Annotated in this window: 35 protein-coding genes (1 of these 35 running past the window's edge); 27 read left to right on the top strand and 8 right to left on the bottom strand. The window is 34.8% G+C overall.

Annotated features, from left to right (window positions below; genetic code table 11):
• The 11 genes from ACKI44_RS12045 to ACKI44_RS11995 all read left to right on the top strand — a co-directional run.
• On the top strand, positions 1–21,581 hold the 3' portion of the coding sequence (locus tag ACKI44_RS12045) for an Ig-like domain repeat protein (protein WP_407424732.1). The gene continues 1,351 nt to the left of window position 1, outside the view; only the last 21,581 of its 22,932 coding nucleotides appear in the window; the start codon falls outside the window, past its left edge; the stop codon is at positions 21,579–21,581.
• A 66-nt stretch (positions 21,582–21,647) separates the two neighbouring features.
• Entirely contained in the window at positions 21,648–23,093 is a 1,446-nt protein-coding gene (locus ACKI44_RS12040; protein ID WP_407424730.1) for an asparagine synthase-related protein, read from the top strand.
• A gap of 173 nt (positions 23,094–23,266) precedes the next feature.
• On the top strand, positions 23,267–23,479 hold the full coding sequence (gene gatC / locus ACKI44_RS12035; protein ID WP_058738989.1) for an Asp-tRNA(Asn) amidotransferase subunit GatC: 213 nt from the start codon (positions 23,267–23,269) through the stop codon (positions 23,477–23,479).
• 14 nt (positions 23,480–23,493) lie between these two features.
• Positions 23,494–23,979, top strand: coding sequence for an amino acid-binding protein (locus tag ACKI44_RS12030; RefSeq protein WP_407424728.1), 486 nt, complete (start codon positions 23,494–23,496; stop codon positions 23,977–23,979).
• An 8-nt stretch (positions 23,980–23,987) separates the two neighbouring features.
• Positions 23,988–25,007, top strand: coding sequence for a homoserine dehydrogenase (locus tag ACKI44_RS12025; RefSeq protein WP_407424726.1), 1,020 nt, complete (start codon positions 23,988–23,990; stop codon positions 25,005–25,007).
• A 32-nt stretch (positions 25,008–25,039) separates the two neighbouring features.
• Positions 25,040–26,260 carry a cofactor-independent phosphoglycerate mutase gene (locus ACKI44_RS12020; RefSeq protein WP_407424724.1) on the top strand — a complete coding sequence of 407 codons (1,221 nt, stop codon included), beginning with the start codon at positions 25,040–25,042 and terminating at the stop codon, positions 26,258–26,260.
• Positions 26,261–26,274: 14 nt separating this feature from the next.
• Positions 26,275–26,910: a flavodoxin family protein gene (locus ACKI44_RS12015; RefSeq protein ID WP_407424722.1), complete on the top strand. Its 636-nt coding sequence runs from the start codon at positions 26,275–26,277 to the stop codon at positions 26,908–26,910.
• A gap of 2 nt (positions 26,911–26,912) precedes the next feature.
• Positions 26,913–28,268 (top strand): MATE family efflux transporter, encoded by a 1,356-nt coding sequence (locus ACKI44_RS12010; RefSeq protein WP_407424720.1) that lies wholly within the window; start codon positions 26,913–26,915, stop codon positions 28,266–28,268.
• A 9-nt stretch (positions 28,269–28,277) separates the two neighbouring features.
• Positions 28,278–28,448, top strand: coding sequence for a hypothetical protein (locus ACKI44_RS12005; RefSeq protein ID WP_407424718.1), 171 nt, complete (start codon positions 28,278–28,280; stop codon positions 28,446–28,448).
• 1 nt (position 28,449) lies between these two features.
• Positions 28,450–29,223 carry an alpha/beta hydrolase gene (locus ACKI44_RS12000; protein ID WP_407424716.1) on the top strand — a complete coding sequence of 258 codons (774 nt, stop codon included), beginning with the start codon at positions 28,450–28,452 and terminating at the stop codon, positions 29,221–29,223.
• 62 nt (positions 29,224–29,285) lie between these two features.
• Entirely contained in the window at positions 29,286–31,595 is a 2,310-nt protein-coding gene (locus ACKI44_RS11995; protein WP_407424714.1) for an Ig-like domain repeat protein, read from the top strand.
• Between the two features lie 30 nt (positions 31,596–31,625).
• Here the strand turns inward: ACKI44_RS11995 and ACKI44_RS11990 are convergent, their stop codons facing one another.
• On the bottom strand, positions 31,626–32,360 hold the full coding sequence (locus tag ACKI44_RS11990; protein ID WP_407424712.1) for a hypothetical protein: 735 nt from the start codon (positions 32,358–32,360) through the stop codon (positions 31,626–31,628).
• Between the two features lie 44 nt (positions 32,361–32,404).
• Positions 32,405–34,390, bottom strand: coding sequence for a hypothetical protein (locus ACKI44_RS11985; protein ID WP_407424710.1), 1,986 nt, complete (start codon positions 34,388–34,390; stop codon positions 32,405–32,407).
• A 114-nt stretch (positions 34,391–34,504) separates the two neighbouring features.
• Here ACKI44_RS11985 and ACKI44_RS11980 point away from each other — a divergent pair, with 114 nt between their 5' ends.
• From ACKI44_RS11980 to ACKI44_RS11960, 5 genes are all read left to right on the top strand, one after another.
• Positions 34,505–36,121: a CTP synthase gene (locus ACKI44_RS11980; protein ID WP_407424708.1), complete on the top strand. Its 1,617-nt coding sequence runs from the start codon at positions 34,505–34,507 to the stop codon at positions 36,119–36,121.
• A gap of 117 nt (positions 36,122–36,238) precedes the next feature.
• Positions 36,239–37,108, top strand: a complete 870-nt coding sequence (locus ACKI44_RS11975; protein WP_407424706.1) for an A24 family peptidase — start codon at positions 36,239–36,241, stop codon at positions 37,106–37,108.
• The gene (locus tag ACKI44_RS11970; RefSeq protein WP_407424704.1) at positions 37,109–37,540 is read left to right on the top strand and encodes a class III signal peptide-containing protein; all 432 of its coding nucleotides are present in this window, start codon (positions 37,109–37,111) and stop codon (positions 37,538–37,540) included.
• Positions 37,541–37,605: 65 nt separating this feature from the next.
• Positions 37,606–38,412 carry a hypothetical protein gene (locus tag ACKI44_RS11965; RefSeq protein ID WP_407424702.1) on the top strand — a complete coding sequence of 269 codons (807 nt, stop codon included), beginning with the start codon at positions 37,606–37,608 and terminating at the stop codon, positions 38,410–38,412.
• Positions 38,413–39,093 (top strand): diphthine--ammonia ligase, encoded by a 681-nt coding sequence (locus ACKI44_RS11960; protein WP_407424700.1) that lies wholly within the window; start codon positions 38,413–38,415, stop codon positions 39,091–39,093. It begins immediately after the preceding gene.
• Here ACKI44_RS11960 and ACKI44_RS11955 read toward each other — a convergent pair whose 3' ends face one another.
• From ACKI44_RS11955 to ACKI44_RS11945, 3 genes are read right to left on the bottom strand one after another with little or no spacing between them, the layout of a single operon-like run.
• Complete coding sequence (locus tag ACKI44_RS11955) at positions 39,094–39,633, bottom strand: nucleoside monophosphate kinase (protein ID WP_303737665.1); 540 nt, start codon at positions 39,631–39,633, stop codon at positions 39,094–39,096.
• Positions 39,630–40,370: a phosphopantothenate/pantothenate synthetase gene (locus tag ACKI44_RS11950; RefSeq protein WP_407424698.1), complete on the bottom strand. Its 741-nt coding sequence runs from the start codon at positions 40,368–40,370 to the stop codon at positions 39,630–39,632. Before ACKI44_RS11950 ends, ACKI44_RS11955 begins: the two co-directional genes overlap by 4 nt.
• An 11-nt stretch (positions 40,371–40,381) precedes the next feature.
• Complete coding sequence (locus ACKI44_RS11945; RefSeq protein WP_407424696.1) at positions 40,382–40,765, bottom strand: hypothetical protein; 384 nt, start codon at positions 40,763–40,765, stop codon at positions 40,382–40,384.
• A 333-nt stretch (positions 40,766–41,098) separates the two neighbouring features.
• Between ACKI44_RS11945 and ACKI44_RS11940 the strand changes: the two genes are divergently transcribed.
• The 3 genes from ACKI44_RS11940 to ACKI44_RS11930 are packed head-to-tail and all read left to right on the top strand — an operon-like array spanning position 41,099 to position 44,742.
• Positions 41,099–42,145 carry a ribonuclease H-like domain-containing protein gene (locus tag ACKI44_RS11940; RefSeq protein ID WP_407424694.1) on the top strand — a complete coding sequence of 349 codons (1,047 nt, stop codon included), beginning with the start codon at positions 41,099–41,101 and terminating at the stop codon, positions 42,143–42,145.
• Between the two features lie 10 nt (positions 42,146–42,155).
• Entirely contained in the window at positions 42,156–43,667 is a 1,512-nt protein-coding gene (locus ACKI44_RS11935) for a flagellar protein (RefSeq protein WP_407424692.1), read from the top strand.
• 40 nt (positions 43,668–43,707) lie between these two features.
• Complete coding sequence (locus ACKI44_RS11930; protein ID WP_407424690.1) at positions 43,708–44,742, top strand: M42 family metallopeptidase; 1,035 nt, start codon at positions 43,708–43,710, stop codon at positions 44,740–44,742.
• A gap of 33 nt (positions 44,743–44,775) precedes the next feature.
• Here the strand turns inward: ACKI44_RS11930 and tsaA are convergent, their stop codons facing one another.
• The gene (tsaA, locus tag ACKI44_RS11925) at positions 44,776–45,261 is read right to left on the bottom strand and encodes a tRNA (N6-threonylcarbamoyladenosine(37)-N6)-methyltransferase TrmO (RefSeq protein ID WP_407424688.1); all 486 of its coding nucleotides are present in this window, start codon (positions 45,259–45,261) and stop codon (positions 44,776–44,778) included.
• Positions 45,262–45,427: 166 nt separating this feature from the next.
• On the opposite strand from tsaA, the gene ACKI44_RS11920 reads away from it, so the two are divergent.
• The 4 genes from ACKI44_RS11920 to ACKI44_RS11905 all read left to right on the top strand — a co-directional run bounded on the left by ACKI44_RS11920 (position 45,428) and on the right by ACKI44_RS11905 (position 46,350).
• On the top strand, positions 45,428–45,634 hold the full coding sequence (locus ACKI44_RS11920) for a molybdopterin-binding protein (protein WP_407424686.1): 207 nt from the start codon (positions 45,428–45,430) through the stop codon (positions 45,632–45,634).
• Positions 45,635–45,648: 14 nt separating this feature from the next.
• Positions 45,649–45,855: a molybdopterin-binding protein gene (locus ACKI44_RS11915; protein WP_407424684.1), complete on the top strand. Its 207-nt coding sequence runs from the start codon at positions 45,649–45,651 to the stop codon at positions 45,853–45,855.
• 65 nt (positions 45,856–45,920) lie between these two features.
• On the top strand, positions 45,921–46,127 hold the full coding sequence (locus ACKI44_RS11910) for a molybdopterin-binding protein (protein ID WP_407424682.1): 207 nt from the start codon (positions 45,921–45,923) through the stop codon (positions 46,125–46,127).
• 16 nt (positions 46,128–46,143) lie between these two features.
• Positions 46,144–46,350 carry a molybdopterin-binding protein gene (locus ACKI44_RS11905; RefSeq protein WP_407424680.1) on the top strand — a complete coding sequence of 69 codons (207 nt, stop codon included), beginning with the start codon at positions 46,144–46,146 and terminating at the stop codon, positions 46,348–46,350.
• Between the two features lie 182 nt (positions 46,351–46,532).
• On the opposite strand, the gene ACKI44_RS11900 is transcribed toward ACKI44_RS11905, so the two are convergent.
• Positions 46,533–46,970: a molybdopterin synthase catalytic subunit gene (locus tag ACKI44_RS11900; protein ID WP_407424678.1), complete on the bottom strand. Its 438-nt coding sequence runs from the start codon at positions 46,968–46,970 to the stop codon at positions 46,533–46,535.
• A 48-nt stretch (positions 46,971–47,018) separates the two neighbouring features.
• Positions 47,019–47,555: a nicotinamide-nucleotide adenylyltransferase gene (locus ACKI44_RS11895; RefSeq protein WP_407424676.1), complete on the bottom strand. Its 537-nt coding sequence runs from the start codon at positions 47,553–47,555 to the stop codon at positions 47,019–47,021.
• Between the two features lie 81 nt (positions 47,556–47,636).
• On the opposite strand from ACKI44_RS11895, the gene ACKI44_RS11890 reads away from it, so the two are divergent.
• From ACKI44_RS11890 to ACKI44_RS11875, 4 genes are all read left to right on the top strand, one after another.
• Positions 47,637–48,284: a hypothetical protein gene (locus tag ACKI44_RS11890; protein WP_407424674.1), complete on the top strand. Its 648-nt coding sequence runs from the start codon at positions 47,637–47,639 to the stop codon at positions 48,282–48,284.
• 5 nt (positions 48,285–48,289) lie between these two features.
• Complete coding sequence (locus ACKI44_RS11885) at positions 48,290–48,826, top strand: DUF367 family protein (protein WP_407424672.1); 537 nt, start codon at positions 48,290–48,292, stop codon at positions 48,824–48,826.
• A 179-nt stretch (positions 48,827–49,005) separates the two neighbouring features.
• Positions 49,006–50,907: a hypothetical protein gene (locus ACKI44_RS11880; RefSeq protein WP_407424670.1), complete on the top strand. Its 1,902-nt coding sequence runs from the start codon at positions 49,006–49,008 to the stop codon at positions 50,905–50,907.
• A gap of 1,158 nt (positions 50,908–52,065) precedes the next feature.
• Positions 52,066–57,671: right-handed parallel beta-helix repeat-containing protein (locus ACKI44_RS11875; protein WP_407424668.1), on the top strand; the 5,606-nt coding region annotated here is incomplete at its 3' end.

Genomic DNA, 57,671 nt, shown 5'->3' with positions numbered 1-57,671 from the left:
GTGGTGGTGCTATATTCTTACATGGTAATGCTACCGAAAACTGTACAAATATTACTGTAGATAGTTGTACCTTTAAAGAGAATATTGCTGGTACTAATGGTGGTGCTATAGACTGGCATGAAGGTTCTCATGATGGTGAAATATTAAATTCCATATTTGAAGATAATATTGCTAAGGCTAATGGTGGTGCTGTATACTGGAGAGGTCATGATGGTGAAATAATAAATTCCAACTTCACCAACAACACTGCAAAAGGTTTACTTAAAGGTCGTTATAATAACACTGGTGATGGTGGTGCAATATTCTGGGCTGGTGTAAATGGTAATGTATCCAATTCCAGGTTCATCAATAACAGAGCTATAAAGAATGTTAATAATGATACCAGTGGTCGTGGTGGAGCAATATATATCGGATCATGTGACCACGGAAACAGAAATATTACCATTACTAATTCATACTTTGAAGATAATAATGCAGGTACTAACGGTGGTGCTATTGACTGGTACTCTGGTGCACACGACGGTTTAGTATCTGACTCACAATTTATCAATAACATAGCTAACCGTTCCGGTGGTGCTATCTTCTGGAATGGACACAACGGTACTATCAAGAATTCCAACTTCACTTATAACCAGGCTTTAGGTATTACTGCTGCTAAAAGTGTTTTAGGTCCTGTCACTTATGGTGGTGACGGTGGTGCTGTAATGTGGTCTGGTGCTTTAGGTACTGTTGATAATGTCAGATTCATTGGTAATAAGGCTCATAAAAACGCTAATGAGGACTTTGGTGGTCGTGGTGGAGCTGTATTCTTGCAGGCTGCTGCAAATGAAACTTCTGATGATACTAAGTTTATTAACGTTTACTTTGAGGATAATGTTGCAGGTACTAATGGTGGTGCTATTGACTGGAATAAAGGTGCTCGTGATGGTCTTGTTGAGAATGCTACTTTTGTCAATAACATTGCTAACCGTTCTGGTGGTGCTATCTTCTGGAATGGACACAACGGTACCATTAAAAATGCTAATTTCACTAATAACCAGGCTTTAGGTATTGCTAATGCTACCAGTGTTTTAGGTCCTGTCACTTATGGTGGTGACGGTGGTGCTGTAATGTGGTCCGGTGCTTTAGGTGATGTTGAAAACTGTAACTTCATAAACAACACCGCAGCTAAAAGTGGTGGAGCAGTCTTCCTACAGTCTGCTGCGAATGAAACTTGCGACAACACCACATTCAAGGATTCCCACTTTGAAAACAACACTGCAGGCACCAATGGTGGTGCTATCGACTGGAACGCAGGAGCTCACAACGGTATAGTATCTAATGTAACATTTGTCAACAACATTGCTAACCGTTTTGGTGGTGCTATTTTCTGGAATGGTTATAATGGTACTGTAAGAGATTCCAACTTCACTAATAACAGTGCTTTAGGAACTCCAATATATAGTAATTATGTTAATCTTACCAGTTTTTCACAGGTATATGAAGTTCCTAGATTGCCAATAGCATCAGATGTAACAGTTAACAGATTATATGTTCTTGTTTCATATGCTGATGAATGGCAAACTGTTAAAACTTCATATGAATTATATGTCACAGATTCTAATACTTATGAATGGATAAAAATCCGAGGAACTAATGAAACAGATTCTTCAGCAACTGATTTTGCTATTGATTCATTCTTCGCTGGTGACGGAGGTTCTATCATTTGGGAAGGAGATTTAGGTTTAGTAGATAACTGTAGATTCATAGACTCTAACTCAGCTCGCCGTGGTGGTGCAGCTTACATGATCGGTTCCGACAATATAACATTTTCAAACTCCTACTTTGAAATGACCACTTCAGGTACAAATGGTGGAAGTCTTGACTGGTTAGCCGGTGCAAACTATGGTAAAGTAATCAACTGTACATTTAACAATACTAGAGCTGCACGTTCAGCCGGTGCAATCTACTACAATGGAAACTACGGACAAATAATTAATGTTACTATTATTAATACCACTGCATTCGGTGGTTCAATAAAAGAAAGTGAAGACCATAAAGTCAAATATACCGGATGGGATTCCAGTCACTGGAATACCAATACCACTGGTGGTGACGCTGGTGCTATAATGTTTACTGGAAACCATGTTTATGTTTGCAATGTAACATTTACTAACTGTACTGCTGCAGGTCGTGGTGGAGCAGTGTTCTTACAAGATAATGATAACGTAACATTTGTAAATTGTACATTTGAAGAAAACAGTGCTTTAGGAACTGCAAACAATACCTGGAAAGATTATACAAAAGAAAGAAATGATGCAAATGTTGATACTAAATTAGACCAAACTCTTACAGGTCACGGGGGAGCTATTGCATTTGATGTAGGTGCAAATAATGGAATAATCATTAACTCAACATTTAATTCAAACCATGCGACCCGTGACGGTGGTGCGGCTTATTATGCTTATGGAGCAGTTAGATGTAAAGTAATAAACTCCACATTCACTAATCATGTAATTGAATGCGATGGAGGAGCTGTCTACTTTAATGGTAATGACTGTGAACTGCACAATTCAACATTCATTAACAACACTGCCGGTGATGACGGTGGAGCAGTATACTGGCAAGGAGACAGAGGTATAATCTATAATATTACATGTGATTATAACAACGGTACTAGTTTGGGAACAACTTCCTCTCCTTCTAAAGGAGGAGCAGTTATTATTACTGGTTCAAACATCGCATTGTCCAAATCCACTTTCACAAACAGTTATTCTGGTGTTGTCGGAGGTACTATCTTTATTACAGGTAACAATGTAAACATCACAGATTCTGTATTCAAAAACTCAACCATTGAACTTGAAGACGGTGGTGCAATATATGTTCTTGGAAATAATACTTTAATCGCTAATTGTACTTTTGACAACTGTACTTCACCAAGAGATGGAGGTACTATATATGTATTAGGTGATGTTGTTATTTTAAGAAATTTAACTATTACTAATTCTTCAGCAATAACTGGTGGAGGTATTTATATTTCTGGTGAGGACTCTAATATTGATACACTTCAAATATCTTACTCCACTGCAGTAAACGGTGGAGGTATTTACATTTCAGGTAATAATGCAACAATCAATAATACTTCATTCAGCAAACTTAACTCCACTGAAGACGGTGCAGCAGTTTATGTTGCAGGTGATTATGGTAGATTGTTCAATTCCAACTTCACATATAACTCTGCCGGTGACGATGGTGGTGCAATCTACTGGGAAGGAGATTACGGTATTATCAACAATGTAAATTGTAATTATAACAACGGTACCAGTCTAGGAACCACTTCTTCCCCTTCCAAAGGCGGATCAGTTATTATTACAGGAAGCCATAATGTTCTTTCCAACTCAACATTTGCTAACAGTTATGCAGGTGTTGTCGGAGGTACTATCTTTGTTACAGGTAATGATGTAAACATTACAGATTCCACATTCAAAAAGTCAAGAATAGGATTGGAAGACGGTGGTACAATTTATATACTGGGTAACAATACAAATATCCTAAACTGTACTATTGAAGATTCCAATGCTAGATATGGTGGAGCAATATTTATAGAAGGTGAAAATGCTACGGTTTCAGCCAAATTCATAAATACAAACGCTACATTATCCGGTGGTTCAATTTATGTTGAAGGTGAAAATGCTACAATCTTAAATTCATCATTTGATAATACTCGTGCATTCGGTTCCAGAGGAGATGGTGGTGGAGCAATCTTTATTCAGGGAGATAATGCAAATATTATAGATTCCAACTTCACTTATAATTATGCTAATTACAACCATGAAGCCCGTGGAGGAGCCATTTATATTCAGGGATTAAATACTACAGTAAGCGGTTCTGAATTCGAACATTCAAGATCCAACCTTTACGGTGGTTCTATATATATTCAGGGTGATTATGCAACAATTTCTGAATCCAATTTCACTGACTGTACTGTAAACAGTGATAATTCTCAAGGTGGAGCAATTTATATTAATGGTCATTTCACAACTATTGACAAATCCGATTTCGAGTCCAACTCTGCAAAAGGCGATGGTGGAACTATATATGTACAGGGTAATAATGCTACTATCTCAGAATCTATTTTCAACAAATCCTCTACAACTTCAGGTTCCGGTGGTGCAATGTATGTTCAGGGAAATGGTGCAGTAATATCAGCTTCTAACTTCACTTTAAATACTGCTAAAATTGCAGGTGCCATGTATATTAACGGTAATAATGCTACCATCAGTTATTCAGTATTTGACAAGAATTCTGTTAATAAGAATCAGGCTGGTGCTCTTTTCAACAACGGTAAAGGTTCAAGAGTGCTCTATTCAAACTTCACAAATAATGTTGCAAGTACAAGAAATTCCAGAAGTCAAGATTATGGTAATACTGGTGAAGGAGGAGCTATCCTATGGAAAGGAGGTTCTGAAATAGATGCTATAGAAGGATGTTTATTTGATAGCAATTCCGCTAAATTCGGTGGTGCAATACGTTGGTTGGCTACCGGATCAAGTGGTATAATCCATAATTGTACCTTTGTAAGAAATAATGGTGAAAAAGGTGGTACAATCAGTTGGAACTCCAACCAAGTCGGGCACATTGACAATTGTACATTCATAAGCAATGTAGGTTCCAAAAATGGTGGAGCACTATACTTGCAGAATGCCGGAAATACCTTCTTTGTAACAAATGTAAGATTCATAAACAATACTGCAGAATTCTGTGGTGCGGACATTGCAAACAACTTTAAATATGCAATTATAGAAAACTGTACATTTGTTAACAGTACTTCTGGATATGGTGGATCTATTGTAATGAAAGAGGCTGATCCTTCATATTCCCAAGTAATAAACTGTAATTTCACCAATACCCGCAGTTTAGGAATTGAAGCTGCAAAATATGATGCTGATGGTGACGCATATGCTAATGGTGGTGGAGCAATATATGTGACCTATTCCAATATCAAAGTCATCAATTCAACATTCACTAACTGTTCTTCAAATACTGATGGTGGAGTATTCAAATGGTTTGGAAACAATGGTGGTGGAGGTGTTTTAGAAAATGTTACAATAATAAACGCTAAAGCTACTGGTACAAGTAAAACCTCTGCAAGTACAATTGCTTCCGGTGACGGTGGAGCAATCTACTGGACAGCCAACACTCCTACATTTAAAAACGTGACTATTGTAAATGCTTCTGCAAGAAATAATGGTGGTGGAATTTATCTTTCAGGCAGTTCTGCCAACTTGAATCTTGTTACTATAGAAAACTCATCTGCTAAGAATGGTGGAGCTATTTATTGGGCTAATTCTGGAGGTACAATTAAAAATATTGATTTAATCAACAACACTGCTGAAAACGGTGGAGGTTTCTACACTGAAAGTTTCACCGGAAAACTTGAAAATGCTAATTTCACATTAAATAAAGCACAAAACGGTTCAGCAATCTATACGACCAAATCATTAACTTTAAATAATACTTCATTATTGAAAAATAGGGCTAATTCCTCTTCTCCATTTGAGGTATCTCTAAATTGGGTCACTGGAAAAATTGAATTTGACTTTAAAGGTTGGGACAATTACTTGAATGCAATTTACGTTACTTCTCCTTCAAATACTTTAAACTGTTTCAATGTAACTTACTTGAATGAATCTGGTGTTGTAAACCCTACTTCAAAATCATTCACTGGAAAGGAAGCTCAGCCTACTCTTGAATCCGGACAGAACTTCACTGTTGTAATTGGGGATAAATACGGTAAGCAGATTAATGTAGGTGATGATATATTCACAACTAATGAGAATGGTCATGTTTCACTTAATATCTATGATGTTATAGGATATCAATCCGATGATCTTTTCGTAGATATTTATCTGACTAATGAAGATTATTACACCCGTGTTAAATATTCTACTAGGATTATTCCAACAATGGAAATTACAACAACCAATGCAACATTCCACTTGAATGGAACTGTTAGTGTTGAATTAACCAATGAAACTTTACCTTTAGACCCTGCTGCAACAGGTAATGTGTCAGTTTATATTAATAAAGTATTTATGGGCAATATTACTGTCGATGATCACAGTAAAGGTACAATTGAAATATCCACTTTAGTAAATGGAACGTATCTTGATGTCGGAAGCCACACTATCGTCTTAAGATATGCTGGTGATGGAAAATACAGTCCTCTTGAGAGAACAGGCATACTCAATGTAACCCAAGCAGGTTCTACATTATTATTGAATGTGACTCCTTCCTATGATTCATTTACTGTTAATGTAACTGTTGTTCATAATGAAACCGGAATTGTAACCGACCCTAATGATTCTACTGGAAATGTAACAATCAGCGTTTATGATAAAACTGTCACAGTTGAGCTTGTAAACGGTACTGGAATTGCAGTTATATATGATTTACCTGTAGGCCCAATTCCAGTTTATGCAACATATTCTGGTGATAATAACTATCTGACTTCAGTTAATTCCACTACTGCAGAATTAACCAACAGAACAAGAACAACAGTCAAGATAGAGGTTAATTCTCATGATATTATGGTTAATGAAACTATTATAATTAATGTTACTGTAATTTCTGACGGTACTCCTGTTGAAGGTAACATTACAATTGTTTTAGACAATGTTGAATATGAGGTTACTTTAAATAATTCAAAAGCTTCATTCAATAAAACTGGATTGTCTGCAGGTCAAAAAGTTGTAGTCGCCATATTTGCCGGAAATGAAACTCTCGCACCAAGTTCTGCAAGGGATACTTTCATGGTACACAAGTATAACGCCACGGTCATAATAGACACTGAAAATATCACTTATAGCCATGATGAAATAATTAATATAACAGTTCCTTCTGATGGTGAAGGGGTAGTATATGTAACAATGAATGGAACTACTTTTAAATATAAATCCATATTGGAAATTAAAAATGGAACTGTGACCATACCATTCTCAAGATTAGGTGTGGATGTATATAATATAACGGTTTCATTTGAAGATGATAAATATGTATTTACTACAAATTCAACGTTATTCAATGTAAGTAAATTAACTCCAGAGATACTTATTGATGTAAATCATATAACTTACGGAAATGACACAATAATTGTTGTCACTGTTCCTGATGTATATGGTGGTAATGTAACTCTTAAAATCAACGATACATTAGTTGTATTTGAAGATGTAATTCTTGAAAATAATCAGGCAACATTCATAGTTAAAAACTTGCCTGCTGATAATTACACAATTGATGTAACATATAATGGTGATATATACGATAATCCTAATTCTACTTCATCTAATTTCACTGTCTATAAATGTGATCCAGTACTTGATGTGATAGTTAGCGATATTTACTATGGCGAATTGGAACACATTATTATCAAAGTAAATGCTAGCGGCAATGTTACTGTAAGAGTTGCCGGAAACGAAACCAATATAACCCTTAAAGAAGATGGAACAGCCATAATTCATATTGATGTACTTAGAGCCGCAATCAATAGTGCCTTTGAACTGGAAAGATTCAATGGTAGAGCAGATGAATATGTGCATAACTTGGCAGTTGGTAATTATCCTGTTGAAGTAATCTATAACGGTAACCATAACTTCAATCCTACTTCTAAGACAGTGGACTTTAACGTAAAACAAGTTGATACTATTTTAGATATTCAAAAAGAAGACATATATGTATGGGATAATGAAACTATTAATGTTTTAATTTTAGATACTGAAAGCTTTTTAGAAGAACGTGCAACCGGAAATGTAACAATTTACATTGATGGAGTAAGGTATTCAGCAAAAATAGAAAATGGAATTGCAAAATTCAATATTACTGATTTATCTGTAGGCCACAAGGTCATTTGGGCATTCTATGATGGAGATAGAAATCTGACTGGAAACAAATCAATGGCTCAATTCAATGTAAAACAAAGAACTCCTGTTGTCAATGTAACTGCAATCAATGTTACAACTGCAGAATCAGGAAAACTAACAATAAACATTCCTGCAAATGCAACAGGTTATGTAATTGTAACTGGAAACTTCTCCAACTACCAAATCCGTGTAGACAACTTCAACAATGGAGTTGCTGAAATTCCACTTGAAATGCTGGCTAAGGGTACTTATGGTGTACATATCAAGTATTATGGTGAAGCAAATGACAATTACACAATAGCTGAAAATGATGCTATTTTCAAAGTATCTCCAGCTAATACAACGATTAATATTACTGTTAAAGACATTACTTATGGTGAAAAGGTTAACATCACTGTTAACGTGACTGATGGTGCTACAGGATTCATTACCGTCGGAATCAATGAAACTACAAATGTAACATTGCCTATTGTTAATGGTACAGTTAATTGGATTATTGAAGGATTGGGTGTTGAAAACTACACAGTTTGGGCTAATTACTCCGGTGATACCAGATTCAACATTAACAGCACAAACAAGACATTTAAAGTCAAAATGGTAAATTCCGTACTTAATATTCTAACTCCTGTAAGTGTGGATGCAGCTACTAACGCCACTATTGTTGTTACAGTTAACGAAACTGCTACAGGAAATATCACAATCACTGTTAACGGCACCAAATACAATGCTACAATCAATAATGGTGTTGCTACATTTGTCATTGATAAATTGCTTGGAGGCACTTATGACATTACTGCCGAATACATCGGTGATGGAAATAACACTGCAGCTGCTGCTGTAACTGCTCAAAATGCTTTAGTTATCACTAAAGTTGCATGTTATCAAATCAATGTGTCTGCTAATGACACTAAAGTTGGTTTAAACACCACTATTGTTGTTAAAGTTCCTGTTGATGCTAAAGGCAATGTTTCAATATATGTTGATGGTGAAAAAATTGCTAATGCTACAATTAACAATGGTGTTGCCAAATGGAATGTAACCAAAGCATATGGTAACCATACAGTTAATGTTACTTTCAGTGACGGTAAATATGATTTCAGATATGCAATTGCTGATTTCTGGGTATTCAAACATGATTCACCTCTTGTTATTGATGTTGATTCCATTTTGGTCGGTGATGTTGTATACATTAATGTAACTGCTCCTAGCGACAACGTAACTATTGAAATTAACGGTAAATCATATAATAATGTCAAATATGAAAATGGTGTTGCATACTTTAATGTAGCTGGCTTAACATATGGTAATAAGACAGTTGTTGCAATCTATGGCGGCAGCGATAAGTATGTTGTAAACTCTACAACCAAGAATTTCGCTGTTGATAAACGCAATGCTGATATTAACATTAGTGTTGAAAACATTACTTATGGGGATAAGGTCAATATCACTGTTAACGTTACTGATGATGCTAAAGGATTTATTACAATCAGAATTAATGAAACCAGAAACATTACATTACCTATTGTTGGCGGCAAAGTCAATTGGATTGTTGATGGTTTAGGTGTTGAAAACTACACTGTTTGGGCTACATACAACGGAGACACTAAATATAATGTTAACACTACCAACAAGACATTCAACGTCACTAAAGCCGTTCCTGTTTTATCCATTGATCCTATTGTAAGTGTGGATGCAGCTACTAATGCTACAATCATAGTTAGGATTAATGAAACTGCTACCGGAAACATTACTGTTACTGTTAATAATACTAAATATAATGCTACGATTGAAAATGGTGTTGCTACATTCGTTATTAATAAATTGCTTGCTGATACTTATGATGTAACTGCTGAATACATTGGTGACAACAACTACACTGCTGCAGTTACTTTAACAGTTCCTGATGCATTAATTGTTACTAAAATCACCTGTTATCAAATCAATGTGTCTGCAAATGACACTAAGGTTGGTTTAAACACTACTATTGTTGTTAAAGTTCCTGTTGATGCCAAAGGTAACGTTTCAATCTATGTTGATGGTGAAAAAATTGCTAATGCTACAATTAATGCTGGTGTTGCTGAATGGAATGTAACCAAAACATATGGTAATCATACAGTTAATGTAACATTCAGTGATGATAAATATGATTTAAGATATGCTGTTACTGATTATTGGGTATTCAAGCATGATTCACCTTTAGAAATTAAAGTTGATTCCATTTTAGTCGGTGATATTGCATACATTAATGTAACTGCTCCTAGCGATAACGTTACTATTGAAATTAACGGTAAATATTATACCAAAGATAGATATGTTGGTAATGTTGCTTACTTTAATGTAACTGATCTGGTATATGGCAATAAGACTGTTGTTGCAATCTACGGCGGAAGCGATAAATATGTCCAGAACACTACAACTAAAAACTTCACTGTGAATAAACGTGCATCTGAGTTTAATGTAACTGTTACATCACCAATCAGTGTCGGTGATAATGCTACGGTTAGTGTTGAAGTTCCTGCTGACGCTAAAGGTTATGTTGTTGTAAATGTTGGTGGAAACAACTACACAATCAACCTCACTGCAGGTCAAAGATCCGTTGAAATTGCAGGTCTTAAGAGCACTACTTATAAAGTAAATGTAACTTACCTTGGAGATGACAAATACCTTTCAAGTATTAACAATACTCGAGAAATTAAAGTTGATAAAGTTCCTTCAACTATTAATTTAACAGTATCTGAAGATGGAATTATTGCTCATGGTCATAATGTCAACATTACTGTTGAAGTACCTGTGGATGCAACGGGTAAAGTTAATGTAACTTTATACGATGGAGTCGATATTATCGAGTCATACATCATATATGTAAATGAAGGTAAAGGCTTATTACACCTTGATGTTCCTGCAATTGGATTCTATAGAGTTACCGGCGAATATCTCGGTGATGATAAATATCTTGGAGAAACTAACCACACTGCATTTGAAGTATATGCAACCGGCGGACAATTGACGGTTATAGCAGAAAGCATCTATGTCAATGAAAACGGCACTATAAATGTCACTATTCCTGGAAAATATGACGGCGAAATGACAATCATAGTATCCAACGCAAGCGGTGAAATAATTCATGAAAACGTTACAATCACTCCAGGCGCATTCAGTAATGCTACCATGATTTTACCTTTATTAGATGCTGGTACATATGATGTATGGGCAATATATATTGAAGTTAATGGAAGTAAGACTGTAATACATGAAGGTTATGATTCATTCAATGTAGACAAACTTCCTTCACAAATCATAATTGAAAACCTTAATGCTACAATATTTGTCGGAGAAAATGAAACTATCAAATTAGCTATTGATTTAGATTCAAGAGCTAATGGCGGAAACATTTCAGTATTCATAAACGGTGTTGAATATAACACAACCACTTCAAAATTAACTCTTGAAATACCTAACTTGAATGCTGCTGACTATAATGTTAGAGTAATATATCATGGAAACGACTGGTACCTTGAATCTAATGTTACTGCTTCATTTAAAGTGGTTAAAAACTTCTCACCAATCGATATTGAAGTAACTAACTCAAGTGTTGGTGGAATTGAACAGATTAATGTAACCTTACTAAGAAATGTATCCGGTCAGGTATTGCTTGATATTGATGGTCAGCATTACTATGCAAACGTAAGTGAAGGACTTGCACAGTTCAATATCACTGGCCTTGAAGCAGGTGAACATGACTTTAATGTTACCTATCTTGGAGATTATAAATTCTTATCCAACAATACCAATTCAACTCTTAAAGTATCCAAAATACAGCCTGTATTTGCTGTAAACGGAACAAACATCACTGTTGGCAGTGAGGAGTTAATCAAATTCGAAACTTCTGAAAATATAACTGGTGCTGTAAAAGTCGAAATCAACGATAAAAACTACACTGCATTCATTATTGAAGGTAAAGGTAACCTGACTGTTTATAATTTACCTGCCGGTGATTACAATGTTACTGTTTACTTTAAGGAAAATGAAAAATACTTAAGCGCATCCGCTAAGAATAACTTCACAATAAACAAAACTTCAGTCGAAATTTCATTAAGCGTTGTAAATATCACTTATCTTGAAAATGAAACTGTTGTCGTTTATGTTGATGCTGTTGGAAACGTAACCTTGGAAGTTGGAACATACGTAAATACCACTGATCTTGTTGGCGGTAAAGCAACATTTATAATAAGTGGTTTGGCTGCAGGCAACTACACAGCTAATGCTACTTATAATGGAAACATCAATTTAACAAGCGTTAATGGTGAAGCTAACTTCACTGTTGCAAAAGCAGCCCCTGAACTCAGTGTCATAGTAAATAACATTACCTATTACAGCGTTGAAGACATTATTGTCAATGTTAACGTTGGCGGCAATGTGACTATTAAGGTAAACGGCACAGTCAGAGGCAGAGAATTAATTATTGACAACGGTAAAGTTGAATTGAAATTAAATGGATTGGCAGCAGGCATTTATCCTGTTGAAGTAATCTATAACGGCAATGAAAACTACACTTCCTTAAGCACAGATACATTCTTCGTAGTAAACAAAGCCCCTACAACTCTTGAAATCGAAGTAAGTGATATCAATGTCACTGATAGTGAAATAATCAACGTTACAATCAGTAACGTTAATGCTACCGGTAAAGTCATTATTAATGTCGATGGCGTAAACTACACAAGAGACATTTCAAACGGTAAAGTTAATTTAACCTTAGATAAGTTAGGTAATGGAACTCACAGTGTTGTTGCTATATACGTGGGTGATAGAAACTTAACCGGTAACTGGAGCTCTACAACATTCAATGTTGAAAAATTAACATCTGAGTTAACTATTAATGTAAGCGACATTAATGTAGGTCAAAAAGAAACAATTAAAGTAAATGTAACTTCCGGTGCTACAGGTATTGTAGTAATTTCCGTAAACGGTAAAGATTATCAAGTGGAAATCAGTGGCGGATTTGCTACATTAGAATTGGATGATTTAGCTAATGGAACATACACTGTATATGCCAAATATCTTGGAAATGCAAACTACAGTGAATCCAGAGGCAGTGATGCTTTCAATGTAAGCAAAGTCAAATCAAACATTAACTTAACTGTAAGCTATTACGGAATAATAGCTAACGGCAGTGATGTAAATATTACTATCGAAGCTCCTTTAGATGCAACAGGAAAAGTTAATGTGACCATATCCAATGGTGTTGAAAATAGGACTTACATCGTTTATGTAAATGACGGTATCGGAATATTACATCTTGAAACTCCTGAAATCGGAATTTATAATGTAACTGCAAAATATCTTGGTGATGATAAATACCTTGGAAGTGAAAATAAAACTGAATTTGAAGTATATCTTACCGGAAAAGAATTGTCTATTACCACTGAACCGATTAAAGTCAAAGAGGACGAAATAATTTTAGTTTATGTTTCAGGCAATCATGTAGGAAAAGAAGTGGAAATTATTGTTAAAGATTCCCAAGGTAATATTATAACAAGACAAAATTCAACATTCGATTCATATATTCCTGTATTAAATGGAACTTCTGCAATATTAGTCCTTGACAATTTAGATGCTGGTGAATACACTGTCGATGCAATCTACATTGAAATAAATGGTACAAAAAGAATAAAACACAACGGATCTGGAAGCTTTGAAGTGTCCAAATTGCCTACACAATTAGAAATCAAGGAAATCAAAAATATTACAGTCGGCGAAAATGTAACTATTGAGTTAGAATTTGGTCCTGGTGAAGCTACCGGCAATATAAGTGTATTCGTAAACGGTATTGAACATGTAATCAATACTACAAACCTTAAACTTGTGATTCCGAATTTAGGTGCTGAAGAATACTATGTCCATGCATTATACTATGGAGATAAAAACTATCTTGAATCAAATGCAACTGCTGAGTTTAAAGTATCCAAAAACCCAGTTCCAGTTGAAATTAATGTAACCAATTCAAATGTTGGTGAAATTGAACAAATCAATGTGACTTTGGCTAAAGATGCTACAGGCAGAGTCTTACTTGACATTGGAGACAATCACTATTATGCAAACGTAACCAATGGAACTGCCACATTCAACATCAAGAAGTTAGATGCCGGCAAATACAATTTCACTGTAACTTATGAAGGTGACGACAAATACTTTACAAATAAATCTGATTCAAGCTTTATTGTATCCAAATATCAGCCGGAATTCACTGTTAACGGAACTGACATCATATTCGGAAAAGATGAATTGATCAAATTTGAAACTAAAGATAATATCACTGCTCCGGTTAAAGTTGAAATCAATGGAGTTAACTACACAGCATTCATTAATGAAGGCAAAGGTAATTTAACACTTTATGATTTACCTGCCGGTGATTATAACATTACTTTATACTTCTTAGGCAATGAAAAATACTTGAACGCATCCGCTAAGAACAGCTTCACAGTAAACAAATCCAGTGTTGTCATTAGTGTAATTCCTGTAAACATTACTTACTTGGACAATGAAACTGTTGTTGTTTATGTTGATGCTGTTGGAAACGTAACATTGAAAGTCGATACCTATGAAAACACTACTGAATTGATTGACGGTAAGGCTACATTTGTAATTAAAGGTTTAAATGCAGGTAGCTACACTGTTAATGCTACATTCAGTGGAAATGATAACTTAACCAGTGTGAGTGCTGAAGCTGACTTCACAGTCTTTAAAATTGATCCAGTAATCACTTTAGAAGTTCAAAACATTACCTATGGTGATATGGAACACATTATTGTTCACGTAAATGCTGAAGGTAATGTAACAATCAGAGTAAATGGAACAGAGGAAACTATTGTCCTTAGAACAGATGATAATGGATTTATAATACTTAGAGCAAGTTTGGATGATACTTCTTCATATGATGGAAAAGCTCATGAATACATATACAACTTAAAACCAGGTGAATATCCTGTTGAAGTAACATTCAATGGAAATAATAACTATAACACTGCAACTACTAATGGTGTATTCTACGTAAGTAAAGCAAATTCAACCATTAAAGTGGATGTTGATGATATTGTGGCTGGAGAAGTGGCTGTAATCAACATTACTTTACCTGAAAATGCTACTGGTGATGTGACTGTTACTATTGATGCCAGAAACTTCACTGCTAAAGTCGTAAACGGCACTGCAAGCGTTAAAGTTGATAACTTGACTGCCGGTGACAAATCAGTCTTTGTTGAATATTCCGGCGATGATAACTACACTTCCGCTTATGCTATTTCCAATTTCACTGTTGATAAGGCTAAGACCGTCCCTGATTTAACTGTTGTTGATCAGGGTAATGGTACTGTTGTGGTTGTTGTTGGTGATAATGCTACGGGTAATGTGACTATTAGTGTTGATGGTCAAAACTTCACAGCTGAGGTAATTAATGGTACTGCTGTTGTTGAGTTGAATAATTTAACTCCTGGTGTTCACGATGTTGAAGTGATTTATTCCGGTGACGGTAACCATACTTCAAGTTCCATTAATTCTACTGTAGAGGCTCCTAAGTATGACACTCCTATTAATATTACTGTTGGTGAGGTTACTGAGGGTGAGACTGCGGTTATTAATGTGACTGTTCCTGAGGGTGCTTCTGGTAATGTTACTGTTTATGTTGATGGTAAGGAGTATTCTGCCGAGATTGTTAACGGTACTGCTAGTGTTAAAGTTGATAATCTGACTGCTGGTGACAAATCTATTATTGTTGAGTATCCTGGTGATGCTAACTACACTTCTGGTTATGCTATTTCTAATTTCACTGTTGATGCGGCTAAGGTTGTTCCTGACTTGTCTGTTGTTGATTTAGGTAATGGTACTGTTGTGGTTGTTGTTGGTGATAATGCTACTGGTAATGTGACTATTAGTGTTGATGGTCAAAACTTCACAGCTGAGGTAATTAACGGTACTGCTTATGTTACTTTGAATAATGTAAATCCTGGTGTTCACGATGTTGAAGTGATTTATTCTGGTGATGGTAATCATACTTCAAGTTCCATTAATTCTACTGTAGAGGCTCCTAAGTATGACGCTCCTATTAATGTTACTGTTGGTGAGGTTACTGAGGGTGAGACTGCTGTTATTAATGTGACTGTTCCTGCGGGTGCTTCTGGTAATGTTACTGTTTATGTTGGTGGTAAGGAGTATTCTGCTGAGATTGTTAATGGTACTGCTAGTGTTAAAGTTGATAACTTAACTGCTGGTGATAAATCTATTATTGTTGAGTATCCTGGCGATGCTAACTACACTTCCGGTTATGCTATTTCCAACTTCACTGTTGATAAGGCTAAGGTTGTTCCTGATTTAACTGTTGTTGATTATGGTAATGGTACTGTTGTGGTTGTTGTTGGTGATAATGCAACTGGTAATGTGACTATTAGTGTTGATGGTCAAAACTTCACAGCTGAGGTAATTAACGGTACTGCTGTTGTTGAGTTGAATAATGTAACTCCTGGTGTTCACGATGTAGAAATCATCTATTCTGGTGACGGTAATCATACTTCAAGTTCCATTAATTCTACTGTAGAGGCTCCTAAGTATGACACTCCTATTAATATCACTGTTGGAGAAGTAACTGAAGGCGAACCTGTGGTTATTAATGTGACTGTTCCTAGGGATGCTTCTGGTAATGTTACTGTTTATGTTGATGGTCATGTTGTTACTGCTGAGATTGTTAACGGTACAGCAAGTGTTAAAGTTGATAACTTAACAGCTGGTGATAAGACTGTTACTGTTGAGTATTCTGGTGATGCTAACTACACTTCCGGTTATGCTATTTCTAATTTCACTGTTGATGAGGCTAAGGTTGTTCCTGATTTAACTGTTGTGGATTATGGTAACGGTACTGTTGTGGTTGTCGTTGGTGATAATGCAACTGGTAATGTTACTATTAGTGTTGATGGTAAGAACTTCACTGCTGAAGTTGTTAATGGTACCGCTGTTGTTGAGTTGAATAATTTGACTCCTGGTGTTCATGATGTTGAAGTGATTTATTCTGGTGATGATGCTCACGATTCCGCTTCTACTAATTCTACTGTAGAGGCTCCTAAGTATGACACTCCTATTAATATCACTGTTGGAGAAGTAACTGAAGGCGAACCTGTGGTTATTAATGTGACTGTTCCTGAGGGTGCTTCTGGTAATGTTACTGTTTATGTTGATGGTCATGTTGTTACTGCTGAGATTGTTAACGGTACAGCAAGTGTTAAAGTTGATAACTTAACAGCTGGTGACAAATCTATTATTGTTGAGTATTCTGGTGATGCTAACTACACTTCCGGTTATGCTATTTCTAATTTCACTGTTGATAAGGCTAAGGTTGTTCCTGATTTAACTGTTGTGGATTATGGTAACGGTACTGTTGTTGTAGTTGTTGGTGATAATGCAACTGGTAATGTTACTGTTAGTGTTGATGGTCAAAACTTCACTGCTGAAGTCATTAACGGTACTGCTTATGTTACTTTGAATAATGTAACTCCTGGTGTTCACGATGTGGAAATTATCTATTCTGGTGATGGTAATCATACTTCAAGTTCCATTAATTCTACTGTTGAGGTTCCTAAGTTGGATAGTACTATTGATGTGAGTGTTGGTGCTGTTACTGAGGGTGAGGTTGCTGTTATTACGGTTATTGTTCCTGGTGATGCTTCTGGTAATGTTACTGTTTATGTTGATGGTCAGGTTGTTACTGCTGAGGTTATTGGTGGTGTTGCTGTTGTTGAAGTCGGTAATTTAACTGCTGGTGATAAGACGGTTACTGTTGAGTATTCTGGTGATGATAATTATACTGCTGGTTATGCTATTTCTAATTTCACTGTTGATGAGGCTAAATCTGTTCCTGATTTAACTGTTGTTGATTATGGTAATGGCACTGTTGTGGTTGTTGTTGGTGATAATGCTACTGGTAATGTTACTGTTAGTGTTGATGGTAAGAACTTTACTGCTGAGGTTATTAATGGTACTGCTGTTGTTGAGTTGAATAATTTAACTCCTGGTGTTCACGATGTTGAAGTGATTTATTCCGGTGATGACACTCATAATTACACTTCAACTAATTCAACTGTAGAGGCTCCTAAGTATGATTCACCAATTAATATTACTGTTGGAGAAGTAACAGAAGGCGAAACAGCTGTTATTAATGTGACTGTTCCTGAGGGTGCTTCTGGTAATGTTACTGTTTATGTTGATGGTAAGGAGTATTCTGCTGAGATTGTTAACGGTACTGCTACTGTTAAAGTTGATAATTTAACTGCTGGTGACAAATCAATCTTTGTTGAGTATCCTGGTGATGCTAACTACACTGGCGGATATGCTATTTCAAACTTCACTGTTGATAAGGCAAAAACAAGCCCAGAATTGTTCGTCGTTGATCATGGTAACGGTACTGTTGTTGTAGTCGTTGGTGATAATGCAACAGGTAATGTTACTGTTAGTGTTGATGGTAAGAACTTCACTGCTGAGGTTATTAACGGTACTGCTACTGTTACTGTCGGTAATTTAACTCCTGGTACTCACAATGTTGAAGTAATTTATTCCGGTGATGACACTCATAATTCTACTTCAACTAATTCAACTGTTGATGTTCCTAAGTATGATTCACCAATTAATATTACTGTTGGTGAAGTAACTGAAGGTGAACCTGTGGTTATTAATGTGGCTGTTCCTGAGGGTGCTTCTGGTAATGTTACTGTTTATGTTGATGGTAAGGAGTATTCTGCTGAGGTTGTAAACGGTACAGCAAGTGTTAAAGTGGATAACTTGACTGCTGGTGATAAAACTATAATTGTTGAGTATCCTGGTGATGCTAACTACACTTCCGGTTATGCTATTTCAAACTTCACTGTTGATAAGGCAAAAACAAGCCCAGAACTCTTTGTCGTGGATCATGGTAACGGTACTGTTGTTGTAGTCGTTGGTGATAATGCAACCGGTAATGTTACTGTTAGTGTTGATGGTAAGAACTTCACTGCTGAGGTAATTAACGGTACTGCTACTGTTACTGTGGGTAATTTAACTCCTGGTGTTCACGATGTTGAAGTAATTTATTCCGGTGATGACACTCACTATTCCAGTTCAACTAATTCTACTGTTGATGTTCCTAAGTATGATTCACCAATTAATATTACTGTTGGAGAAGTAACTGAAGGTGAACCTGTGGTTATTAATGTGACTGTTCCTGAGGGTGCTTCTGGTAATGTTACTGTTTATGTTGATGGTAAGGAGTATTCTGCTGAGGTTGTAAATGGTACTGCTAGTGTTAAAGTTGATAATTTAACTGCTGGTGACAAATCAATCTTTGTTGAGTATTCAGGTGATGCTAACTACACTTCCGGTTATGCTATTTCAAACTTCACTGTTGATAAGGCAAAATCAGTTCCTGATTTAACTGTCGTTGATTTAGGAAACGGAACAATTGTTGTTGTTGCTCCAAAAGATGCAACAGGTAACGTCACAGTTAAAGTTGGAGATAAAGAATTCAATGCTACAGTTGAAAACGGAACTGCAACCGTACATTTAGATGGCTTAACTCCGGGTGAACATGAAATTGAAGTGATTTACTCTGGTGATGAGAATTACGAAAATGCAACTGTAAAATCTAATGCAATAACTCCAAAACTTGAAACTCCAATCAATGTGACTGTTGATGATATTTATGTTGGAGATAAGGCAATAATAACCGTAAATGTTCCTGAGGGTGCAAGCGGCAATGTAACTATTGAAATTGACGGTGAAAAATACACCGCACCAATTAATGACGGTAAAGCTACTTTCGAAGTTCCTGATCTAATCGCTGGAACCAAGACTATTGCTGTTGACTATCCTGGTGATGACAATTACCTTGGAAACCACACAACCGCTAAGATTTCTGTATCCAAACGCCCTTCATATGTTGAAGCAAAAATCACTGATATTGGCGTTGGCGAAAACGTAACGATTGAAGTAAGAGTTCCTAATGATGCTACCGGACAGGTATTGATTGACATTGACGGTGTAGGATACTATGTAAATGTAACAAACGGTAAGGGAGTTACTCAAATACCTCGTATACCTAGCGGAATCTACAATGTAAATCTTACATACACTGGAGATGACAAATATGAGGCAAGTTCAACTACATCTTCATTCAATGTAACTAAAATAGACTCCTTTGTTATTCCTGAAGCTGAAGACATTTATGTCGGAGATCTTGAAAGAATGATATTTACTCTACCTAGTGATGCAACAGGAAGACTTGAAATAATCATTAACGGTGAGGGTTTTGAAATCGATTTAAGTGATTACACATTGGCTATTCCTGTTGAAGGCGGTGAAAAATATGTCATTTCAATCAGTTATGGATTTGGTAAGTTGACTGTAGCGGATTTACCTAAAGGAGAATACACAGTAAGCGTTTATTATGAAGGTGATGAAAAATACTTGCCTTGTCAAAACACGACAAAATTTACAGTCTCTGAAAGAGGCATTGATTTGGATGTCGTTGACTACAAAAACAGGACTGTTGTAGTCTCCGTTCCTGAAGATGCTACAGGAACAATCACAATTGTTGTTGAAAACCAGACTTATGTTGCAAACATAACTGACGGTAAAGCAGTATTTTACCTTGAAAATGCAACTCCTGGTGTCCATGACATAAAAGTAATCTATTCAGGGGATGATACTTACGGAGGAAAAACCATTGATTCCAAAGTTGAAATTCCTAAGTATGAAACTCCAATTTCTGTTTCAGTAGAAGACATCTACGTTGATGATAATGAGACTGTTACAGTATCCTTACCTGAAGATGCAAAAGGAAAAGTTACCATTTCAATCGACGGCAAAGAATATGCAACTGATGCTAAAGACGGAAAAGCAGTATTTGACGTGCCGGGATTAACTGCTGGAAACAAGACCGTAACAGTCAAATATGAAGGTGACGATTCCTATAAATCTAATGAAACTACAGCTGATTTCAGTGTTTTAAAACGTCAAGCTCCAATACTTGCTATATCTGAAGACATTAAAGTAGGGGACGATGAAACAATTTCAATATTTTTCCCTAAAGATGCAACAGGCCGTGCTATCCTAAAAATGGGTGAGGATGAATACTATGCAGATATAATTGACGGTGAAGCAAAAATCAGAATCCCTAACCTTTTAAGTGGGACATATGAGGCTGAAGTCATTTACGGAGGAGATGCAAAATACGTATCAAACGCAACAGCGACCAAGTTCACGGTAACTAAAAACAGCGAACCTATTTTAGCTTTCGGAGATGATATTATCTTGGGTGATGACGGAACTGTTGTTGTAACTCTTCCAAGCGATGCAACGGGAACCGTAACTATTACTGTTGATGGAAAATCATACACTGCAGAAGTTATAAACGGTAAGGCAGTATTCACTATTCCTGGTTTGGATGTTGGTGTTCATGTTGTAGACGTTTATTATTCAGGTGATGACAAATACGAAGCTAACCAGACTACAACTAAAATCATTGTAGAGGACAAAAATCCTAATCCTGATGAGGATAAAAGCGGTTCTGAAATGCCTGTAACAATGCATCCTACAGGAAATCCGATTTTAGTATTGATGCTTATGCTTATGGCTGTCGGATCAGTATCATTGAGAAGATTTAAAAAAGAGTAAATTTACTCTCATTTCTATTTTTTTTAACAATAATTTTTTTAAAGCATTATTTTTATATTAATTATTATGTGTTCAATTGCTGGTCTTTACGGAAATTTTAAAGGAAACGATTTAATTAAAATGTTAAAGGCATCCAAAAATCGAGGACCTGACTCATCAGGCGTTTTTTTAGATGATATTTATTTGGATGTGGATCTGGATAATTTTGATGATGATAATGATTACAGTATTGCTTTAGGCCATAACCTACTTTCCATTTATGATTTATTTGACAGGCAATCTGTAATTCAGCCTGTAAGAAATGATAATCTGGTATTGGTATTCAACGGTGAGCTTTACAATTTCAATACTATTCGTAATTTAGTAAAGAAGCTTGGTGTGGAAGCTGAAATCAAGTCTGATTCTGAAGCTTTACTCTATCTGGTTGATTTTTACAATAACGGCGATTTGCTTAAGGCTGTTGGGATGGCTCAAAAGATGATTGACGGAGACTATGCATTTGCAGTATGGGATGGAAATGATCTGGCCATTGCACGTGACCCCTTGGGCGTAAAACCTTTATTCTACTGTGTAAGTGATGATTTGTGTGCATTTGCATCCTCAAGGGATTCACTTTATGAACTTGGATTTGATGAAATTCAGACATTATTGCCCGAACACATTCTTTTTAACTGGACTGATGTAGCTCCTGCACAGAAAATTTATGAAAAATTCATTGAAGTCGACGGATCTAAACTGAACAAGTTATTAAAGTTAAGTGTTTCCAAAAGAGTTGAAGGATTAGATAGTGTCGGTGTAATATTTTCGGGGGGTGTTGACAGTTCGATTTTGGCAATGCTTTTAAAGGACATCTCCTGCAATAAAAAGTTGGACATAACCTTATATGCTGTAGGACGTGAAGGCTCAAAAGATCTTGAAGCTGCCAAATATGCTGCCGAATACCTTGAATTGCCTTTAAAAACACAACTTCTTAGTGAAGAATTAATCAAAGAGCATATCGGCGAAGTGGTTCATGCAATAGGCGATGACAATCTGATGAAAGTGGGTGTCGGTCTTACAACATACTTTGCAACAAGACTGGCTCATGAAGACGGCATAAAAGTAACCATTTCGGGCCAGGGTGCAGATGAACTCTTTGGAGGATACAACAGATACCTAAAAAGCTTTGATGAAGGTACTCTTGAAATTGAAATACGTGAAGATATCTCAAACATGTATCATGTTAATCTGGAGAGGGATGATGCATGCGCAATGCTTAACTCCGTTGAGTTGAGATTGCCATTCCTTGATGAAAAGCTTGTTGAATATGCAATCAATTTGCCCGTAAAATATAAGATATCCGGTTCCGGCGATATTTTAAGAAAAAACATTTTAAGAAAAATGGCATTCAATGAAGGCCTTGACACTGAAATCGCATACAGGCTGAAAAAAGCAGCCCAATACGGAACGGGAATCGATAAGATTTTAAGAAAAAAGATAATAAAAGAAATGGATTTAAAAGAATTTTTATAGTCATCATGTGGAAAACGGTCTATTGGGATGGCACCTGATGGAGATATGCAGGCAATAATGGATGGGAAAGAATCGATTAATAATTTTTCCTATTTACTTTTTTTTAATCTTAATCTTTATTAATATTAAAGAATATAATTATAAATATTATTCATTATTAGGAGTATAATTTTATGTCAATTGAAAAAGATGCGGAAAAAATTATAGATGAATTTTCAAAAACTTTAGATAATATCCCGGATTCAGAAGAAACATGGTATATTACTGATAATTTAAATTTAACTCGTGAAGATGTACCTCATGAGAAAAATCCGGAAAAAATATTAAGAAATGCTCATATTGACAAAGATGGTAATCTTAAAGTTAAAAAAGCTGATTGGATATAATTAGGTGATTTATAATGAGAATGAATTTGGTTCTTGAACTTTTGGATGTTCCTGGACAACTGGTTTCTATATTGGAACCTATCAGTGGACTTGGTGCCAATTTAGTGACTGTAATCCATAAAAGGGATGCAAAAAATGAAAATGGTAAAATTCCGGTTCAACTTACTTTGGAAGGCGAACAAGAAAATCTCAATCGTGTAGTTGAAAGATTTGATGAATTAAATATTACTATTGTTGAAAAAGATGGTTTTATCAATAAGGAATTTGTTAGTACTATCTTAATTGGTCATATTGTTGACAATGATGTAAGAGACACTACTGATAAGATTAATGCATTGGATGGGGTTTTTGTAGTTGGATTTGACATTAAACTAGATGGTGAGAAAAGATCCACTGCATTGATTAATTTGGAAGTTGATTACGGTAAAAAACACTTTGCATTTGACGAAATTGCAAAAATTGCTGATGAAAAAGATTTAATTATGATTAATGAAGTTTAGTGATGATTATGAAAGAATGTAAGATTATTATAATGGGATTTGGATCAGTGGGTCAAGGTATTGCCCAGGCAATCTCATTGAAAAAGGCTATGATTAAGGAAGAATATGGCGTTGAGTTAAAAGTTGTAGCTGCTGCAGATTCATCCACATCTGCCATTAACCAAGACGGTTTAGAAGAAATGTTACTTATTCACAGCAAAAACAGTGAAGGAAATTTATCCGCTTATCCTGAATACGGGTCTAATATATCTGGCCTTGACGTTTTGGATGCTGTTGAGTATGATTTATTGATGGAAGCAACTCCTACTAATATTGAGACTGCCGAACCTGCTTTGGGATTAACACTTAAGGCTTTTGGTCAAGGAAAAGATGTTGTAACTTCAAACAAAGGACATTTGGCAATTAAATTCAGTGAAGTTACCAAAGCCGCTGAAGAAAACGGCGTAGAGTTTAAATATGAAGCAAGTGTTGGTGGAGCAATGCCAATCATTAACTTTGCTCATGAAACACTTTCATCCTGCGGTATAAAATCAATTGTCGGTATCCTAAACGGTACAACAAATTATATCTTATCAAGAATGACTTCTGAAGGTTCTCCATATGACATTACATTAAAAGAATCTCAAGAATTGGGTATTGCAGAAACAGACCCAACCGCAGATGTTGAAGGTATTGATGCAGCTTGTAAAACTGTAATTTTAGCAAATTCTGTTTTGGGAATTGACGCAACTTATGATGATGTGACTGTAGAGGGTATTTCAAGCATTACTTCACAGGCTATTGAACTTGCAGGAAAAGATGGATATTTAATTAAATTAATAGCTGAAGTTTCTGAAGATGCCCTGAAAGTATCTCCACGTTTGGTTAAAAAAGGAAGTGCCTATGACATTGGCGGTACCTTAAACATGGCTACAATCAAAACAGATTTGGCCGGAGATGTTACAGTTATGGGTCTTGGTGCAGGATCACTTGAAACTGCATCTGCTATGTTGACAGACGTAATTAGTATTTTAAAATCTAAATACTAATTCCTTTATTCTTTTTTTTGGATTTGATATTTATGAAATATGTAATTTTTATTCCTGACGGTTCAAGCGACCTTCCTCTCGACGAATTGGACGGTAAAACACCGCTTCAGGTAGCTGAAACTCCTAATATTGACAAATTGGCACAAAATGGATTTGGAGGATTTACAAATAATGTTCCTGACGGATATACGCCGGGGTCTGATGTTGCAAACATGAGCATTTTCGGATATAATCCTGCAGATTACTATACTGGCCGTGGACCTCTTGAAGCCGGCAGTATGGGAATTGAAACAAAGCCGACAGATGTCATTTTCAGATGCAACACGATAACTGAAAAGGATGACACAATGGAAGACTTTAATGCAGGCCACATCACCTCTGAAGAGGCAGCTGTTTTAATGGATGCTTTAAATGAATATTTCAAAGAAAAATATGATGACTTTAAAGGCAAGTTTTATCCAGGCATAAGCTACAGGCATATATTCGTATACTCCTGTGACAGTGAGGAAGATGCAAATCTTTTGGCTGATTTAAACACAGTCCCTCCTCATGATATTGCAGGTGAAAACCTTACTGAATACACAATATGGGATGATGACCTTGCAGTTAAGATGAGGGATATCATGTATGAGGCTCAGGAAGTCCTAAAAGACCATGAAGTCAATAAGGCCAGAATTGCCGATGGCAAATGCCCTGCTAACATGGTATGGCTATGGGGTCAGGGAACAACTCCAAAATTGCCTGACTTTAAAGAAACCTACGGACTGACAGGTGCTGTAATTACAGGTGTTGACCTTCTTAAAGGAATCGGTGTATTTGCTAATTTGGATGTAATTGACGTGCCTGGAGCTACAGGATTTTTTGATACTGATTATGAGGCAAAAGGCCAATATGGTATTGAAGCTCTTAAAAATCATGATGTATTGCTGATTCATATTGAAGCGCCTGATGAAGCGGGCCATGCTCAACTGATAGATGAGAAAGTAAAGGCTATTGAGAGAATTGATGAGTTTATTGTCGGACCGATTATTGAAAGCCTTGAAGGGGAAGACTTTAAAGCGGCAATATTGCCTGACCATCCGACTCCAATATCAATCGGAACCCACACACGTGATGACGTGCCTTTAGTAATCTATTCATCCGATAAGACAGGGGACGAATGTACATCATTTGATGAAGAAGGTGTAAAAACAGGTTCTATTGAAAAGCAGGACGGATATAAATTAATGTCAAGATTAATAAATGAATTTTAAATGGGGAGAGTTATATGAAAGTATTGTTATTGAACGGAAGCCCTCATAAAAACGGATGCACATACACAGCATTATCCGAAGTGGCTAAAGTATTGAATGAAAGCGATATAGAAACTGAAATATTCTGGATTGGAACAAAACCGATAATAAGCTGCAATGCATGTTTGAAATGTGCAGAAAAAGGTGAATGTACCTTTGACAATGATAAAGTTAATGAGTTCGTTAAAAAGGCTGAAGAAGCTGACGGTTTCATATTCGGGTCCCCGGTTCATTATGCAGCAGCAACCGGTGGAATAACCTCATTTTTGGGAAGGGCATTCTACTCCAATAGCCACGGAAACGGTGCTAAAGCCTTTGCATTCAAACCTGGTGCAAGTGTAGTTTCTGCAAGAAGAGGCGGAAACACTGCAACCTATGATCAGTTAAACAAATTCATGGGAATCAGTCAAATGCCTATAATCACATCATATTACTGGAATATGGTTCACGGAAACACCCCAGAAGAAGTGATGCAGGATGAAGAAGGCATCTCAACAATGAGACAGCTTGCAAGAAACATGGCATACTTTTTAAAATGTATTGAAGCCGGACGTGAAAAAGGTTTGGAACATGAAGTTGAGCCTAAAGCAAGAACTAACTTCATAAGATAGAGATGAACATATTTAAAACTCCGGAAGGTTATTTATTTTCAAATAAGGCTTTGTTCTATCTGTTTATACCATTGCTCATAGAACAAGCTTTAGAATTTTTTGTTGGACTTGCAGATTCCATAATGGTTGCATCACTGGGTGAGGCAGCTATCAGTGGTGTTTCTCTGGTCGATTTTTTAATGCAGCTACTTATTTTTTCTTTTTCAGCCCTTGCAACAGGGGGAGCAGTAATAGCAGGCCAGTATCTTGGAGACAATAATGTTGAAAGAGCCCGTGACGCATCAAATCAATTGGTGTGGTTTTCAGGAATCTCTTCAACTATTTTCATGATAATAGTGCTATTTGCCAGATATTTCTTGATTGGTATTCTCTTTGGCCAGATTGAAGCGGACGTATGGATGAATGCTGATGTTTACCTATTGATTGTTGCATTTTCAATCCCTTTCATTGCAATCTATAATTCGGGAGCAGCTATTTTTAGAACAACCAACGATGCCTATTTGCCGATGAGAATCATGGTAGTCTGTGATATTTTAAATGTGGTCGGCAATGCATTCTGCATTTACTATCTGGGATGGGGAGTGGAAGGAGTAGCTATTCCAACAGTCATTTCAAGGTTTTTATCCGCAGCAGTAATTCTATATTTCGTTTTGGATGAGGATTATATGCTCCATATTAAAAGAACGATAAAACATAAATTTGATTTAGTAATATTGAAAAATGTATTAAATGTAGGAATTCCATATGGAATTGAAAATGGCCTCTTTCAATTGGGCCGTATTCTGGTATTGAGTCTTGTTTCAACATTCGGAACGATGGCAATAGCTGCAAATTCAGTTGGATATGCAATAGGAATATTTTCAGTATTGCCTGGTTTTGCAATTAACTTAGGTATAACTGCCGTTATTTCAAGATGTGTTGGAGCTAATGACTATGAACAGGCAAGGTATTACAATAAGAAGTGCATTATAATAGTGTTCATATCACATGTAATAATAAATATTGCAATTTTTGCATTGCTGCCGTTCATATTGGATATCTATCAGCTATCAGCACAGACCGCCGCAATGACAACTGAAATGGTTGTATGGCATGGTATTTTTGCAATCATAATATGGCCGATAGCTTTCACGCTTCCTTCAACGTTCAGGGGAGCTGGAGACTCAAAATCAGTAATGTATATAAGTCTTGCAGTAATGTTTACATGCAGAATTGCACTATCCTATGTTATCGCCGACTGGCTGGGTGTAGGAGTATTCGGAACATGGATAGCGATGTTTGTTGACTGGTATGTAAGGGCAGGAATATATGTGTACAGGTACTTTTCAGGTAAATGGACAGAGTATAGAGCAGTTTAAGGTGGTAAAATGTTTGGTAAGAATAATAATGATTTAATGAATTTGAACTTTGAAACTTTGCTTTCAAATCAATTGGCGCTAAGCGAAAACCAGAAGCTGATATTGAACAATCAGGTAGCGCTTGATAAAAAATTGGACATGATTAATAAGAAATTGGATAAGTTACTTAAAAGTGATTGAAATGGTTCTTTTTAGAGGAGACATCAAATGCAAAAGTCTGCAGAGAAGAACATCAATAAGCGTAATTTTACCTGCAGACAACATTCATTTTTTAAACGACACTGAAGAGATTGTAGAAAAGCCGTATAAAACTCTCTATTTGCTACATGGCCTTTACGGCAGTGATGATATCTTTCTTGCAAACACCTCAATTCAGAAATTTGCAGAAGATAATGGAATAGCTATTGTAATTCCATGCGGAGAAAACAGTTTCTATCTTGATGATACTGCTTCACACAGGTTATTCAGTGAGTATGTTGGCCAGGAATTGCTTGATATTACAAGGAGCATTTTCCCATTGTCCGATAAAAGGGAAGACACTTTCATTGCAGGCTTTTCAATGGGAGGTTACGGAGCCATTAGAAACGGACTTAAATACTCAGATAACTTTTCAAAAATAGGAATGATTTCAGCAGCCTTGATAACAGATGACATTGCAGATTATGGAGATAACCATAACGTACTGTACTCAAGACAGTTCTACGAATCAATATTCGGTAATCTCGATGAAGTTCAAGGCTCCGATAAGGATCCAAAATACCTGATTGATAATTGTGATGATATACCTGAAATTTACATGGCATGTGGCCTTGATGACTTTCTTTTTGAAAAAAATGCAGATTTTTACAGGTTTTTAAAATCAAAAGACATTGACGCTACTTTTGTCGGTGCTGAAGGTGAGCATACCTGGGAATTCTGTGATGAGTTCATAAAAGAATTCATTAAAAGATTGTAAAATTATATTATAAAATTTTAAGTAGTATTTTTTATATATTATTTTTTATATTGGGTGAAATTATGATTTCAAGAAAATATTTAACTATAACATTATTAATTATTTTCTTATTTTGTTTAAATGCGGTTAACGCATCTGATATTAATGAAACATCATCTGATGATAATTTTTTGTATCAGGATGGCATTTTATATGATGTAATTAATGATGAGATTTTGTATGAGCAACCGACAAGCGATAAAACAATTAACAAGTCCGAATGGGAATGCTGTTCTTTTGTTATTCAGGAAGCGGATGAAACAGTCTATGGATTCAGACAAGATTCTCCACTTAACGGACATGGGTATGAAGTTAATTCCCAAAACTGGAACGGATTAAACATTCTTAAACAGGAAATTGACACTCAATCAACTTACTTTTTCCATTGTATAATTACAGAAAATGGTTGGGTTATCGGTCAGGGAGGAAGTCAGTACGATTCCAGCAGCAGATCCATTGAACAGATTGCAGGTCAGATTGTTGTAAACAATGATATTTCTCCGGATTACCTTAAACGCATTAAAAATATTCTTGCACCTTATGGTTACGGACACTTTTTCATAAAAGCTCCTGACGGACGTTACGGCATTTCCTTTTATAATACTTATCTGACTGGAACATTACAGATTGGCCAGTATATGGTCATTCCAAATGAAATAAGGTATCACATAAAAGGAAACTATAAGGATTATTCTTTAAATCCTGTTGATGCGCTTATTATGGTTTGTTCTTATGATGATTCCGGTATAAACAGAAGAAACCTTATGACTTATGACTATAAAGTACATGATACAGTTAACGGACAGTATTATGGGGTTGATGTCTATGCAACAAATGACAACGGGCGTAATGTTGGTTTGAACACTGCCAAGATTGTTACTCATTTCTATTACAAAGGACAATATTATCCTCCGTCCGTTATACCTCAAAATCCTGGAAAACTGTATGTTGGAACACATATATTTGAAAATCGCCCTACAGGAAAAGTAATTAACTTTTTAAGAGGTGATCAGTCTGTACTGGTCAACAGCGAAATAACTGTAGAATACAGAATTCAACATATAACTTCAGCACAAACCGTTGTTTTTAATTTGGGTAATGATGTTGATTTTGTTGGTGTTGTTTCTAATTATGGAACTTATACTTATAACTCTCAGGAACATGCTATATATTGGCAAATTCCAGGTGTTTTTGACGGTAAACATATTATTATTACGCTCAAACCGAAAAAGGTGGGATATTACAACATTCATTGTCATATTCCAGGAATATCTGAAGTTAATAATTTTGCATATTATGCAACAGACTATGGTGTCAGACTATATGCAGACAACGTTGAAAAGTACATGGGTGGACCTCAGAGATTATACATTTATTTGAAAGATAAATATGACTCTTCTCTTGTTGGTGAAAAGGTTGCAGTAACTGTTAACGGCCAGACCTATTATCCTATCGTTAAAGATACGGGGTATGCTTCATTGGCAATTAATTTGGGCCCTGGTGAATATAATGTTAATGTAAAATACGACGGCAAATTCGATAATGCCAAATGTGATGCAAAAGTCTTGGTAAAAACAACACTTTCAGCTCAAGATATTGTAAAATATTATAAAAACGATACTCAATTCTATGCATCATTTTTGGACAAGAATGGAAACACTTTAAAGAATTCAAATGTTCAATTCAATATTAATGGTGTATTTTACACACGTACGACTGATAAAAACGGTGTGGCCAAGTTAAACATTAATTTAAATCCTGGCAAATATATCATAACTTCCATAAACTTGGATACTGGTGAAATGATGGCCAATTCCATTTTGGTTAAATCAGTTCTTGTTGAAAATAATGATCTTGTAAAATATTACAGAAACGATTCCCAATACACTGTAAAGGTACTTGATGGTCAGGGAAATCCTTTAAAAGGTGCAAAAGTAGATTTTAATATTAATGGAGTATTCTATACAAGAACTACCAATGAAAGTGGTATTGCAAAACTAAATATTAATCTATATCCTGATGTTTACATAATAACGGCTACTTACAACGGTCAAAGCGTTTCCAATAAGATTAAGGTATTGACCAGACTAGTATCCAGTGATTTGTCCATGGAATATAAGGACGGAAGTAAATTCAAAGTGACTGTCCTTGATGGTCAGGGTAAAATTTCATCAGGTGAAAACGTGACTTTCAATATTAATGGTGTATTTTACAATCGTACAACCGACAATAATGGTATGGCTGCATTAACTATTAATTTAATGCCTGGAAAATACATTATTACTTCATATTGGGAAAGTTATACAAAATTCAATTACATTACAGTAAATTAAAAAAATATTGGTAAGATGATTAAACTCATCTTACTTAAATTTTAGTCCGTCAACGGCTTTAATCAGTTCCTTGACATGCATATCCTTTGTGGATTGGTCTGCAAAGCTGTATTCCTCAAAGTAAAATGCAGGTATTCCATGTTCATTCAAAGGTATTGTAAGGAATGGTCCGCTTGTAGTTGATTGCGGTGAGTAATAAGTGATGTTTTCACATTTGCCGGCTACATCTGAAGCGTATTTTTCACCTGAACCTTCGTTTACCGGACTGAATACGAATGTCTTATAAGGGTATGCTCCTATATTTGAGTGCACATCAATAGCTGCCTTGTAGCTTCCGTTAACTATTTTTGGATAAACATATTTATATGCTAAATTCTGTCCGTTTTGTCTTCCCTTATCATCCTTATCTGAGTATCCTGATCCGTAATGGCCTACATCATCTGTTACATTGATTATGTAGATATCATAGGAATAATTGAGATTATTCGTTTCGGGAAGTATTTTAACCAAGGTTTCGTGGACTTCATGTTCAAGAGGATGCACTCCAACCACATAAGCTATTTTTTCACCGTTGGGATTTCCGACATTTCTTATGACTTCAACACTGCCTGGATCATCACTGTTATTCGCGATAACTTCTCTGATTGCATTTGCGTTATTTGCAGTTCCGATAGGGTTATTCTGTGAACCTTGATTTTGAACAAATAGTATGCCGCCAACTAAAATAAGCGCAATTATTATTAATATTAAAATATATTTTTTCATATTATCTCCAAAAAATAAATTGTAAGATAAATTAAATTATCTTACTAAAATTTCAATCCGTCTACTGCATAAAGGAGCTGTGTCATATGCATGTCCATACTGGATTGTGGTTCAAAACTGTATTCCTCATAATAGAATGCAGGAATGCCGTTCTGATTTAAAGGTATTGTCAAGTATGGTGCACTTGTTGTTGTACTTATTTGATAATAGTTAACGTTTGCACAATTGCTTGCAACAGTTCTTGCATATCTTTCTCCTGCTCCACCAGTGACCGGACTGAATACGAATGCAGGAACACCATATCCAACATTTGAGTGAACATCAACAGTTAGTTTATATCCTCCTTTCAAAATTTGAGGATATACATAATTATAAGCTAGATATTGTCCGTTTTGTCTTCCAGGGTTCTTGTCGTTGGATAGACCGTCTCCATAATAACCGATATCTTCAGTTACTTGAATTACGTAGACGTCATAGCAGTAATTTAGACCAGGAATTGTAGGAAGTATTTTCAATAATGTTTCATGTGTCCTGTGTTCTAATGGGTGAAGACCGACCACATATGCTATTTTTGGAGCATTAGGATTTCCAAGGTTTCTAATTACTGAAACAGTACCTTTTTCAACTAATAACTTATTGGAAATGATATTCTCCCCATATGATACAGTTATTGTATAATATCCTTTTGTAAGGAAGGATAATTGAAATGTAGCAATTCCCTCGGAATTTGTTGTTGCATAGAAAGTTTCACCGTTAATTGATCCAGTAAGTCTTTTTCCAACTTCAGGTTTTCCCACATCATTAACCAATTTCACTGGAAATGCTTTACCTTCAGTACAGGTATTAACGTCTCTAGCGATTAATTTAGGTAACACTTTAATGTTTGATAATACTTTTAAATGATTATCTAATCTTTCAACAGTTAAAATATAGTCTCCCGGCTGTAAGTTGATATTTAATTTTGCATTTCCTTCATTGTCAGTGGTACGTGTATAAAAGACTCCATTAATGTTTAATGTCAACTTGGAATTTTTTAATGGATTTCCCATATCATCCAAGACTTTTACATTTACCTGAGATGCGTTTTTAAAATATTTGACCAAATCATTACATAAAATTGTAGGCAGTACAGTAACTTTAGCAGACATTTTCAATCCTGTAGTGTCCTGTTCAGCAGTCAATATATATGTTCCAGGGTTTAGATTTATATTTAATTTTGCTGTTCCATTTTCATCTGTTGTACGTTTGTAATAAACTCCGTTGATATTGAGTGTCATTTTAGCATTGGCTGCAGGGTTACCTGCCTCATCCAATAGTGTGGCTTTGAATTGTGAAGCGTTTCTATAATATTTGACAAGATCGTTACATAATAATGTTGGTAGAACTCTGACATTGGATGCCATTTTCAATCCTGTATCCTCACGTCCGACAGTCAATGTGTATTTTCCGGGGTTTAGATTTATATTTAATTTTGCTGTTCCAGTTTTATCTGTTGTACGTTTGTAGTATACTCCGTTTATATTGATTAATACGTTCACTCCTGATTCAGGATTTCCAAGCCCATCCAATACTGTGGCTTTGAATTGTGAAGCGTTTTTGAAGTATTTGGTTAAATCAGAAGAAATGATGGTGCTTAATACAGTGATGTTATTTGTAACTGTAGTGTTATCATAACAATTTTTTGCTGTAATCTTGTAATCGCCAGGGTTTAAATTAATGTTTATCCTAGCTATTCCATCTTTCACTGTTCTTACATAAGTATTTCCATTAACTGAAAATTCCACATGTGTATTATTCAATTTAGTGTGATTTTCATCGAAAACTTGAACCTCGTATTGTGAATCGTTCTTATAATACTTTACAAGGTCATTACCGATTATTGTACTGTTGTCCATATTATTGTCTGTTGAATCGACAGGCAATATTGCATCATTTTCATCTATTTGATTTTCATCCAATTCATTTGCACTTACTGCCGCAAGTGATAAGATAAAAATGAACAACATGACTATAAGATATTTAGTTTTCAAAGGATTCACCCCCTGTTCTAGTTAATTAATATTTTAATTTTAACATGTTATAATTATTTTCTATTTAATTTTATATATTATGAAAAACTAAAATTATAATATTAATAATTAAAAATGGAGAGGATTTATCTGACAAAATATATCATTATTACTGGAGGAGTTGTAAGTTCCATAGGTAAAGGAATTACTTCAGCCTCTATGGGTAGGATTTTAAGATCATATGGTTTAAAAGTATCAGCTATTAAAATTGACCCTTATTTAAACTGGGATTCCGGAACACTTAATCCTTACCAACATGGTGAAGTTTTTGTAACTCATGATGGAATGGAAACCGATTTGGATTTAGGTCATTATGAAAGATTTTTAGACGTTGAACTTGACGGACTTGCAAATATTACAACAGGAAAAGTTTACGAATCTGTAATTGCTAAAGAAAGGGAAGGAGGATATCTTGGTGAATGTGTACAGGTTATTCCTCATATCACTAATCGTATTAAGGAAATGATTAGGGAAAACTCTGAAAGCTCAGATTATGATGTTGTTCTGGTTGAACTTGGAGGTACTGTTGGGGATATTGAAAGTCAGCCTTTCCTTGAAGCTTTAAGACAGCTCAGGAATGAGGAAGGCCGTGAAAACGTCATGTTTGTACACGTTACATTTATCCCATATCTAAATGCTGCCGGTGAATTCAAAACAAAACCAACCCAGCATTCCACAAAAGAATTAAGAAGTGTCGGTATAAATCCTGATGTGATTGTATGCAGATCACAGGTTCACATTGACGATGCACTTTTAGGTAAAGTTGCTCACTTCTGTGACGTGGATGTAAATGCTGTTGTAAACACTCCCGATGCAGGTACAATTTATGAAGTGCCTTTGGTTTTGGAAGATAAGAATATCGGTGAGTTAATCGTCAAGAGAATTGGTCTGGATATTGAAGCGGACTCTTCCAAATTGAATGAATGGAGAGAAATTGTTGACTCCTTAAGAATTAAAGATCCTAGCGTAACAATCGGTATTGTCGGAAAATATGTTGAACTTGAAGACGCTTATATAAGTATTAGAGAATCCCTCCAGCATGCAGCCGCAAGCATTGGCGTCAAGGCAAATATCGAATATTTAAGTTCCGATGTTGATGAGCTTGATAAAGAAATCTTAGACACTTTTGACGGTATCCTTATTCCTGGAGGATTCGGTGAAAGAGGATTTGAAGGAAAACTCGATGCTGTTGACTATGCTATTGAAAACAATGTTCCTCTCTTCGGTATCTGTTTGGGTATGCAGTCAATGGTGACTCAGTTTGCAAGACGCAACGGTTATCCTGATGCCAACAGTTCCGAATTTGATGATGATTTGGCTCATCCTGTCATTGACATGATGGAAGAGCAGAAAAAAATCAAGAACATGGGCGGAACCATGCGTTTAGGTTCCTATGACTGTAAGATTATTGAAGGAACTAAAACCCATGAAGCTTACGGTGAGATTGATATTGAAGAACGTCACAGACACCGTTATGAATTTAATAACGATTATAGGGATGACCTTCAGCAAAAAGGCCTTATCATTTCAGGTACCAGTCCGGATGATTTCCTTGTTGAAATTGTCGAGTTTCCTGACCACCCTTGGGCTATCGGCTGTCAATTCCATCCGGAATTCAAGTCAAGACCTAATAGGCCACATCCATTATTCAAATCATTTTTAGAAGCTATTTACGAGCATTCTAAAAATTAATTCTTTTTTTTACCTTTTCATACAGTATAACCTTCCCGTACAGTATAACCTTCTTTTTGAATATAACCGGTTCAATTTCTATATAATTAATATACTACTTTTTAAAAATTTTTAAGCATGATTTTAGATGATATTTTTTTAATTCAAATAATAATTACCATAATTTTTTGTGCCATATTTTGCTTTTTCGATATCCGCAGGGGATTTCTTCCAAATAAACTGAATTATCTATTTGTGGCTTTTGGCTTTTCGTCAAACCTGATTTTGACAATAATTACAGGTAATCTTAAATTCATTATCTTTTCGATTATTTCATACTCAATTACATATCTCATCACTTTAATGTTATGGCAATTGAACGTATGGGGTGGCGGTGATGTAAAACTATTTGCTTCAATCGCTTCAGTAATACCATTTGGAATAGATTCTTCATTTTTCAACATTTCTCCATTGCTGTCATTCTATCCCTTTTCATTTACGGTAATGGTAAACAGCATCCTTGTATCATTTCCCTTTCTCATGGCCTTGCTGATTTATCTCATAATGAAAAATGATGCATTTGATGAGGATATCGAAATATTCAAGGGATTTCTAAGCTATAAAGGCATAAAAATATTGATAGACTCCAGTTTCAACAAACACATTAACATAAAGGATTTGAAGGAGGGAATGATGATAAACAATTTCTATTTTGACAGTGAATATGTAAAGGAGCTTATTGAAAGCAACAAGAAAAGCAACCTGAAAGTCTTTGAAAGCGATGACGGAAAATCAAAGTACTACTTTAAGACGTTGACTGCCGGAGGAATAACTCTAAAGGATATGTATCTTCTCAAAATAATGAATGCCCAGCAGATAATCTCAAGCCAGATTTCCATAAAGCTTGGCTTTCCCTACGTTCCGGCAATATTGATTGGACTGATAATAGCCATATTCTATGGGGATTTGTCAATGCTTATATTAAAAAATATAATTTTCGTGATATAAATGATAAAAGAGGATAAAGGACAGGTTTCACTTGAATATCTGCTTATATTTGCAGTTTCAATAATTCTTCTGATTGCATTCACCCTGCCGCTGGCCCAATTCGGTATGGAAAAATCATTGGATGTATCCAACAGCATTAACGCGAAGGGTGAACTTTCAAAACTCTCAAATGCAATAAGCCAGGTTTACGGTGAAGGTCAGGGATCAAAGCAGACGGTTTATCTGAGTCTGGATAAAGCAATAAACATTAAAATAACCAATTCATATCTTTCAGCTTCATATAATATGAAGGACGGCAAAATCAAAGAGCTGAAACTCAATCATAATTCAAATCTCAAATCAGGAAGCCTGTTTCTTGATAAGGGTGAAAATAAAGTCGTTGTTGAATGGCCAATCGATAGTGGAGAGATGAACGTCTATAAGAAATATTAATCCAAACCTATTTAAATGGTAATTAGTTAAATAATTAATTATACTTATTTAAATGAGTGGATTAAATGGATGTTATAGTTACTATTATTTATATAATCTTGTTTATTATAATGATGGTATTCGTTTTTTCAATAGCTATGTTAAAGCCGTTCATGTCCAAAAAGGAAATGCTTTTAATACTGGGAGTCGGCTTTTTTATAGGTGCGCTGGGAGGAGCCTTTTTCCTCTCTCCAATATATTCAGACATGCCTGAAATCGCAACAGCTATTGAAAAGGTTATGCCGGGTAATGAAGAAACATTGTATCTTGACGTATCTTCAGCTACCGACATTAATAAACTGGAAAGTGATTTATCTAAAATTGAAGGTTTTAAAAGTTTGGAAGAAACTGGAGTTTCGATTCCTCTATGGTCGTTTACTGACAGGGAATTTAAGTTCTTTAATAGTACAGTGCCTAATATAGATTCACATTTCTCAAATTATACCGTTAACAAAACTTCAGGTGTTATCAATATTGCACTAAACAACTATTCTTCTTCCCAGGCTTTAAAGTCTTTTGCCGATTGGTACAGAGCTAATTTTGGCGGACCTATCAATTATGCGCAGGTTCACGTTAAAATAGTCATAGCCTCTTCAGCATATGATCAGGTCAAACAGACATTGCTTGAAAAGGGTATTGTGGCTTCAAGCGTTGAAGGTTCAGTTCAAAGCAGTATCGATAATTCCAATTCATCAATGATTTCCAATACTCACTTTGTATTGGCCTGCGGTGGTGTCGGTGTTATTGTCGCTGTTTTAGGTCTTTTCTTCGAATCATTCGTAGTCGGTAAAAGAAGATTCAACAGATTTTTACACACTAAAAAGAAGAGATAAATGAAGGTCGCAGTATTATTTTCCGGTGGTAAGGACAGCACTATGGCTGTTTACAATGCTTTAAAAAGCGGTGAGGATGTAAGATATTTGCTGGCTATGAAGTCTGCAAATGATGAGTCATACATGTTTCATGTCCCAAACATTCACCTCACCGATTTACTTGCAGAGGCAATGGATATTCCTATCATCAGCGTTGAAACCGATGGAATTAAGGAAGAGGAACTCAAAGATTTAAGACATGCCTTTGAAAATCTAAAAAATTTAGGCATCGAAGCCATATATACAGGCGCACTTTACTCAACCTATCAAAAGTCAAGGATTGAAAGACTGGCCGATGAGGTTGGAATAAAGGCGGTTTCACCATACTGGCACGTCGATGAACTTGAATATATGCGAGAAATAGTTTCACTCGGTTTTGAAGTGATAATCAGTGGTGTTGCAGCCTATGGCCTTGATGAAAAATGGCTTGGGCGCAGGATTGATGATGCATGCATTGATGAATTGCTGAAGATTAATGAAAAAGTTGGCCTTAATCTTGCTTTTGAGGGCGGAGAAGCAGAAACGCTAGTTTTGGACGGCCCTATTTTTAAAAAAAGAGTTAAAATAATAAAAGATAAAAGGCAATGGCATGTAGACAGCGGTTTATATATTATTGAAGATGCGATTTTGGAAGAAAAATGATTAAATATCATATTCTTCTATAAATTCTCTCACTTTTTTTTCATAGGATTCCATATCGCTTTCGTTTATAATCATTTTATCGGATAATGAAATTACAGAACCAATTCCAAAGCCCAGTTCGTTCCTGTCTCTTTGAGCAAAGACTTCATAGTCTGTGGTGTCATCCTCTCTTTGTCTTAGTTTAATTCTCTCAAAACGTATTTGCGGATTGGCAAATATTGAAAGAACAATGAAATCATCAAAATTCTCTTTAAAGAGATCCACTTCATAAGGGCTTCTGATACCGTCAATAATGATTGATGAATCAAATCCTTCCTCTATGAGTTTCTTTACTTTTTTTATGGTTAGTTCTGCAACAATATAATCGCCATGTTCTTTTCTAAGGTTTATTGCAGTTTCTTTTGTTGGTTCACCACGTTTTTTAGCTTCTTCACGTATTATGTCGCCCATAACTACTGTGATTGTGCCGTTTTCAGCAGCCAGTTCAGAGACTGTAGCTTTTCCTGAACCGGGCATTCCTGATATTCCCATTACTCTCATTTTACGTCCTCTTTTATTAATTTCAATGATTCATCTAAATTTGTTTTATTGTCAAAATCTTCAATAATCTCTTTTAACAGTTCTTTATCCTGCGTGAGTAAATCACCAGCTATTTTTGTCATAAATGGAATTGCACGTACAACATTATCTACAATAGAAACATCAGACATTTTGGATGTTCTTGAAAGAGGATTCAAATCAATGGTAATTATATTCTTTCCGCTTCTAGATAATATTTCGGCTCTATCTCCATCTTCGAGAGGTACCAGTATTGTATCGGCACTGTATATTCCGCTTTTGCTTGCAGATGCCCTAGGGTTTTTAATTTCGTTAATATACATTATTTCGTCATCCAAAGATCCGAGTATTTCCGGATAGCCATGACTTTTATATAATTCAGTAATCTTTTTTACCCTTTCATCGGTCCTGTAAAACAGGTTGATTTCAATTTTTGCTCCGATTACCTTTGCAAATTCTATGATTTCATCTATTGCAAGGGCAGTGGTGTTTCCGTTAACTGAAATCACTGGGTTTTTGGATAAAATCATCAGTGCCACAGTCACATACATTGCTCTTTTTGCAGGCAGTGTGGTCTTTTCGCCGAGAAGGTAGTCAAAGGCTTCACCTCTTCCATGGGCAATCATTGCAGAATCGGCCAGATAACCTTCTTTTGATGCTTTAACAATTTTATCTCTTAGTACTAATGATTCATATCTTGGATGAGCTTTTGATAACATTTATTGCCTCTTTACTTTAACTCGATTTTCATCTGCGCCAGATAACCGAGGAATGTGGTTGTTAAAAGCACTATAATTGACATCAGTATGAGGTGTGTTGTATAATTTGTTATGAGAACGGTATGGTTATGTGGAATTATAAAAACAATCACGTCACAAACGATATCTATTGCTATAAAGATTATTCCAACTATTATTCCTTCGATTACTTCGTCTTCGTTTATCTCTCGGATGTAGAGAATTCCAAAAAATCCAGTAACTATAATTATGCTTAGGGGAAGAATTAAATTATTATATAAGGTATTGTTTGTTATCATTGGCTGAACAATCATTGAAATAACATATGTTACAGCCCAAATCAGTATTCCGTATATTACAGCTAATTTAATTTTCATGATTTACCCCTTGAATTATAATTATGTTAAAAAATTCATATAAAGTTTTCTTCAAATTTTTAAAAATTAATATAAGAGTTTATTTAAAAGATTTGGATAAAAAAAGTAGTTGTTTATAAATGTTAGGTAGATAATGGGCATTATCTACCTAAATGCTTGTTTTACAAGCTTTCTTAGAGAAATGAATTTTAAAGTTTGGCTGTTTTAATCTACATTTCGTGGCTACTTTTAGTAGCCAAGTTATATTATGAATCTCATAGTATATATAATTTTATAAAAATTCAAGTTTGGTTTATTAAAAATTTTTATATTTTATAGATTACATATTATTAATTGATGCAAGATTTTGAACATGAAAATTACATATTGAATTCGATACTGAAAAGCTCACCGAGTTCTGAAAACTTTTCCTTTGAAGAATACAGAAAGGTTTCACCTGCTTATTATGAGGATTTAAAGGAGCAGCTTCTTTTGAAATATCAGAATAAGGAATTGACTGACATTGAAGGAAGTAAGGTTATAAGCACTCCCTACGGTGACACTTTAGAAATAGTTCAAAAGGAAAAGATAGATTTTAATCTGGCTGAAAACAACTATAAAAATCAGATGAATCATAATCTGAAGTTGCTTCCAAAAATTGGCATTAAAACTGAAGAGAACTTGAAAAAACAGGGTTATGATACCATCGAGTCACTTTTAAATCATGATTCACATAAGGACAACGCCAAAAACTTCCTTGAGAATATGGAGGACATGTCATTTATGGAAATCATCGATTTGCTGAATCAGAACAGATATGGAAAATCTTGCAGGGACAATTTAATCAAATGCGTCAGCATTCCCGAGAGCGAAAACTTCAAGTTCATGGATATAGAGACATTGGGGCTTTCAAACGTCCCGATAATACTTATAGGAGTTGCTGAAATAAAGGGCAATAACATCATATCCTCCCAGTATTTCCTCAGGGACCTGGATGAGGAGATTGCAATTTTAAAAGGTTACTTTTCACATCTCGACGAGGATTCGGTTCATGTAACCTTCAACGGAAAGACATTCGATGTGCCGTATATTAAAAACAGGCTCCGTTACCACAGAATTGATGTCGATTTTGATTTGGCCCATTTGGATTTGATGTATTTTGCAAAATACCTGTGGAGAGATGAACTTCCGAACTGTCAGCTCCAGACAATTGAAAAATACAAGTTCGGACTTGAACGGGTTGATGACGTGCCGGGACAGTATATTCCGGGATATTATAATACTTATCTCAGCGAAAAGAATATTGGGCCGATGATACCAATAATAGAACATAACAGACAGGATATTGTTTCTCTTGCTGATTTTTTAATGAAGATGTATGAAGAGGTTAATTACGAATAGGTGCTTTAAAATGGGGTTATTTGATAGATTTAAAAAAGATAAAAAAGAAAAAAAGCCGGCCGAAATTTCAAAGGATGTTGACATTCCCGAAGTGGAACTGCAGTTAAAGGAAATTGCAATGCACAGTAAAAACAGGAATGAAAGGGCTGTTGCAGTAAACAATATTACAAATCAGTACGTTGCACTTGATTTGGCTAAAAATGTTAAAGACCGTGCTATCAGATTAATTGCAGCAAATAAACTGGAAGATGAGCGCCTTTTATGGGATGCAGCAGAAAATTCCAAGTTCTATGATGTAAGAAGCTTTGCCTATGAAAGATTAGGTGAAAACAATAAATCCATTGCTGAAATGGTAATTAACCAGAAAAAATCCAAGGAAATAACAGAAATCTTCAATAAGGTTGAAGATGAAGAAACCCTTAAAGACATTGCAATTAACGCAATTGACAAAAAGTACCGAAAGGAAGCCCTTGAAAAAATCAATGACGAAAAGATATTGACCGATCTTGTCTTTAAGGCTAATGATAAAAGCATCAGAAAAGGTGCAGTTTTAAAGGATTCATTTACTGATGAGGATACCTTGCAAAAGATTGCTCTAACAGATTCAGACAGTGATGTTAGAATCGCAGCCATAAATAAGATTTCAAATGCAGATAAACTGGTCGAGATTGCAAAAGAGGAAGACAATGCAAAGGTAAGAAATATCATTTTTGAAAAGATTACGGATAAGGATTTACTGAAAAAAATAGTATTGAATTCCAAAAAGTCCGATGTCAGGCTTGACCTTGTTAAAATCATTGACGATGAGGAAGTGCTTTCTCAGGTCGTTTTAAATGATGAGGACAGCGTTGTTAGAAGCGAAGCTATTAAAAAGATAAATGACGATAAAATATTAATTGATGTGGCTCGAAATGACTCCGACAGGTTTACAAGACAGACCGCAGTTAAAAAGATAAGCGATTCAGATGTGCTGGTTGATATTGCACTTAATGACGATGACTCATTTGTAAGGTCTCATGCGGTTTCAAACCCCAATATAACTTCTGAAGATGATTTCGTTGAAATAGCTATCAATACTACTCATGAGGATATTGCCCTTGAAGCGATGGAAAAGATAACTTCAGAAGATGCTTATATTAAAATACTGCATGAGGCAAAACTTGAATCCGTAAGAAAGGACACTCTGGACAACATTGATGATTTGAAGGTTCTCGTTGAAATCATTCTGGCCAATAAAGACCTTGAATTCAGCCTTAAGGCTTTAAATAAGATTGACAATGAAGAGGTATTGATAAAGATTTATGAGAAAAACATTCATGAAGACATTAATGTCAGATGCGTTTCTAAAATCAGAAATCAGAATGAATTAACCAAAATCCTCGAAAGCGACAAGTCCTGGAGAGTAAGGGAGGCCTGCGTTAAAAAAATCGTCAGTATAAAAGTCCTCAAAGAAGTTTCTCTAAATGATGAAAACGAATATGTGAGAAACGTTGCGAAAAATAAAATCAAGGCATTAAAATAATTTTTATATATAATTAATGTATAAACTAATAAATGGTGATATGATGGAATTAATGAAAGAACTTATCTTGGCACCTGGTGTATCCGGTGGCGAAGATGAAATCGCTGAAATTATTGAAAGAGAATTAAAGGATGTTGCAGATACTATCGAACGTGATAATATGGGTAACATCATAGCTACTAAAAAAGGTTCTAAAAAAGCTCCTAAAATTATGTTGGCTGCCCATATGGATGAAATTGGGTTAATGGTCAAATATATTGATGATAAGGGTTATATTTTATTTTCAAAAATCGGTGGAATCAACGATCAGATGCTGATGAATCAAACCGTAACTATCCACAGCAGCGTTGGAGAAGATGTTATCGGTGTAATCGGTTCAAAACCACCTCACGTTATAAAACCTGAAGAAAGAAATAAAGTTGTCAACTACGAGTCAATGTTTATCGACATCGGTGCAAAGGATAAGGAAGATGCAGAAAAAATGGTCCGTGTCGGTGATTTGATGACTTTCAATTCAATATTTGCAGAATATCCTAACAATTTGGTTATGGGTAAAGCTATCGATAACCGTGCAGGATGTTATGTGATGATTGAAGTTTTAAAAAGAATTGATGCTGACGTTACCCTTTACGCTGTCGGAACAGTACAGGAAGAAGTTGGTCTTAAAGGTGCTAGAACAGCAGCATTCAAATTGAATCCGGATTATGCTATTGCACTTGACGTAACTTTATCAGGCGACCATCCGGGAATCAAACCTGAAGAGGCTCCTGTTGTAATAGGTAAAGGTCCTGCTGTAATTTTATCCGATGCTTCCGGACGTGGAATCCTAACCCATCCGTTCATTAAGGATTTATTGATTAAAGCAGGAGAAGAAAATGACATCGATTACCAATTGGAAGTAAGTGATGGAGGTACGACTGACGGTACTGTAATTTCTTTGACCCGTGAAGGTATTCCGACTGGTGTATTATCAGTTCCTACAAGATATATCCACACTACAGTAAGTGTCTGCAGTATGGACGATGTTGAATCAACTATTCAATTGATTGTAGAAGCAATCAATGATTTGGAATAAAAAAAGAATTTTTGGGAAGTTTTTAAAACTTCCTTATTTAAATCTATCATCTGATTTTTGTGATTTTGCCTTATTGTGATTGGCTTCAAACCATCCTATTTTCAACTCGTCAATCGTATCCTCATATAATTGGGGCACATAAGGTTTGATGTCTAAAAGTGGTGTTTCATTTAATACGTCAATATTTGACACGTATACAGTATTTCCTTCTATTTTATCTATTTTTACAACTGATGAGCCTATACGGTTTGGTCTTTTGGGAGATCTTGTTGCAAAAACTCCATGTGTATTATTGTCCATAAAGGGTTTCACTTCAAGCAGATATCCGTCTACCTTATGAAGCAAATATAAAATATTAATATGTGAAAAATCTTCTAAATCCTTTAAACCATCCGCATATTTGTCTTTTATAATAATTTCTCCTTTAACACCTTTCGCTCCAGTTGGTTGGATAGGCATACCTTCAATTTCTGTAAATTCAGTGTGAATTGTTCCGATTGATTCAAGTTCTATTTTCATACTTTAACTTATGTTTTTACTCTTTAATATAATGTTTCATTTTAAAATTATCGATATGAAGCATTTCAAGTAATCGTTTTCAAAACTCTTTATTTCCAAAAAACCGAAACATTTATATGCAATTCGATATAACATATTAATGTACAACTTATAGGAGATATAAAAAATGGAACTTAGTGCAAGAAATCAATTAAAAGGTAAAGTAACTGGTGTAGAATTAGGTGCTGTAATGGCAAATATCAAAATCGAAGTGTCAGAACCTGCTATAATCACTGCGGTTATTACTAAGGAATCTGCTGAAAATCTTGGTTTAAAAGATGGTGATGATGTTACTGCATTAATAAAATCAACTGAAGTTATCATAGGAAAATAAATGAGGTGTTAAATATGGAATTAAGTGCAAGAAATCAATTAAAAGGAAAAGTTTCAAACGTTGAATTAGGTGCTGTAATGGCAAATATCAAAATTGAAGTGTCTGAACCTGGTGTTATCACTGCTGTTATTACAAAAGAGTCTGCTGAAAGATTAGGTTTAAAAGATGGCGATGATGTTGTTGCTTTAATCAAATCAACTGAAGTTATTGTAGGTAAATAGGTATCAAATCAACCGAAGTATTTATAAGTGCATAACGTTAAATATTAAATAAAGGAGAGATTCTCATGGAACTTAGTGCAAGAAATCAATTAAAAGGTAAAGTAACTGGTGTAGAATTAGGTGCTGTAATGGCTAACATTAAAATTGAAGTGTCTGAACCTGGAGTTATCACTGCAGTCATCACTAAAGAGTCTGCTGAAAGATTAGGTTTAAAAGAAGGTGACGATGTAAACGCTTTAATTAAATCAACCGAAGTAATTGTAGGCAAATAGATTAGGAGAGATTAAAATGGAATTAAGTGCAAGAAATCAATTAAAAGGTAAAGTCACAAACGTTGAATTAGGAAAAGTTATGGCTAACATCAAAATCGAAGTGGAAGATCCTAATGTTATCACTGCAGTCATCACTAAAGAGTCTGCTGAAAGATTAGGTTTAAAAGATGGCGATGATGTCGTTGCATTAATTAAATCAACTGAAGTAATTATCGGTAAATAAACTGGATTAAATCCAGTTTTTTAAACTCTTTTTTTTAAATAATCCCATAGCCTAAAAGACCAGGCAATACAAATAGAAGTATTATCAAAAGAATCAATACTATTATGAATTTTAAGTGCTTTACAGTAAAGTAAACCGCAGCGAATAGTATTAATAATTTAATAATGAGGATGATGCTCACGCTATCCTCCTGCTAATATTGTTTTTGTTCCCTGTTTGGAAATTTCCTCTTTTTTGAATTCCACATCATATTTTACTCTTTCGATAACTTCTTTTAAAGCGTCCAGGGTTTCTCCTCTGTGACCGCCTAAGACTGCAACTAAAAATAAGCTGTCTCCGGTGTAGAATTCTCCAAGGTAATGCACGACTGATATTTCAGCCACGTTATATTTGATTTTTGCGTTTTCGACAATTTCTTCAATTTCCTTTTTGGTAACTTCCTTATCAGGGGTGGTTAAAATAAGTTTTTCCAAATCCATATTTTCTTCTTTTCCACGCACGATTCCTTCAAAGGAAAATATTGCTCCGCAATAATCGATTTTCGTATTTTTCTTTAAATCTTCAAGTAAATCGGGCATTGTTACTTTGTCTTCTTTTCCTTCAATAACTTTGACAACCATTTTATAACCTCACTTTATTATTTTAATCATAATGATATATAACTATTGTTATAGGTCACTGATTTCCTTTACGGATAAGTTCTTTATTCTTTCAACCCCATTGATTTCATTCATTACGTCAATGGTGGAGTCGGCCACAAGTTCCTGCCAGTTTTCATCGGCCAAAATCCTTCTTCTCACTTCGCTTCCGGAAAGGTGCATTCTGTCGTATAAAGGAGGATTTCTGACTTCATAGCCCTCTTCTGAAAAGAGCTGCTTAACCAGGGGGTTACCTGAGTATACTATTGAAAACGGAGGGGTCATCATCTTTACGTGAGCGCTCCAGATGGCATTGAAATTGATGTCTTCCATAGGTATGATATAATATCTGCTCGGATCGATATTTTCCTCAGCCAAAGCCTGAGTAACCATAACGATGCGTTCACCGGCAGTAAAAGGGTCTTTAAGCTCATGGCTTAACTGAGCACTTCCTATACCGATGATTATTTCATCAACTTCCTCTAAAATTTTTTTAATAACTTGAATATGGCCTTTATGGATAGGCTGCAGCCTACCGATTAGGATGCCACGGACTTTATTGTTCATATTATAATATTTGAAGTAAAGTTATATTAAATACTTGTTTAAAAAATATTAATTGTAAAAAAATATTTACGGTGTTTTATAATGGAAAAGAAAAATATGATAATAATCGGAGTTGTTATTGTAATAATAGCTGTTTTAGGTGTTATTTTTGCAACTGGCGCTCTAAATAATAAAACGGTAGGCACTCCATTTGAAACGGATTTCATGAGCGGCGCATTCGTCGGAAATGTTGAAAAAATGAATACAAATGAATCTTATGTGGCATCATATAAAGATAAGGAACACAATATCACATATAACCTGACAACAATGGATAACTCTTCCGCATTGATGGAGATATATAAGTTCCAGGGTGTAAAAGGTCCGGATCATCGTACATACAACGGTAATGATTGGAACATTTACTTCGGTGAAGCAATGCCTGTTATCAATAACACTACAAATGCAAACTCCAACCAGTCAATGGGAATAATAATCTGTGAATCACAAAAAGATACTCAAGGATACGTTTTATATGTAATATTTGAGGATTTATCCAAGGTCAATTTCACATTGAACACCTTCGGTGACTCATATGTTCACTATATTGAACCTCTGCTCAAATCCTTAAACCTTAAGAAAAGCAATAATGTTCCGGCCATTCACGAACAGTTCGGTCTGACCCAGGAACAGTTTGACCAGCAGATTCAGCTTATACGCCAGGCTCAGGGCGGAAACCTTACTGGGTAGATAAAATGAAAATTACAGTCTTTCATGCAGATGAATGCGACAGAAAAAAATGCACATCCATCAAAATGGAAAAGATGGGAAAATGCAGACTTGTCTATAATATAAATAGAATTCCTTCAGGAGCTATTGTATTGAATCCATATGCTGAAAAGGCTGTATCATACGAAGATTACAGATTCGTTGAAAGAAGAGGAATTGTAGGACTTGACTGTTCATGGAACGAAGTGTCAAGTTCTAAAAAATTCTTTTCTTTATCCAAATACCACAGATCATTGCCGTTTCTGATTGCAACAAATCCCGTAAACTATGGAAAAGCGTGTATTCTCTCAACTGTTGAGGCAATATCAGCCACGCTGTATATCACCCGCTTTAAGGATGAGGCACGTGATATATTGGACGGTTTTAAATGGGGACATACCTTTTTGGAGCTTAATCATGATTTGCTTGAAAGTTACTCCGAAGCCGATACCAGTGCAGAGGTTGTAAAGATTCAAAATGAATTTTTAGAATCAAAAAATGCTTCAAATTCCGATGAAGAATAGTTTTTATATAATTTTGATAATTCACATGCTTGCAAATGGCGAAAGTATTCCAAGCTTCAAACATTAATATTCACCATAATTAAAAAATATTCATTTTTTGAGTTCAAACAGCAACATTAATATTAAACTGGAACAAATTAATAAATGTCTAATAAAAGATTTTTATGGGGGAATATCTTTTGTTAAAAAAAACATTTGTAATTTTGACAATTTTAACAATTTTATTATTAACTTTTTCTGCAGCCAGTGCGGCAGATAGTGATGACATATCTGTTAATTCAGAGGACAATTTACTATCTGCTGGCGATACAGGTATGGAATCTGAAAAGATTGAGGTTGAATTAACTGCAAAGGAACAATATGGAATTTATGGAAATAAGGACACTAGTCTGAATGTTAATGTATTGGATAAAGATGGAAATAATGTAGATAGCGGAGCAGTGACTTTTGTTGATGTATTCGGTAAGAATTACACAGTAGATGTGAAAAATGGTGCTGCATCCACTAACGTTTATGTTGATGATACAGGAAAATTCAATATAACATGCAGATATGCTGGAGCCGATGGTTACGCCGATGCCGAAACAATACTGCCGTTGACCGTTCCCGTTGCAAATACAACATGTACCAACATTATTGCATCAAGGTATGATGATACGGTCTATTTTACGGGAAACGTGAAATCCGATTACACCGCATATCCGGATTATGATGACTTTGAAGAGGTAACCCGGGGAATTGTGACTGTTTATGTGGACGGTGAAAAATTAGGAACCTGTGATTTGGACGTTAACGGTAACTACGTATACATCTGGAAAACAACAAGAAACCTTATTGGCCAGACAATCAACTTTACTGGAGTCTATTCGGACAGCAATAAACATTTTAATCCTTCAACATTCTCAAAATCATTTACATTTCCCGCACCTAAAGATACAAAAATTATAGCTCAGCTAACTCCTGTAGACAATACTCGGAAATTAGTTACTGGAGATGTCGTGGATGAAGACGGAAATAATGTCATTGGAGGAACACTCACTGTCAATGGAAAGTATCAGATTCCTGTTGATACAAACGGCAAGTTTAAATTTTACATTACTAAGGAAACTCCTGAAAAGGCCAAATATGAGATTGGCGTTATAGATTTCGGATCAAAAGCAAACATTCGTGTGAACAGCCCGCTGATGGATGCAATTGACCATACGGAAGTAACTGATACTCTTATTGATTTATGCACTCAGGGAAGTCCATATATCAAGTTTGGAAATGGAAACGGCAAAACCCTTGTCATGGTTGTCGGAACCCATGGAGGTGAGCTTGCATCACAGGTAGCAGGCTTCAAATTAATTAACTTATTGGCCAGTTACGGCGATGAGATTGACGGAACAATATACATATTCCCCACTATTTTCCCTGAAGCCACAGCCAACAATACAAGAATATATAATGGAATTAACTTGAATACTGTAGCGGCAGAGAATGGAACCATTTCAAATAGTATAGTTAAATTTGCTAAATCAGTGAATGCCGTTGGACTTGGAGATTTCCACAATACTCGTCATGATGACACTGATGTCGGTATTACATGTATTTTCTGTTCAGAAGAACCAACCCCGGAAAGTGCCACACTCGGTAAATTTATTGTAGCTGAAACGGGTTATGATATTAAAGATTATCCTATAGCCGGTGATCCTTATGCCGGAGCAATAGAGGACTATGCAAATTTAAATTTTAATATACCTTCAGTCACATGTGAGTCTCTTTCAAACCATAGGGCTATTGAATATGGAACCCCTGAAATGTCATTAAATGAAATGCGTGCATTTTTAAGATATTTCGGATTTGATATCGATGAAATGATAGAGATTAATGCAGATTGCTGCGAAGGTCTGACATTGTCATTTGAAAGTCCTTACAACTATAATCCAAGTTCAATAACTATAAAATGTGATTGTGAAGGAGACAATCCAAATGTTGCTTCTGCTGGTGAAAAAACTCTTCCGGCAACCGGTAATCCAATAATCGTTGTATTGCTTGCTCTTTTGGCTGTTGGTGTTGGAGGATTGAAAAGAAGATTATAGTTTAATGTAATTATCGTGATTTGTCTTTTGGCTGATCCACTCCTTCTGAATTCAGAAAATTTGAATCTTGTTGACTTATTTTGTCAACTGTTGGGGTAAATCAGCCATACTGCATATCACTCACTTGGGGATGAGCGAAGCTACACCAGACAGAAGTTGTAAAAATTCAAAATGAATTTTTGGAAAGTCACGAATAGATTTTTTTTTAAAAAATTCGAATGATTTTGTGTTTAAATTATACATTATATTATGCGTAATACCCATTTTTAAAAAATCTTTAATATAGACTGTTTTTTAAATTATTCTTTAATAATTTTTTCATAAAAGCAAATGAATACTTTTATATACTCTTTTTGACAAAAATAACTTTACAGCCTATATTTTCTAATTTGGGTTAAAATAAGCCATTTTTAAAAATGGTGTTTAATTGGTGATGAAATCCGGATTAGTAAAAGATTTAGGACTCATAAGTAATTTAAAAGAAAAATATATTTTAGGATAATGATTCTGGTTAATACATTTTTCAAAATGTGAATCAATTGGATATTATTCTAAAAAGCATAAGTAAATAAATTTCGATTTATACTACTTAGAAAAGGCGAATCTTATATTAAATTTGGCATGAATCAAATTTTTGAGTTAATTTCTGTTAACTATAAAATCTGATTGGTATACTTTGGTTTAGTGTTTATTTAATGTGTATGTTTAGGATTTTTTTCCTGGCCATAACATGTTTTTTAAGCATGCGGATAATCGGCTATATTATATAAGAATTTTGACTGAATTAATTCTAAAACGTAATAAATTGAACACGTTATTGCTTTAAGATATTTGGGTTATGTATTAAGTTTAATTTGATTTGACGCTTTAAATAACATTTAATGGCGGAATTAAATTGAAGAGAAATGAAATACATGAATTGAATATAATTTTTCTATTATTATTGGTATTTGAAAAGTTCAGTTCGGTCGTTGAACATTACTTCAATAAACTTGCCGGACTGCAAATAGATGTCGAACACTTAAAAAGTAAATTTGTTGAAGAGATAGGAGAAAAAGATAGAAATCTAAACAGTAAAGTTATTAGCAGAGATTTTATTTGACATATGGTTATTGCAAAGGGTATACGATAGATAATTTTTAAAATAAGGAGGATAATATGATAAATAAAAAATTTATTATCATATCTTTATTAATACTTATCTTAATGTCGGTGCAATGCGTTTCTGCTAGTGATAATACTGATGTTAATTTGATAGGTGATAATGGAGATAATGGAGTATTAAAAGCTCCAAGTCAAACACAAACATATACAGATTTAAAAAATTTAATAGGTAATGACACTACAGGTGAAATTACATTAAATTATAATTATAAGTTTAATAATAATGGAGATCCAAGAACAGGAATAAATATTACTAAAAATTTAGTAATAAATGGTAATGGTGCAACGATTGATGGTGCAGACGCTTCTAGTTTATTTAATATATCTAGTGGTGTTACTGTAACTTTGAAGAATTTAACGATTACGCATGCTGCTTATAAAGAAGGTTGGACTGCTGCTACTTTTGTTGCTTATCCGGCAATAACTTCAAAAGGAACTTTAAATATTCAGGATTGTACTTTTGATAATATTAAACCTGCAGAAAACTGGATGGATCATGTCCAAAATGCAAATGGTAGTGTAATTTATTCAACTAATGATGTAAATATTGTCGATTCTACATTTAGTAATAATTGGGTTGCAACTTCTTCAATAATTTATACAACCGGACGTGTGTCCGTTAAGGGTTCTGAATTTAAGAGTAATATAGCATATGGTGATGACTACAAAGGTGCGGTAATCTATACTGAAGGTGGAATAGATTCAATTGAAGGATGTACTTTTGAGGAAAATGGTAAAGATGAAATAGGTTCCGGTGGTGCAATTTATATTGCTAATGCGGCTGCTGTAACATCAATTAAAGATTCTACTTTTAATGATAATCATGCAATTAATGGTTCAGTAATTTATACTGAAGGTGGAATAGATTTAATTGAAGGCAGTACTTTTGAATTTAATGGTAAAAATGGAATAGGTTCCGGTGGTGCAATTTATATTGCTAATGCGTCTGCTGTAACATCAATTAAAGGTTCTAGTTTTGATTTTAATTTTGCTAATGTTGGTGGTGTTATTTATACTGAAGGTATGATAGACACAATTGAGGGTTCTACTTTTTCAGGTAACCTTGCTAATGTTGGTGGTGTTGTTTATACTAAAGCAGTAAATACTATTGATAATTCCTATTTTGATAACTGTGGGTATTATACTGACACATCTAAAGGTAGTATTTATATAACAGAAAACAATGATTTAACTGTAACTGATTCAACATTCACTAGCTGTTCTGCAGGTGAAGGTGGTGCAATATATACTCATGGAGGTGTTTCATTTACTGATTGTGAAATATCTGAATGTTACATTGAGAGTTATAATGTTATTACAAAAGGAGCTGTTTATGCAAATGGTGATGTTTCTCTTGAAAATGTAATTCTTAAAGAAAACTATGCGGGTGAAGGTTCTGCAGTTTATTCAAATTCAACAATATTTGTTAAAAAATGTGATAATATTTTAGACAATGGTTATGATAGTATTAATAAAAAAATTATAGCACATAATGGTAGTGTATTTTATGCAAAAGGTGATGTAAATTTAGAAAACACAACTTTTGGTGCAAATTATGCAGATACTGCCGGTGGTGCAATATACAGTGAAAATAACGTCTACTTCTATAATTCTGAAGTCAATGGATCTGCTGCAACTGATGTAAATGGTGACGGTGGATTCATTTATGCAAAAGGTAGTGTGTTTATTGAAAATTCAACTATTGCATCAATTTATATGAAAGTTGGTGACGGTTCTCATCCTACATATGATGGTGCAGTATATACAGAAAAAAATGTTATGGTGAAAAATTCAACATTTACTAACATTAATAAAGCTTTTCACAGTAGAGGCGGTGCAATTCATGCAAAAGGTAATGCTGAAATTTATAATTCTAATTTTACTCATAACAAAGCGAATTATTATGGTGCAATTTATGCCATCGGAACTTTAGACATTTATGATAGTTATTTCTATAATAATACTCATGGAGTAGCTTTTGGTGAGGGTAGGGCTATTGTAAATAATACTCGTTTTGTCAATAACACGGGTGGTGAAATTCTTAACGGAAGGGCTATTGGTTCTAATTCAACATTAAATCTAACAAATTCCCTCGTTTTAGGTACTTCTTGTGAAAGTAAACAATTTAATGGTACCGTATTTGCAAATGGTAATTTATATATTGAAAATTGTACTATAAGTAATAATCATGCATTACAAGCTAAACCTAGAGGTATGGCGATATGTACTAATTCCAATATAACAATTATTAATTGTAAAATGGATAATAATACTTTTTCAGGTAATGATGTATATGGTGGAAACATCTATGCTAAAAATGCCTATGTTGAAAATTGTTCATTTACTAATAGTTCACTTCTTTATGCGTCTGGAAATTCCCATGGTTTAGCAATATATGCTGAACAAAATATCACTGTTATAAATTCCACATTCGACAATCTTTCATCATGGTATAGTAAACACGGTGCTCTTAGTGGTGATTATGTCTATGTTTTCAATTCAAACTTTACTAACATAAATGGAACTGGTGCTTGGGGTGCTGCTATTCATGCAAATGTTGCTGAAGTACATAATTCAACTTTCTATTTAGTTAACAGTACTGGTTATGCAGATAATGGTGGAGCTATTTATGCAAATAATACATATGCATATAATAATAATTTCACCAAATGTCATGCGGGTGTTGGTGGTGCTATTTACTCTGAAAATTATACAACTGCTATTGAGAATATTTTCATTGATAATGAAGTAACTTATGCTGGTGGTGCAATATTTACTAAAAATGCAACAATAGAGTATAATGTTCTCATTGGAAATGGAGTATCTCATAACTGGGGAGATTTATGTGATGTTGCAGTTGAGGGTAGTACTATAGATTCTCTTGAATTAAATTGGTGGGGACATAATCGACCATTTGAAAATTATGGTGAAAATAGGGCTAAATTAAATGTTCCTGCAAGAGGCGCTGGAGGTACTCCTTATTTACCAGATACTTGGGTAATAATGGGTTTCAACTTAACAGATAAATCTTCATTTAATATTGGGGAAGGTGTTAATTTAACAACTACTTTAAATCAGTATTTAAATAATACCGAACCTGATGGCAGTAATATCCATGATTTAGGTCATAATATTGCAAAAAGAACAGTTATTTATGGTGTAAATAATAAAACTGCTGAAGAACAAGTTGGTTGGTTTAGTCATGATACTGCTCCAATTATCAATCAAGACTATGTTTTATATTCAAACAACAATTTCTTAAAACATAATTTAAGTTCAACTATTGATTATCAAACATTATATCTTGAAGCTGCTCAATTTTATGTAAATGTAACAAAAACAGTAACTGATTTAACTCCTGAAGTTGATGATGAGATTACATACACAATTAAAGTTAACAATACTGATACTACAGATTATTCAGATCCTAATAAAGTAGTTGTACATCCTGATAAAATTAATGTCACAATTACTGATAAATTGGATCCTAGATTAAAATTCATATCTTCTAATGATACTGTTAATTATAATCCAACTACTGGTGAATGGTTCATTGAAAACTTACGTATTAATGGAACTATTTCCTTAAATATTACAGTTAAAGTTTTAAAAGGCGGAAATATAACCAATTATGCTAATGTAACCAAAATCAATGATACTGTGTTAACACATCCTTATGGAGCTAATGTAACTATTCAGGTTCCTCTTGTTTATAAATTGGATGTAAATAAAACAGTTGATAAAAAAGAAGTCGTACTTGGAGATACTGTTACATTCACAATTAACGTCACTAATATTGGCAGCGGTAACTTAACTAACGTTGTAGTAAATGATACATTGCCAAGCGGATTTAAATTCATTTCATCTGATAATCCAGGATATGATAATAATACTGGTTTATTAACTAAAACTGAATTAAAAGAAGAAGAATCTGTTGTTTTCCATATTTTAGCTAAAACTACTGCTGAAGGTTTATTAACAAATAATGTCAATGCCACATGTGATGAAAATCAAACCTTGGTTAAATCAAGTGCTGATGTTAATGTTAAACCGTTTGTTAATTTGACTGTTAATAAGACTGTTAATGTGACTGCTGCGGATGTTGTTCTTGTTGGTGATAAGCTTAAGTATACTATTACTGTTAAGAATGTTGGTTTGTCTACTGCTACGATGGTTAATGTGACTGATGTTGTTGATAGTAGTCTTGTTGATGTTGTTATTGCTGAGTCTAGTCCTGGTTATGGTAGTGTTGTTGCTAATGGTTGGAGAATTGCTTCTCTTGCTCCTGGTGCTGAGGCTAGTTTGATTTTGGTTGTTAAGATTAATGCTGCAGGTACTATTGTGAATACTGTTGCTGTTAATAGTAGTGAGAATAAGACTCCTGTTGTTAATAAGTCTGATGATGTGGATGCTGATCCGTTTGTTAATTTGACTGTTAATAAGACTGTTAATGTGACTGCTGCGGATGTTGTTCTTGTTGGTGATAAGCTTAAGTATACTATTGTTGTTGCTAATAAAGGTCTTTCCAATGCTACTGATGTTAAAGTGATTGATGTTATTGATACTAAGTTGGTTGAAGTTGTTAGTGCTGAGACAAGTCCTGGTTATGATGCTAATATTAATGGTTGGGTTGTTCCTTCTCTTGAGGTTGGTAAGGACACTACTTTATATTTAGTTGTTAAAGTTATTGGAAACGGTACTATTTCTAATAGTGTTAATGTTACTTCTAAAGAGAATGATACTAACGTGACTAATAGTTCTGTTGATGTTGATGCTGATCCGTTTGTTAATTTGACTGTTAATAAGACTGTTAATGTGACTAAGGTTCTTGTTGGTGACAAAATCAAGTATACTATTGTTGTTGCTAATAAAGGTTTGTCTAATGCTACTGATGTTAAGGTGATTGATGTTATTGATACTAAGTTGGTTGAAATTGACTACACTGAAACAAGTCAAGGTTATGACTCCAGTATTAATGGTTGGGTTGTTCCTTCTCTTGAGGTTGGTAAGGACACTACTTTATATTTAGTTGTTAAAGTTATTGGTAATGGTACTATTTCTAATAGTGTTAATGTTACTTCTAAAGAAAATGATACTAATGTGACTAATAGTTCTGTTGATGTTGATGCTGATCCGTTTGTTAATTTGACTGTTAATAAGACTGTTAATGTGACTAAGGTTCTTGTTGGTGATAAAATCAAGTATACTATTGTTGTTGCTAATAAAGGTCTTTCCAATGCTACTGATGTTAAAGTGATTGATGTTATTGATACTAAGTTGGTTGAAGTTGTTAGTGCTGAGACAAGTCCTGGTTATGACTCCAGTATTAATGGTTGGGTTGTTCCTTCTCTTGAGGTTGGTAAGGACACTACTTTAATTTTAGTTGTTAAAGTTATCGGAAACGGTACTATTTCTAACAGTGTTAATGTTACTTCTAAAGAGAATGATACTAACGTGACTAATTCTTCTGTTGATGTTGATGCTGATCCGTTTGTTAACTTGACTGTCAGTAAGACTGTTAATGTGACTAAGGTTCTTGTTGGTGATAAAATCAAGTATACTATTGTTGTTGCTAATAAAGGTCTTTCCAATGCTACTGA

Source organism: Methanobrevibacter sp. (assembly GCF_045646205.1).
Taxonomy (GTDB): domain Archaea; phylum Methanobacteriota; class Methanobacteria; order Methanobacteriales; family Methanobacteriaceae; genus Methanocatella.
The sequence above is the reverse complement of the archived record's forward strand: the minus strand, read 5'-3'. Positions and strand labels throughout refer to the sequence as shown.

Bases quoted from the DNA above. Each gene is read 5' to 3' on its own strand.
- tsaA (WP_407424688.1), bottom strand. From the start codon at position 45,261: ATGAAAATAGAACTTGAATCAATCGGAACAATTCACACTGAATTTACA.
- ACKI44_RS11970 (WP_407424704.1), top strand. From the start codon at position 37,109: ATGATAAAAGAGGATAAAGGACAGGTTTCACTTGAATATCTGCTTATA.
- ACKI44_RS11995 (WP_407424714.1), top strand. From the start codon at position 29,286: ATGATTTCAAGAAAATATTTAACTATAACATTATTAATTATTTTCTTA.
- ACKI44_RS12030 (WP_407424728.1), top strand. From the start codon at position 23,494: ATGAGAATGAATTTGGTTCTTGAACTTTTGGATGTTCCTGGACAACTG.
- ACKI44_RS11945 (WP_407424696.1), bottom strand. From the start codon at position 40,765: ATGAAAATTAAATTAGCTGTAATATACGGAATACTGATTTGGGCTGTA.
- ACKI44_RS11960 (WP_407424700.1), top strand. From the start codon at position 38,413: ATGAAGGTCGCAGTATTATTTTCCGGTGGTAAGGACAGCACTATGGCT.
- ACKI44_RS11930 (WP_407424690.1), top strand. From the start codon at position 43,708: ATGATGGAATTAATGAAAGAACTTATCTTGGCACCTGGTGTATCCGGT.
- ACKI44_RS11910 (WP_407424682.1), top strand. From the start codon at position 45,921: ATGGAACTTAGTGCAAGAAATCAATTAAAAGGTAAAGTAACTGGTGTA.
- ACKI44_RS12005 (WP_407424718.1), top strand. From the start codon at position 28,278: ATGTTTGGTAAGAATAATAATGATTTAATGAATTTGAACTTTGAAACT.
- ACKI44_RS11965 (WP_407424702.1), top strand. From the start codon at position 37,606: ATGGATGTTATAGTTACTATTATTTATATAATCTTGTTTATTATAATG.
- ACKI44_RS11980 (WP_407424708.1), top strand. From the start codon at position 34,505: ATGGAGAGGATTTATCTGACAAAATATATCATTATTACTGGAGGAGTT.
- ACKI44_RS11885 (WP_407424672.1), top strand. From the start codon at position 48,290: ATGAAAATTACAGTCTTTCATGCAGATGAATGCGACAGAAAAAAATGC.
- ACKI44_RS12010 (WP_407424720.1), top strand. From the start codon at position 26,913: ATGAACATATTTAAAACTCCGGAAGGTTATTTATTTTCAAATAAGGCT.
- ACKI44_RS11920 (WP_407424686.1), top strand. From the start codon at position 45,428: ATGGAACTTAGTGCAAGAAATCAATTAAAAGGTAAAGTAACTGGTGTA.
- ACKI44_RS11955 (WP_303737665.1), bottom strand. From the start codon at position 39,633: ATGAGAGTAATGGGAATATCAGGAATGCCCGGTTCAGGAAAAGCTACA.
- ACKI44_RS12015 (WP_407424722.1), top strand. From the start codon at position 26,275: ATGAAAGTATTGTTATTGAACGGAAGCCCTCATAAAAACGGATGCACA.
- ACKI44_RS11950 (WP_407424698.1), bottom strand. From the start codon at position 40,370: ATGTTATCAAAAGCTCATCCAAGATATGAATCATTAGTACTAAGAGAT.
- ACKI44_RS11990 (WP_407424712.1), bottom strand. From the start codon at position 32,360: ATGAAAAAATATATTTTAATATTAATAATAATTGCGCTTATTTTAGTT.
- ACKI44_RS11905 (WP_407424680.1), top strand. From the start codon at position 46,144: ATGGAATTAAGTGCAAGAAATCAATTAAAAGGTAAAGTCACAAACGTT.
- ACKI44_RS11900 (WP_407424678.1), bottom strand. From the start codon at position 46,970: ATGGTTGTCAAAGTTATTGAAGGAAAAGAAGACAAAGTAACAATGCCC.
- ACKI44_RS11890 (WP_407424674.1), top strand. From the start codon at position 47,637: ATGGAAAAGAAAAATATGATAATAATCGGAGTTGTTATTGTAATAATA.
- ACKI44_RS11975 (WP_407424706.1), top strand. From the start codon at position 36,239: ATGATTTTAGATGATATTTTTTTAATTCAAATAATAATTACCATAATT.
- ACKI44_RS11915 (WP_407424684.1), top strand. From the start codon at position 45,649: ATGGAATTAAGTGCAAGAAATCAATTAAAAGGAAAAGTTTCAAACGTT.
- ACKI44_RS11935 (WP_407424692.1), top strand. From the start codon at position 42,156: ATGGGGTTATTTGATAGATTTAAAAAAGATAAAAAAGAAAAAAAGCCG.
- gatC (WP_058738989.1), top strand. From the start codon at position 23,267: ATGTCAATTGAAAAAGATGCGGAAAAAATTATAGATGAATTTTCAAAA.
- ACKI44_RS11895 (WP_407424676.1), bottom strand. From the start codon at position 47,555: ATGAACAATAAAGTCCGTGGCATCCTAATCGGTAGGCTGCAGCCTATC.
- ACKI44_RS12020 (WP_407424724.1), top strand. From the start codon at position 25,040: ATGAAATATGTAATTTTTATTCCTGACGGTTCAAGCGACCTTCCTCTC.
- ACKI44_RS12025 (WP_407424726.1), top strand. From the start codon at position 23,988: ATGAAAGAATGTAAGATTATTATAATGGGATTTGGATCAGTGGGTCAA.
- ACKI44_RS12040 (WP_407424730.1), top strand. From the start codon at position 21,648: ATGTGTTCAATTGCTGGTCTTTACGGAAATTTTAAAGGAAACGATTTA.
- ACKI44_RS12000 (WP_407424716.1), top strand. From the start codon at position 28,450: ATGGTTCTTTTTAGAGGAGACATCAAATGCAAAAGTCTGCAGAGAAGA.